Source organism: Glaciihabitans arcticus, from assembly GCF_004310685.1.
GTDB classification, from domain to species: Bacteria; Actinomycetota; Actinomycetes; order Actinomycetales; family Microbacteriaceae; genus Conyzicola; species Conyzicola arctica.
In genome coordinates this window covers 1,074,632-1,132,302 of record NZ_SISG01000001.1, presented here as the reverse complement: position 1 = coordinate 1,132,302, position 57,671 = coordinate 1,074,632, and the positions used below count along the sequence as shown (strand labels likewise).

At 67.3% G+C, this 57,671-nt stretch carries 50 protein-coding genes and 1 other RNA gene (2 of these 51 running past the window's edge); 34 read left to right on the top strand and 17 right to left on the bottom strand.

Annotated features, from left to right (window positions below; genetic code table 11):
- The 9 genes from EYE40_RS05370 to EYE40_RS05330 all read left to right on the top strand — a co-directional run.
- Nucleotides 1-2,313 carry the end of a cytosine permease gene (locus tag EYE40_RS05370; RefSeq protein ID WP_130980985.1) on the top strand. The gene continues 2,799 nt to the left of window position 1, outside the view, so only the last 2,313 of its 5,112 coding nucleotides appear in the window; its start codon lies beyond the left edge, outside the window; its stop codon occupies nt 2,311-2,313.
- A gap of 9 nt (nt 2,314-2,322) precedes the next feature.
- Entirely contained in the window at nt 2,323-3,153 is an 831-nt protein-coding gene (locus EYE40_RS05365; protein ID WP_130980984.1) for a Nif3-like dinuclear metal center hexameric protein, read from the top strand.
- The gene (locus tag EYE40_RS05360; RefSeq protein WP_193554484.1) at nt 3,144-3,884 is read left to right on the top strand and encodes a zinc ribbon domain-containing protein; all 741 of its coding nucleotides are present in this window, start codon (nt 3,144-3,146) and stop codon (nt 3,882-3,884) included. The genes EYE40_RS05365 and EYE40_RS05360 overlap by 10 nt, the downstream gene beginning before the upstream one ends.
- Nucleotides 3,885-4,032: 148 nt before the next feature.
- Nucleotides 4,033-4,248, top strand: a complete 216-nt coding sequence (locus tag EYE40_RS05355) for a hypothetical protein (protein ID WP_130980983.1) — start codon at nt 4,033-4,035, stop codon at nt 4,246-4,248.
- A 36-nt stretch (nt 4,249-4,284) separates the two neighbouring features.
- An RNA gene (rnpB, locus tag EYE40_RS05350) (RNase P RNA component class A) lies at nt 4,285-4,656 on the top strand.
- A gap of 23 nt (nt 4,657-4,679) precedes the next feature.
- A complete protein-coding gene (locus EYE40_RS05345) occupies nt 4,680-5,165 on the top strand; it encodes a DUF4190 domain-containing protein (RefSeq protein ID WP_130980982.1) in 486 nt (161 codons plus the stop codon).
- A 49-nt stretch (nt 5,166-5,214) separates the two neighbouring features.
- Nucleotides 5,215-5,514 carry a hypothetical protein gene (locus EYE40_RS05340; protein ID WP_130980981.1) on the top strand — a complete coding sequence of 100 codons (300 nt, stop codon included), beginning with the start codon at nt 5,215-5,217 and terminating at the stop codon, nt 5,512-5,514.
- Nucleotides 5,515-5,541: 27 nt separating this feature from the next.
- Nucleotides 5,542-5,847, top strand: coding sequence for a hypothetical protein (locus EYE40_RS05335; RefSeq protein WP_130980980.1), 306 nt, complete (start codon nt 5,542-5,544; stop codon nt 5,845-5,847).
- 7 nt (nt 5,848-5,854) lie between these two features.
- Complete coding sequence (locus tag EYE40_RS05330; protein WP_130980979.1) at nt 5,855-6,163, top strand: hypothetical protein; 309 nt, start codon at nt 5,855-5,857, stop codon at nt 6,161-6,163.
- Here the strand turns inward: EYE40_RS05330 and EYE40_RS05325 are convergent.
- The 8 genes from EYE40_RS05325 to map form a co-directional block, all read right to left on the bottom strand.
- Entirely contained in the window at nt 6,160-6,837 is a 678-nt protein-coding gene (locus tag EYE40_RS05325; protein WP_130980978.1) for a response regulator, read from the bottom strand. The two genes, EYE40_RS05330 and EYE40_RS05325, sit on opposite strands and share 4 nt — an antisense overlap.
- On the bottom strand, nt 6,834-9,311 hold the full coding sequence (locus EYE40_RS05320; RefSeq protein WP_130980977.1) for an ATP-binding protein: 2,478 nt from the start codon (nt 9,309-9,311) through the stop codon (nt 6,834-6,836). The genes EYE40_RS05325 and EYE40_RS05320 overlap by 4 nt, the downstream gene beginning before the upstream one ends.
- A gap of 9 nt (nt 9,312-9,320) precedes the next feature.
- Nucleotides 9,321-9,893: a K(+)-transporting ATPase subunit C gene (kdpC, locus tag EYE40_RS05315; protein ID WP_130980976.1), complete on the bottom strand. Its 573-nt coding sequence runs from the start codon at nt 9,891-9,893 to the stop codon at nt 9,321-9,323.
- Nucleotides 9,894-9,923: 30 nt separating this feature from the next.
- Nucleotides 9,924-12,047 carry a potassium-transporting ATPase subunit KdpB gene (gene kdpB, locus EYE40_RS05310; RefSeq protein ID WP_420810063.1) on the bottom strand — a complete coding sequence of 708 codons (2,124 nt, stop codon included), beginning with the start codon at nt 12,045-12,047 and terminating at the stop codon, nt 9,924-9,926.
- Nucleotides 11,951-13,630 (bottom strand): potassium-transporting ATPase subunit KdpA, encoded by a 1,680-nt coding sequence (gene kdpA, locus EYE40_RS05305; protein ID WP_130980974.1) that lies wholly within the window; start codon nt 13,628-13,630, stop codon nt 11,951-11,953. The genes kdpB and kdpA overlap by 97 nt, the downstream gene beginning before the upstream one ends.
- Nucleotides 13,630-13,719: a potassium-transporting ATPase subunit F gene (locus EYE40_RS05300; RefSeq protein ID WP_130980973.1), complete on the bottom strand. Its 90-nt coding sequence runs from the start codon at nt 13,717-13,719 to the stop codon at nt 13,630-13,632. The genes kdpA and EYE40_RS05300 overlap by 1 nt, the downstream gene beginning before the upstream one ends.
- Before the next feature lie 193 nt (nt 13,720-13,912).
- Nucleotides 13,913-14,698, bottom strand: coding sequence for a polyphosphate--glucose phosphotransferase (gene ppgK, locus EYE40_RS05295; protein WP_130980972.1), 786 nt, complete (start codon nt 14,696-14,698; stop codon nt 13,913-13,915).
- A 12-nt stretch (nt 14,699-14,710) separates the two neighbouring features.
- Nucleotides 14,711-15,595 (bottom strand): type I methionyl aminopeptidase, encoded by an 885-nt coding sequence (gene map / locus EYE40_RS05290; protein ID WP_130980971.1) that lies wholly within the window; start codon nt 15,593-15,595, stop codon nt 14,711-14,713.
- A 60-nt stretch (nt 15,596-15,655) separates the two neighbouring features.
- Here map and EYE40_RS05285 point away from each other — a divergent pair, with 60 nt between their 5' ends.
- Nucleotides 15,656-15,823: a methionine aminopeptidase gene (locus EYE40_RS05285; RefSeq protein ID WP_130980970.1), complete on the top strand. Its 168-nt coding sequence runs from the start codon at nt 15,656-15,658 to the stop codon at nt 15,821-15,823.
- On the opposite strand, the gene EYE40_RS05280 is transcribed toward EYE40_RS05285, so the two are convergent.
- Together EYE40_RS05280 and panB are read right to left on the bottom strand one after the other, a co-directional pair.
- The gene (locus EYE40_RS05280; RefSeq protein WP_161972351.1) at nt 15,820-17,058 is read right to left on the bottom strand and encodes an HNH endonuclease; all 1,239 of its coding nucleotides are present in this window, start codon (nt 17,056-17,058) and stop codon (nt 15,820-15,822) included. The genes EYE40_RS05285 and EYE40_RS05280 overlap by 4 nt on opposite strands.
- 112 nt (nt 17,059-17,170) lie before the next feature.
- Nucleotides 17,171-17,983, bottom strand: coding sequence for a 3-methyl-2-oxobutanoate hydroxymethyltransferase (gene panB, locus EYE40_RS05275; protein WP_130980968.1), 813 nt, complete (start codon nt 17,981-17,983; stop codon nt 17,171-17,173).
- Nucleotides 17,984-18,110: 127 nt separating this feature from the next.
- Here panB and glnA (EYE40_RS05270) point away from each other — a divergent pair, with 127 nt between their 5' ends.
- The 5 genes from glnA (EYE40_RS05270) to EYE40_RS05250 all read left to right on the top strand — a co-directional run bounded on the left by glnA (EYE40_RS05270) (nt 18,111) and on the right by EYE40_RS05250 (nt 27,139).
- Nucleotides 18,111-19,448, top strand: a complete 1,338-nt coding sequence (gene glnA, locus EYE40_RS05270) for a type I glutamate--ammonia ligase (protein WP_130980967.1) — start codon at nt 18,111-18,113, stop codon at nt 19,446-19,448.
- A 21-nt stretch (nt 19,449-19,469) separates the two neighbouring features.
- A complete protein-coding gene (locus EYE40_RS05265) occupies nt 19,470-22,409 on the top strand; it encodes a bifunctional [glutamine synthetase] adenylyltransferase/[glutamine synthetase]-adenylyl-L-tyrosine phosphorylase (RefSeq protein WP_130980966.1) in 2,940 nt (979 codons plus the stop codon).
- A gap of 457 nt (nt 22,410-22,866) precedes the next feature.
- Nucleotides 22,867-24,339: a glycosyltransferase family 2 protein gene (locus EYE40_RS05260; protein ID WP_130980965.1), complete on the top strand. Its 1,473-nt coding sequence runs from the start codon at nt 22,867-22,869 to the stop codon at nt 24,337-24,339.
- A complete protein-coding gene (locus EYE40_RS05255) occupies nt 24,326-25,717 on the top strand; it encodes a glycoside hydrolase family 26 protein (protein WP_130980964.1) in 1,392 nt (463 codons plus the stop codon). The genes EYE40_RS05260 and EYE40_RS05255 overlap by 14 nt, the downstream gene beginning before the upstream one ends.
- Before the next feature lie 21 nt (nt 25,718-25,738).
- Entirely contained in the window at nt 25,739-27,139 is a 1,401-nt protein-coding gene (locus EYE40_RS05250; RefSeq protein ID WP_130980963.1) for a UDP-glucose dehydrogenase family protein, read from the top strand.
- Between the two features lie 53 nt (nt 27,140-27,192).
- Here EYE40_RS05250 and EYE40_RS05245 read toward each other — a convergent pair whose 3' ends face one another.
- Entirely contained in the window at nt 27,193-28,164 is a 972-nt protein-coding gene (locus EYE40_RS05245; protein ID WP_130980962.1) for a trypsin-like serine peptidase, read from the bottom strand.
- 216 nt (nt 28,165-28,380) lie between these two features.
- Here EYE40_RS05245 and EYE40_RS05240 point away from each other — a divergent pair, with 216 nt between their 5' ends.
- Entirely contained in the window at nt 28,381-28,653 is a 273-nt protein-coding gene (locus EYE40_RS05240; protein ID WP_130980961.1) for a hypothetical protein, read from the top strand.
- Between the two features lie 60 nt (nt 28,654-28,713).
- Here EYE40_RS05240 and glnA (EYE40_RS05235) read toward each other — a convergent pair whose 3' ends face one another.
- The gene (glnA, locus tag EYE40_RS05235) at nt 28,714-30,138 is read right to left on the bottom strand and encodes a type I glutamate--ammonia ligase (RefSeq protein WP_130980960.1); all 1,425 of its coding nucleotides are present in this window, start codon (nt 30,136-30,138) and stop codon (nt 28,714-28,716) included.
- 128 nt (nt 30,139-30,266) lie between these two features.
- Between glnA (EYE40_RS05235) and EYE40_RS05230 the strand changes: the two genes are divergently transcribed.
- Complete coding sequence (locus tag EYE40_RS05230; RefSeq protein ID WP_130980959.1) at nt 30,267-30,683, top strand: RDD family protein; 417 nt, start codon at nt 30,267-30,269, stop codon at nt 30,681-30,683.
- Between the two features lie 30 nt (nt 30,684-30,713).
- On the opposite strand, the gene EYE40_RS05225 is transcribed toward EYE40_RS05230, so the two are convergent.
- Nucleotides 30,714-31,421, bottom strand: coding sequence for a DUF4191 domain-containing protein (locus EYE40_RS05225; RefSeq protein WP_130980958.1), 708 nt, complete (start codon nt 31,419-31,421; stop codon nt 30,714-30,716).
- Between the two features lie 118 nt (nt 31,422-31,539).
- Here EYE40_RS05225 and EYE40_RS05220 point away from each other — a divergent pair, with 118 nt between their 5' ends.
- The gene (locus EYE40_RS05220) at nt 31,540-32,943 is read left to right on the top strand and encodes a protein kinase domain-containing protein (RefSeq protein ID WP_161972350.1); all 1,404 of its coding nucleotides are present in this window, start codon (nt 31,540-31,542) and stop codon (nt 32,941-32,943) included.
- Here the strand turns inward: EYE40_RS05220 and sucB are convergent, their stop codons facing one another.
- The 3 genes from sucB to EYE40_RS05205 form a co-directional block, all read right to left on the bottom strand.
- Nucleotides 32,944-34,572: a 2-oxoglutarate dehydrogenase, E2 component, dihydrolipoamide succinyltransferase gene (sucB, locus tag EYE40_RS05215; protein ID WP_130980956.1), complete on the bottom strand. Its 1,629-nt coding sequence runs from the start codon at nt 34,570-34,572 to the stop codon at nt 32,944-32,946.
- A gap of 81 nt (nt 34,573-34,653) precedes the next feature.
- On the bottom strand, nt 34,654-36,027 hold the full coding sequence (gene lpdA / locus EYE40_RS05210) for a dihydrolipoyl dehydrogenase (RefSeq protein ID WP_130980955.1): 1,374 nt from the start codon (nt 36,025-36,027) through the stop codon (nt 34,654-34,656).
- 98 nt (nt 36,028-36,125) lie between these two features.
- A complete protein-coding gene (locus tag EYE40_RS05205; protein ID WP_130980954.1) occupies nt 36,126-37,616 on the bottom strand; it encodes a leucyl aminopeptidase in 1,491 nt (496 codons plus the stop codon).
- A gap of 104 nt (nt 37,617-37,720) precedes the next feature.
- On the opposite strand from EYE40_RS05205, the gene EYE40_RS05200 reads away from it, so the two are divergent.
- The 8 genes from EYE40_RS05200 (at nt 37,721) to EYE40_RS05165 (ending at nt 47,395) form a co-directional block, all read left to right on the top strand.
- Nucleotides 37,721-38,647, top strand: a complete 927-nt coding sequence (locus tag EYE40_RS05200; RefSeq protein WP_130980953.1) for a proteasome assembly chaperone family protein — start codon at nt 37,721-37,723, stop codon at nt 38,645-38,647.
- 41 nt (nt 38,648-38,688) lie between these two features.
- Nucleotides 38,689-40,014, top strand: a complete 1,326-nt coding sequence (locus EYE40_RS05195; RefSeq protein ID WP_130980952.1) for an MFS transporter — start codon at nt 38,689-38,691, stop codon at nt 40,012-40,014.
- Nucleotides 40,015-40,279: 265 nt separating this feature from the next.
- The gene (locus tag EYE40_RS05190; protein ID WP_130980951.1) at nt 40,280-41,617 is read left to right on the top strand and encodes an RNA polymerase sigma factor; all 1,338 of its coding nucleotides are present in this window, start codon (nt 40,280-40,282) and stop codon (nt 41,615-41,617) included.
- A gap of 9 nt (nt 41,618-41,626) precedes the next feature.
- Complete coding sequence (locus EYE40_RS05185; RefSeq protein ID WP_130980950.1) at nt 41,627-42,994, top strand: MurT ligase domain-containing protein; 1,368 nt, start codon at nt 41,627-41,629, stop codon at nt 42,992-42,994.
- Nucleotides 42,991-43,737 carry a hypothetical protein gene (locus tag EYE40_RS05180; RefSeq protein ID WP_130980949.1) on the top strand — a complete coding sequence of 249 codons (747 nt, stop codon included), beginning with the start codon at nt 42,991-42,993 and terminating at the stop codon, nt 43,735-43,737. Before EYE40_RS05185 ends, EYE40_RS05180 begins: the two co-directional genes overlap by 4 nt.
- Before the next feature lie 39 nt (nt 43,738-43,776).
- Entirely contained in the window at nt 43,777-44,208 is a 432-nt protein-coding gene (locus tag EYE40_RS05175; RefSeq protein WP_130980948.1) for a VOC family protein, read from the top strand.
- Between the two features lie 59 nt (nt 44,209-44,267).
- Nucleotides 44,268-45,854 carry an AMP-binding protein gene (locus tag EYE40_RS05170; RefSeq protein ID WP_130980947.1) on the top strand — a complete coding sequence of 529 codons (1,587 nt, stop codon included), beginning with the start codon at nt 44,268-44,270 and terminating at the stop codon, nt 45,852-45,854.
- On the top strand, nt 45,851-47,395 hold the full coding sequence (locus EYE40_RS05165; protein ID WP_130980946.1) for a GMC family oxidoreductase: 1,545 nt from the start codon (nt 45,851-45,853) through the stop codon (nt 47,393-47,395). The genes EYE40_RS05170 and EYE40_RS05165 overlap by 4 nt, the downstream gene beginning before the upstream one ends.
- 82 nt (nt 47,396-47,477) lie before the next feature.
- On the opposite strand, the gene EYE40_RS05160 is transcribed toward EYE40_RS05165, so the two are convergent.
- On the bottom strand, nt 47,478-47,726 hold the full coding sequence (locus tag EYE40_RS05160) for a DUF7455 domain-containing protein (protein WP_240034723.1): 249 nt from the start codon (nt 47,724-47,726) through the stop codon (nt 47,478-47,480).
- A 200-nt stretch (nt 47,727-47,926) separates the two neighbouring features.
- Between EYE40_RS05160 and EYE40_RS05155 the strand changes: the two genes are divergently transcribed.
- From EYE40_RS05155 to EYE40_RS05120, 8 genes are all read left to right on the top strand, one after another.
- A complete protein-coding gene (locus tag EYE40_RS05155) occupies nt 47,927-50,014 on the top strand; it encodes a DNA gyrase/topoisomerase IV subunit B (RefSeq protein WP_130980945.1) in 2,088 nt (695 codons plus the stop codon).
- Nucleotides 49,995-51,542 (top strand): hypothetical protein, encoded by a 1,548-nt coding sequence (locus EYE40_RS05150; RefSeq protein ID WP_130980944.1) that lies wholly within the window; start codon nt 49,995-49,997, stop codon nt 51,540-51,542. The genes EYE40_RS05155 and EYE40_RS05150 overlap by 20 nt, the downstream gene beginning before the upstream one ends.
- A gap of 38 nt (nt 51,543-51,580) precedes the next feature.
- Nucleotides 51,581-52,549: a siderophore-interacting protein gene (locus EYE40_RS15545; RefSeq protein WP_130980943.1), complete on the top strand. Its 969-nt coding sequence runs from the start codon at nt 51,581-51,583 to the stop codon at nt 52,547-52,549.
- The gene (locus EYE40_RS05140) at nt 52,546-53,541 is read left to right on the top strand and encodes a FecCD family ABC transporter permease (RefSeq protein ID WP_240034722.1); all 996 of its coding nucleotides are present in this window, start codon (nt 52,546-52,548) and stop codon (nt 53,539-53,541) included. The genes EYE40_RS15545 and EYE40_RS05140 overlap by 4 nt, the downstream gene beginning before the upstream one ends.
- Nucleotides 53,538-54,554 (top strand): FecCD family ABC transporter permease, encoded by a 1,017-nt coding sequence (locus tag EYE40_RS05135; RefSeq protein ID WP_130980942.1) that lies wholly within the window; start codon nt 53,538-53,540, stop codon nt 54,552-54,554. The genes EYE40_RS05140 and EYE40_RS05135 overlap by 4 nt, the downstream gene beginning before the upstream one ends.
- An 11-nt stretch (nt 54,555-54,565) precedes the next feature.
- A complete protein-coding gene (locus EYE40_RS05130) occupies nt 54,566-55,369 on the top strand; it encodes an ABC transporter ATP-binding protein (RefSeq protein WP_130980941.1) in 804 nt (267 codons plus the stop codon).
- A 42-nt stretch (nt 55,370-55,411) separates the two neighbouring features.
- Complete coding sequence (locus tag EYE40_RS05125; protein WP_130980940.1) at nt 55,412-56,413, top strand: ABC transporter substrate-binding protein; 1,002 nt, start codon at nt 55,412-55,414, stop codon at nt 56,411-56,413.
- Between the two features lie 73 nt (nt 56,414-56,486).
- A protein-coding gene (locus tag EYE40_RS05120) for a carboxylesterase/lipase family protein (protein WP_240034721.1) crosses the window boundary here: on the top strand, nt 56,487-57,671 show its 5' portion. 357 nt of this gene lie beyond the right edge of the window; 1,185 of the gene's 1,542 nt are visible here — the first part of the coding sequence; it begins with the start codon at nt 56,487-56,489; its stop codon lies off the right edge, out of view.

The window sequence follows — 57,671 nt, the reverse complement described above, 5'->3', positions numbered from 1 at the left end:
GCTGCACAGTCACCTGTCGACCAGACGCCCGTCGAAGCGCCGCTCGCCGATCCCTTCTCCGCACTGTTCAGCACGACCCCGCCGGAGCCGGTCGCCGAGCCCGCAGCACAGGCCCCCACGATCAACCCCTGGGCTGAACCAGCACCCGCTGAACCAGCACCGGCCGAAACCGTTCAGTTCGACGCAGCACCAGTAAGTCCCGCAGCACCTGAGCCCGAGCCGTTCGTTGCGCCGCCGTTCAGCCCTCCCACGCTCGTCGAGCCGCCCGCGGCCCCCGAGCCGGGACTGCCCGAGCCGTGGTTCATCACCCCGCCGCCGGCCGAACAAGCGGCACAGCCGGTCGCCGACCAGGTTGCCGCGCAACCCGCAGCCCCCGAGGTCCCGCTCGAGGCACCGGCGCCGACACCGGAAGCCGTCGCGAGCTTCGACTCCGCGATAGCCGCCGACGACTCGACGCCATTCACGGTTGACGCGCCGCCCATGCAGGGCTGGCCCGAGCAGCCGCTTGCGGACATGCCTCCGGCACCGCAGCCGCCCGCATCAGCTTCCACCCCATCCAGCGAGGCCGCCCCGGGCGCCCCGCTCAACTTCGATGATCTCCTTTCCGGTGGAGATCCCGCAGCGCCGGTGGCCGCGGAGCCGCGCCCTTTACCGGATTCCGCCGTTGGTTCGGCGGGCGCAGGAAAAAGTAGCGAAGAGGTCTCCGGCTTCGATGGGGACGAAGAGCTCGACGGCATCGACGAGAGCGATCGTGCCTACGGGGCCCAACTAGCTCCGGTCGAGCCGGTCGTGGTGCTCATGAGCGAGCCTGAAATTGACGGGGTCACCACAGCCGAGGCAACCACGCCCACGCCCGAGCCCGTTGCCCCGAAGATCTTCGCCGTCGAGCGCGCCAACATCGAGCCCACCCCGCAGGACCAGCGCGTCGGCCGTGCCGCCCGCACCTTCTGGCTCTGGTTCGCCGCCAATTCCTCCGTCGTAAGCATCGCGTTCGGTGCGATCATCCTGTCGCTCGGCATGAGTCCGCGGCAGGCCGTGATCGCGACGGTGATCGGTGTTGTGCTGTCGTGCATCCCGCTGGGGCTGGGCGTGCTCGCGGGCAAGCGCAGCGGCCAGCCCACCATGGTCATCTCGCGTGCGGCGTTCGGTGTGCACGGCAACGTCATCCCGGCCCTGGTGGCCCTGCTGGCCCGCCTGTTCTGGGGTGCAGCCCTGCTCTGGCTGCTCGCGGCCTCGGTCGCGGCGATACTCGTCGGCGCGCAGTCAGACGGGGGCCTCGGCCAGACGACGCTCACCCTGATCGGTCTGGGCGTCGGCCTCCTGCTTGCGACAGTCATCGCCTACTTCGGCTACGCGCTCGTTGTGAAGCTCCAGCTCGTTGTGAGCATCGTTTCGGGACTGCTCATCGTGGGGCTGATCGCGCTCACCGCGCCATCCATCGACCTCGGCGCCATGCGCACGGTGGCCGACGGCTCCTGGCTGCTGCTCGTGACCGGCGCGGTGCTCGTCTTCAGCTTCATCGGCGTCGTCTGGGCGAACAGCAGCGCCGACCTCGCGCGCTACCAGAACCCGTCATCGTCGGGCCCTGCGTCGTCAGTGTGGGCGTCATTCGGTGCCGGCATCCCAACCGTGCTGCTCATCAGCTACGGCGCGCTGCTCGCCGCCTCCGACGACCAGTTCGCGGCCGGCCTTCTCGCCAACCCCCTCGACACGATCGGGCGCCTCCTGCCGGTCTGGTACCCGATCCCGCTCATCGCGGCCACCGCGTTCGGCCTGCTCTCCGCGGTCGTCGTCAGCATCTACTCGAGCGGCTTCGCCCTGCAGTCGGTCGGTGTGAGGATGACGCGCCCCACGGGCACGCTCCTCACGGCGATCCTGCTCGGCGGCATCGCCGTGGGACTCGCGTTCCTGTCGCCCGACCTCACCGGCCTGTTCCGCGACGTTGCAACGACCGTTGCGGTTCCCGTCGCCGCGTGGGCAGGCATCTTCGGCATGGATCTCCTGCTGCGGAGGCGCCGCTACGACTCCGGATCCCTGCTCGCTGCGGGCGGCGTCTACCCGAGCGTGCACTGGGTGAACCTGCCCGCCTTCCTCGTCATCACCGGGCTCGGCTTCGGGCTCACGACGGCCACCGTCGTGGGACTCACCTGGCAGGGCTACCTGTTCCCGCTGCTCGGGGTTCCGCTAGACGGCGTGCTCGCGACGAGTGACCTCGGTGTGCTCGCTGCGCTTGCGCTCGGGATGCTGGTTCCGCTGGTCGCGGGCATTCCGGGCATCCGTCGACAGGAATCGACACCGGGCTCGCCAAACTAGAATCGTCGTATGTCCCCAACCGTCGCCGAGGTGAACAGCGTCATCGAAGAGCTGTGGCCGCTGAGCGGTGCAGAGGGTTGGGACGCACCCGGATTCCTCGCGGGCGACCCCTCCGCGCCGGTCACCTCGATCCACCTGGCCGTCGATGCCGTACTCGACACGGTGGACGAAGCCATCGAGCTGGGTGCGAGCCTGCTGCTCGTGCACCACCCGCTGCTGTTGCGCGGTGTCACCACCGTCGCGGGAAGCACCTACAAGGGCGCTGTGATCTCGCGCCTGATCAAGGCCGACTGCGCGCTCGTCGCGGCCCACACGAACGCCGACGTCGTGGACGAGGGCACCTCCGCGGTGTTCGCTTCTGCTCTAGGTCTCGATGGGGCTCTGCCCATTACGGCCAACGGCATCGGACGCGTTGGCACCCTTCCCGCCGCGACTACGCTCGGCGAGCTCGCGGCCCGTATCGGTGAGCTCCTCCCGGCAACTGCCGGCGGCATCCGGGTCTCCGGAGAATTCGACGCACCGATCAGCACCGTCGCCCTGTGCGGGGGAGCCGGCGACTCGCTGCTGTCCGAACCCGCCGTCTTAGCCGCCGACGTGTACGTCACCTCCGACCTGAGGCACCACCCCGCGAGCGAGGCCCGCGAGAACGCCCGCGTCGCCGGCGGCCCCGCTCTGATCGACGTCTCGCACTGGGCGAGCGAATGGCTGTGGCTGGATGCCGCGGCGGCCCAATTACGTAACGCACTGCCCGACGTGGCGGTGACGGTGAGCGACCTGCGAACGGATCCGTGGGATTTCGTCGTAGTACAGAACAACCGAGTGGAGAAAGTATGGCGCTGAAAGCCAGTCCGTCCGATCAGGCCCTGCTGCTTGACCTGCAGGCGGTCGACACCAAGCTGCGACAGCTGGAGTACAAGGCGAAGAGCCTCACCCAGCACGCCGCCATCGCCACGCTCACGAGCCAGATCGATGGTCTTCGTGCCACCGAGCTCGAGCGCCGCGGAGCCCGCGAGGACGTCACGATCGAGCTCTCCCGACTCGAGTCGGACGTCACGGTCGTGGAGGCGCGCATCAAGCGGGACGAGGAGCGTGCCCAGGCGTCATCCTCTGCGAAGGATGCCCAGGCTCTCGAACACGAGCTCGCCTCGCTGCGCAAGCGCCAGTTCGACCTCGAGGAGATCGAACTCACCGTTATGGAGAAGCTCGAGGAGCGCGACGCGGCCCTCGCCGAGACCCAGGCCTCGCTCACCGACCTGCGCGCCCAAATCGGCGAACTCGAGGTCGCGCGTGACACGGAACTCAAGGTCATCACCGATGAGCAGAAGCACACGGCTGCCAACCGGTCGACGATCGCCGCCAAGGTTCCTGCAGACCTGCTTGCGCTCTACGAGAAGCAGCAGGCCCGCTACGGCACCGGAGCCTCGCTGCTGCGCGGCGGTGTGTCCGGCGCGAACGGTGTGCGCCTGCTCGAGAACGAGCTCGTCGCGATTCGCGCCGCTGCTCCGGATGACGTTCTCATCTGCCCGTCCAGCGACGCCATCCTGGTGCGCACGGGGGAGTCGGGGCTCTAGCAGTGGAGGAGTCTGCGAAGGAGATTCGGGACTTCACCGAGCAGGAACTCGTCATTCTCAACAAGTTGCTCGAAGAAGTGGACCCCGTTGCGACGCGGCTTCGAGAACAACTGCCGTTCGCGCGGTACGCGGGTGCTATGCATCCGGGATGCCAATCCTTCGACATCCAGGTCGCGGATGGTGCCATTCCGGCGGTACTCGACGGACGAATGTACGACTCGCCCTTCAGGTCTTCTACGACGAGGAGTTCGTGGGCGGGTTCATCTTCTGGCTTGAAGACGGGTTCCTCTCGAACATGGAGTACTGGTCCGTCATTGACGGCGAGCCCGATCGTCTGCCGGAGCTCAGCGAGCTGCAGGGGTAAACGCAAGCGCTCCCGCCGGTAGACTCCTAACCCGAATGGGTCGGCAAGACGGTCGCGTGGGTTGGTAACAACCACCGAGGAACGTCCGGGCTCCTTAGAGCATGGCGGTGGGTAACACCCACCCGGGGCAACCCGCGAGAACAGTGCAACAGAAAACAGACCGCCACGTGCGCTTCGGCTCACGAGGTAAGGGTGAAACGGTGGTGTAAGAGACCACCAGCGGCCGGGGTGACCCGATCGGCTATGTAAACCTCGCCAGGAGCAAGGTCAGACAGAATGCGTTACGGGCTGCTCGTCCAGCATTCGGGTAGACCGCTAGAGGCGTGCGGCAACGTACGTCGTAGATAGATGGCCGTCGATGGTGCTTCGGCACCGGGACAGAACCCGGCGTAACAGCCGGCCCATTCCCCACTTCTCGATACAGTGAACCCATGACGACACCCCTCTCGCCCGGATGGCAGCCCGCTCCCGATGGCAACGGCGAGCAGTGGTGGAACGGCGTCGACTGGAGCGAGAGCCGACGAGGGCACCAGTCGGCCCCGGCACCGGCGTATGGTCCGCCCGCGCCGGATACGGGACATCCCGTATCGCCGCCCGCACCCTCGCAATACACGCCCCCGCAGCCCACACCGCAGCCCGTCAACCCCTACGCACCGCCCCAGGTCGGCACGCCTGCGCAGTCGCTGGCGACCACGGCACTCGTGCTCGGCATCGTGGGCATCTTCGTCGGCTTCGTCGGGCTCATTGCGGTGGTCGTCGGCATCATGGCCCGCTCGCGTCTGGGCCAGGAGGCCGCGCTGCCCAAGTACCGCAGCTACGCCACGACCGGAATCGTGCTCGGCGCTGTCGGCTTCGCGCTGTCGTTCTTCAACCTGTTCCTGATCTTCGGTGCGGCGCTGCTGCCCTTCGGCAACTGAATCTCGTCACACGGGAATGTCGCGCGGGCCTTGAGAGGTTGGGCTGTACATGGCTGAATCACGCGACCTCACAGACCACGAACGTTCCGTGCTCGAATTCCTTCTTCAGGGCGATTGGGATGGCGCTGACGCCCTGCGCCACCAGCTTGCGACCGCCACCCACGCCGGAGGCGCGAAGGCCACGGCATCCTTCGATGTGGCAGTTGCTCTCGACGCACCGCGCGCGCCACAGGCGCTCAGCCTGCAAGGCAAGGGCGACGTCTACGTGCGCGTCGAGAACGGCACGCTCGTAGGGCTCGGATGCACGGCGGCGAAACTTCCTCCCCTCGCGGAGTTGTTCGCCGCTTAAGGTCGGGCGTCCTGCCATGATGTGAGGATGACTTACCAGAACCGCTCGCGACGTCTCTTGCAGGATTTCACCTGGGTCGGCCTGCTAGGGGGCGCCGTGATCGCGCTCATCTCCGGCATCGTGCTGAACCGCGACGGATCCGCGGGGGAGCTCGCCGCTGCAGCCATCTGGCTCCTCATCGGCCAGGCGCTGTTCTCCTTCGGCGTGCTCTCGCTCATCGGCCTCACCGTGGCCAAGTCGGTCGCGTACGACATCCGCAACGCGCACCTGCCCGAGTTCGAGGACAAGCCGAAGGTCGCTGTCGCAAAGCCCGACGCCGACCCGATTGCCTGAGTCCGCCATGATCTACAACAACTCCGCACGACGTCTTCTCGGAGCACTCGCATGGGCAGGAATCCTCATCGGTGGCACCCTGTCCGTGTTCGCAGCGATCTGGCTCGATGAGGCCAACCCCGGAGAGCGGATCGTCGTGGAGCAGACCCTGCTTAATTTCGGCAACGGGATCTTCAGCTTCGGCGCACTCAGCGCTCTCGCTTACGTGCTCGCGAAGGCGTTTGCGTACGACACGACCTTCCGTGCGGCGGAGGCCCAGGGCCTGAAGTCGCCCGCCCCGGAAGACCCGACGGTCGAGCCCGGCCTGGTCAGCTAGCTATCCGGCGTGAACCGGTACCCCATCCCGGTCTCGGTGATCAGGTACCGCGGCTGCGAGGGCACTGGTTCGAGTTTCTTGCGCAGCTGGGCGAGGTAGAGGCGCAGGTACCCCGTGTCGGAGGTGTACTGCGGTCCCCAGACCTCGGTCAGCAGTGTCTCGCGGGTGACGAGGCGGTCGGGGTTCCGCACGAGCACCTCGAGCAGGTGCCACTCCGTGGGCGTGAGCCGCACCGGCGCGCCCGCGCGCGTGACGACGCGAGCGGCCAGGTCCACGACGACATCGCCGAACGCGACGCTCGGTTCATCCGTCGTCGCCGGAGTGCGACGGGAGAGCGCTCGGATGCGCGCCAGCAGTTCATCGGCCTGGAACGGCTTGGTGACGTAGTCGTCGGCACCGGCATCGAGCGCATCGACCTTGTCCCACGACTCGCTGCGACCGGACACCACGAGAATGGGCACCTGGCTCCAGCCGCGCACACCCTCGATCACTTCGATGCCGCTGAGTCCGGGCATCCCGAGGTCGAGCACAATGAGATCGGGATGCTCCGCAATCGCCGCATCGAGCGCCGTGCGTCCGTCGGGGGCCGTCACGATGTCGTAGCCCCGAGCCGTCAGGGTGATGCGCAGCGCACGCAGGATCTGAGGATCATCGTCAGCGATGAGGATCTTCACGGTGCAGCCTCCAGTTCAACGACCATGGTGAGTCCGCCGCCTGGGGTGTCCTCGGCGTCGAGCGTGCCGCCCATGCCCTCGGTGAACCCCTTTGAGAGGGCGAGCCCTAGGCCGACACCGGTGGTGTTGTCGGTGTCGCCGAGGCGTTGGAAGGGCAGGAACACGTCGTCGAGACGCTCCGGCGGGATTCCCGGCCCGGTGTCGATGACACGCAGCTGCACCCGGTCGCCGAACTCGCTGGTCGCGATCACCGGACGCGATCCGGCAGGAGAGTAGCGCACCGCGTTCGCGAGCAGGTTGACAATGACGCGCGCGAGCAGCGCTGCATCGGCACGCACGGTGGGCACGGCGCCGAGGTCGAGTTCGACGTCGCCCGGGCCCATCCCGAGCTCATCAAGCGCGTTGCCGACGACCTCGTCGATGCTCACGTCGGCGAGGGTGACACCGAGCACCCCGGCCTGCAGGCGGCTGACATCGAGCAGATCGGTCACGAGCGAGCCGAGCGCGGTGAGCGACTCGTCCGCGGTCTCGACGAGTTCGGTGCGATCGGATGCCGACAGCTCGAGATCGGGAGCCCGGAGCGCCGAGACGGCAGCCGTTGCTGCGGCAAGCGGGCGCCGCAGGTCATGGCCGACCGCGGCGAGGAGTGCGCTGCGCATCCGATCCGCGGCGGCGAGGGGTCGCATGCCCTCGGCCTCCGAGGCCAGTCGGCGCTGCACGAGCGCGGCCTCGATCTGGGAGACGAAAGCGCCCAGGATCTTGCGGTCGGAGGCCTCGAGCCGCTTGCCGCGCAGGTAGAGCGACGCATGTTCGCCGAGTGGCACCGAGGTCTCGTCGTCGGCGTCGTCGGCCAGCGTCGCCTCGAAGGCCGTGTAGAGCGCCTCGCCGTCCTGGCGCAGGATGACGCTCGTCATCCCGAACGCCTCACGCAGCCGCGACACGAGTGCGTCAAGGGCGTCCACCCCGCTGATGACGCTCCCGGCGACGGTTACGAGCACCTCCGCCTCGGCGGCCGAGCGGATGGCCGCGCGCGACCGACGGGCGGCCTGATCGACGACGAAACTGACGAGCGCAGCTACCACGAGGAAGATCACGAGGGCGAGCAGGTGCAGCGGTTCGCTGATCGTGACGGTGTAGAGCGGGTCCACGAAGAAGAAGTCGAGCAGCACTCCCGCGGCCAGCGCCGCGAGCAACGCGGGCCAGATGCCGCCGACGAGCGCGACGATCACCACGAAGAGCTGGTAGCCGAGCACGTCGCTCGTGATCGAGTCGGGGCTGCGAAACGAGGACAGCAGCCAGGTCAGCAGCGGCAGGCCGACGATGGTGAGGGCGAGGCCTGCAAGCCTGCGCGACACCGAGAGCGCCCCGCCGACGCGCGGCAGCCGGCGTTTTCCGGCCTGCGCGTGTGAGACGATGTGCACGTCGATGTCGCCGGCCATGCGGATGAGGCTCGCCCCGACACCCGCCCCGCCGAGCAGCGATTCGAGCCGCGAGCGACGGGATGCCCCGATCACGAGTTGGGTGGCGTTCACACTCCGGGCGAACTCGACGAGTGCCCCGGGCGTCTGTTCCGCGACGACCTGGTGAAAGGTGCCGCCGAGCGTCTCCACGAGCGCGCGTTGCCCCGACAACGCTCCCGGGTCGGGCTCGGCGAGCCCATCGGCACTCGTCACGTGCACGGCGAGCAGCTCCCCGCCGCTCGACCGCGCCGCAATGCGTGCCCCCCGGCGCAACAGGGTCTCGCCCTCGATCCCGCCCGTGAGCGCCACGACTATTCGTTCCCGAGCCTCCCAGGGAGCCGCAATGCCCTTTTCGGCGCGATACGCCTGCAGCGCGACATCCACCTCGTCTGCCAGCCAGAGGAGGGCGAGCTCGCGCAGGGCGGTGAGATTGCCGAGGCGGAAGAAGTTGGAGAGGGCGGCATCGATGCGCGCGGCCGGATAGACGACACCCTCCGAGAGACGGTTGCGCAGTGCCTGCGGGGCGAGGTCGACGAGCTCGACCTGGTCGGCGCGGCGAAGCACTGCATCCGGCACGGTCTCGCGCTGCGGCACCCCGGTGACTTGTTGCACCACGTCGCCCAGTGACTCGACGTGCTGGATGTTGACCGTCGAGATCACGTCGATTCCGGCGGCGAGGATCGCCTCGACGTCCTGCCAGCGCTTGTTGTTAGCCGAGCCCGGGGCGTTCGTGTGGGCGAGTTCGTCGACGAGCGCGAGAGCGGGGCGGCGGTCGAGCAGGCCGGCCAGGTCCAGCTCGTCGAGTCGCACGCCGCGGTGGTCCAGGGCGATGCGGGGTTGTACTTCCAACCCGTCAAGCAGGGCGGACGTGGCGGCGCGGCCGTGGGTTTCCACGACCGCGACCACAACATCGACGCCGGCATCGCGCAGCCGGCGGCCCTCCTCGAGCATGGCGTAGGTCTTGCCGACGCCGGGTGCGGCGCCGAGAAGCACCCGCAGGTGGCCCCTGCTCATGCGCGGTTCCTAGTCGGAAGCACTGCTATCCAGTTCTGCGAGTGAGACATTGAGGTCGAGCACGTTGACGCGGGGTTCGCCGAGGTAGCCGAGGTCCCGCCCCTGAATTCTAGACTCGACGAGCTCGCGCACGACCGATTCGTTCAGCCCGCGGGCGGCCGCGACGGCCGCGACCTGGGAGAGTGCGTTCTCGGGGCTGATGTGCGGGTCGAGGCCCGAACCGGAGGCGGTGAGTGCGTCCGGAGTCGAGCCCTCGCGCTCCTCGATCGCCGCGATGAGGTCCTCGTTCTCGGGTCCGTAGTTGGAGCCGCTCGACGCGCCCCCGTCGTAGCCGTCGCCGGCGGCGGAGGGCCGCGACTGGAAGAACCCCGGCATGGCCGCGCCTTCGGCGGTGGCGAACGACTGTCCGAGCAGGCTCGACCCGATCGGCGACCCGTCCCGGTAGACCAGCGAGCCGTTGGACTGCGTGGGGAGCGCGAGCTGCCCCAGGACGGTGATGGCGAGCGGGTAACCCATCCCGAGCACAATGGTGAGGACGAGCAGCGCACGAAGCGCGGTCGAGGTCTGTCGGAAGTTTTTCATAACGCGGTTTCTTTTCATGGTGCAGGGCTCCTAGAAGCCGGGGATAAGGCTCACGACGAGGTCGATGAGCTTGATGCCGATGAATGGTGCGATGAGGCCGCCGAGTCCGTAGATGAGGAGGTTGCGGCCGAGGAGGGCACTCGCGCTGATCGCGCGGTACTTCACGCCCCTGAGGGCGAGAGGGATCAGGAAGATGATCACGAGGGCGTTGAAGATGATGGCGCTGAGAATGGCGGAGGCCGGTGACGACAGCCCCATGATGTTCAGCACGGCGAGGCCCGGGAACGACGCCGCGAAGATCGCCGGGATGATCGCGAAGTACTTGGCCACGTCGTTCGCGATCGAGAACGTCGTGAGCGCGCCGCGGGTGATGAGCAGCTGCTTGCCGATGCGCACGATGTCGATGAGCTTGGTCGGGTTCGAGTCGAGGTCGACCATGTTCCCGGCCTCCTTCGCCGCGCTCGTGCCGGTGTTCATAGCGACTCCGACGTCGGCCTGAGCGAGCGCGGGGGCGTCGTTGGTGCCGTCCCCGGTCATCGCGACGAGGTTGCCGCCCTGCTGCTCCCGGCGGATCAGCGCGAGCTTGTCCTCCGGCGTAGCTTCGGCGAGATAGTCGTCCACCCCGGCCTCGGCCGCGATGGCCTTCGCGGTGAGCGGGTTGTCGCCGGTGATCATCACTGTGCGGATTCCCATCACGCGCATCTCGGCGAAACGCTCGCGCAGACCCTCCTTGACGACATCCTTCAGGTGGATGACGCCGAGCACGCGCACGCCCCCGGCCGCATCCTTCTTCGCAACGACGAGCGGCGTGCCGCCCGACTGCGAGATCTCGCGCACGACCCCATCCAGTTCGGACGTAGTGCCGCCCGCCCACTCGGCGACCATCGACGCCGCACCCTTGCGCACCTGGGCGCCGTCGGGCAGGTCCAGTCCGCTCATGCGGGTCTGTGCCGTGAACGGAACGACCACTGCGTCGAGCGGGGTCGGGATGGTGCCACCCGCGAGCTCGACGACGCTCGACCCCTCCGGTGTCGGGTCGGCGAGCGACGCGAGGCGGGCGACGGAGATGAGCTCGGCGAGCTCCACGTTGCCCACCGGCACGAACTCGCTCGCCCGGCGATTGCCGTAGGTGATGGTGCCGGTCTTGTCGAGAAGGAGAGTCGTGACATCCCCCGCAGCTTCGACGGCGCGGCCGGACATGGCCAGCACGTTGTGCTGCACGAGCCGGTCCATGCCGGCGATGCCGATGGCCGAGAGCAGGCCGCCGATCGTGGTCGGGATGAGGCAGACCAGCAGCGCCACGAGCACCGGGATCGCGATCGGCTCACCGGCGTACGACGCGAGAGGGTTGAGGGTGATCACCACGACCAGGAACACGATCGACAGGCTCGAGAGCAGGATGCTCAGCGCGATCTCATTCGGTGTCTTCTGGCGGGACGCACCCTCGACGAGGCGGATCATGCGGTCGACGAAGGTCTCGCCGGGCTTCGACATGATGCGTACGACGACGCGGTCGCTGAGCACGCGGGTGCCGCCCGTCACGGCGCTGCGGTCGCCGCCATGCTCGCGCACGACGGGGGCCGACTCGCCGGTGATGGCCGACTCGTCGACGCTTGCGATTCCCCACACGATGTCCCCGTCGCCGGGGATCAGCTCGCCGGCGGAGACGACGACGATGTCACCGAGGGTGAGATCCGCCGACGCCACCTCCTCGATCTCGGCGGTCGTGGCGTCCGTGCCCTCGGCGTACAGCAGCACGCGGTGCGCGATGGTGCTCGTGCGGGTCTCCCGCAGCGATGCGGCCTGGGCCTTGCCGCGGCCCTCGGCGACGGACTCGGCGAGGTTCGCGAACAGCACGGTCACCCAGAGCCACGCGGCGATACCGACCGTGAAGGTGGGGGCGAGACTCGACCCTCCGATGAACGGCTCGGCGATCGCGATGGCCGTGGTGAGCACGGCGCCGATCTCGACGAGGAACATGACGGGGTTGTGCCACATGAGGCGCGGGTCGAGCTTGCGGAGCGCTCCGGGGAGCGCGGTGATGAACATATTCATGACTACAGAAGACCTTCCGCCAGGGGACCCAGCGCGAGAACGGGGAAATAGGTGAGAGCCGACACGATGACGACGGTTCCGAGAAGCAGACCGACGAATTGGGGGCGGTGGGTGGGAAGTGTGCCGACGGTGACCGGCACCTTCTCCTGCGCGGCGAGGGAGCCGGCCAGGGCGAGCACGAACACGATCGGCAGGAACCGCCCCAGCACCATCACGATGCCCAAAGTGGTGTTGAACCACGGGGTGTTGGCGGTGAGGCCGGCGAACGCGGAGCCGTTGTTGTTCGCGGCGCTCGTGTAGGCGTAGAGCACCTCGCCGAAGCCGTGCAGGCCGGGGTTCCAGATGCTCGTCGACTCGACGTCGGCGCGCACCGCGGGGATCGCGAAGCTCAGCGCCGTGAAGACGAGCACGAGCGTCGGCGTGGCCAGGATGTACAGGCTCGCAAGCTTGATCTCGCGGCTGCCCAGCTTCTTGCCGAAGAGTTCCGGGGTGCGTCCCACCATGAGTCCGGCGAGGAACACCGCGATCATGGCGATGACGAGGATGCCGTACAGCCCCGCCCCAACACCACCGGGTGCTACCTCACCGAGCATCATGTTGACGAGCGCCATGCCGCCACCGAGGGACGTGAAGCTGTCGTGCATCCCGTTCACGGCTCCGGTAGAGGTGATGGTGCTGGTGGTTCCGAAGATGGTCGATCCGATGATGCCGAAGCGCACCTCCTTGCCCTCCATCGCGGCGCCCGCGAGCTCGGGGGCGGTGCCGCGACCGGCGAGTTCCGCCCAGGTCATGAGGCTTACCGACACGAGGTACAGCACGCCCATTGCCGTAGCGACGGCGAGGCCCTGGCGCTTGTCGCCGAGCATCGTGCCGAGGGTGCGGGGGAGGGCGAACGGGATCGCGAGCATCAGCAGCACCTGGAACATGCTCGTCCACGGGGTCGGGTTCTCGAACGGGTGCGCGGAGTTGGCGTTGAAGAAGCCGCCACCGTTGGTGCCGAGCAGCTTGATCGCCTCCTGGCTTGCGACAGGTCCGCCGGGGATCGTCTGCGTACCGCCGCCGAGTGTGGTCACCTCGGTGAACCCGTTCAGGTTCTGGATGACGCCGCCCGCAATCAACACGACCGCGGCGATGACGGATAGCGGCAGCAGGATCCGCAGCGTGCCTCGGGTCAGATCGACCCAGAAGTTGCCGATGGTTCCGGTCGCGCGGTACGAGAAGCCGCGGATTAGGGCAACGGCGACGGCGATGCCGACTGCGGCACTGAGGAAGTTCTGCACCGCGAGACCGACCAACTGCACCGTGTAGCCGAGGGTGAGCTCGGGCGAGTACGACTGCCAGTTGGTGTTCGTGACGAAGGAGATCGCCGTGTTGAAGGCGAGGTGCTCGCTCGTCGCGGGCAGGCCGAGCGCGAACGGCAACAGCTGCTGCGTGCGCTGCAGGGCGTAGACGAGCAGGATGCCCAGCGCCGAGAAGACCAGGATCGAGCGAAGGTAGACGCCCCAGCTCTGCTCAGCCTTCGGGTTGACCCCGATGAGGCGGTAGAACCCGCGCTCGACCGCGAGGTCTTTCCGGGACGTGAAGACGCGCGCCATGTAGTCGCCCAGCGGGCGGTAGAGGAGCGCGACGAGAGCGGCGATAGTGGCGAGCTGGGCGATAAACAGCCAGAGCGTTGCATCCATCAGAACAGCTCGGGCTTCACGAGGGCGACCACGAGGTAGCCGATGGCCGCGGTGGCGAGAACGAGGGCGAGGATGTCGAAGATCATCACAGGCGTTCCACCGCCCGACCCACGAGGGCTACCAGCGCGATGAGCGCCAGGATCCCGAGAACAAAAACGACGTCCAGCACGGTCTTCTCCATCCAGCGACCACAGTGGTCGCAGGAAGAGTCAACGCCTGGTCGTGTTCGGTTTCGGAGATCCTTACGGAATCCTCACGCCGGCGGAAAAAACCCTAACACTGCTACTTCTTCTTCTCCGTAGCGGGAGTGATCACGAGCGCGTTACCGTCTGCCGCGAGTGCCGCAGCCCCGAGGATGCCTGCGTTGTTGCGCAGCTCCGCCGGGATGATCGGAGCGTTCAGCTCAAGCAGGGGAAGGAATTCCTCGTGGTGCTTGGAGATGCCGCCGCCGACGATGAGCAGGTCGGGGGAGAACAGGAACTCGACCATCGAGTAGTACTTCTGCAGGCGTTCGGCCCACTGCTTGTAGCTGAGGTCGTGGCGCTCCTTCGCGGCGAACGAGGCCTGGCGTTCGGCGTCCTTGCCACCCATCTCGAGGTGTCCGAGCTCGGAGTTGGGCACGAGCACGCCGTCGTAGATCAATGCCGAGCCGATGCCGGTTCCGAGGGTGGTGAGGATGACGAGACCCTTCACGCCCTTCGCAGCACCGAAGCGCTGCTCCGCGACTCCAGCGGCATCCGCGTCGTTGACGAAGTGGATGTTGCGGCCGAGTCCCTTCTCGAACAGCTTCTCGGCCTCGAGGCCGATCCACTTCTTGCTCACGTTGGCCGCGGACATGGTCTTGCCGCCGATGACGATCGCGGGGAAGCAGACGCCCACCGGCACGTCCTTGTCGACGCCGCCGAGCTTCTCGATGAGCTTGATGACCGTGTTGACGATGTCCTGCGGTTCGCCACCGTCGGGCGTCGGGATCTTGACGCGGTCGGTGAGCAGCTCGCCCGTCCTGGTGTCGACGAGGGCACCCTTGATGCCGGTTCCGCCGATGTCGATGCCGAGGGCAGTGGTCATGAGGTGTGTTCCTTACGGCAGAGTGAGTACGTCGACGCCGCGAGCGGTGACGACCATGGTGTGTTCGAACTGTGCGGTCCAGCTCTTGTCGCGGGTGGTGACGGTCCAGTCGTCTTCCCACTGGTCCCAGGCGATGCTGCCGGGCTTGTCCGGTGTGCCGAGGGTCAGCATCGGTTCGATGGTGAAGACCATGTTCTCGAGGATCTCCGCGTCGAAGCGTGGCGCCGCGTCATAGTGCGGAATGACGAGTCCCGAATGGAACGCCTCCCCGACGCCGTGTCCCGTGAAGTCCCGGATCACGCCGTACCCGAAGCGTTTCGCGTAGGACTCGATGGCGCGTCCGATCACGTTCAACTGCCGACCGGGAGCCACGGACTTCATGCCGCGGTTCAGGGACTCGCGCGTTCCCTCGACGAGAGCCGCGACATCCTCGCGCACCTCGCCGACGAGGAAGGTCTTGTTGAGGTCTCCGTGAACGCCGTTCTTGAAGGCCGTGATGTCGATGTTGATGATGTCGCCGTCTTCGAGCACGGTGTCGTCGGGGATGCCGTGGCAAATGACCTCGTTGAGGCTCGTGCAGCTCGACTTGGGGAAGCCGCGGTAACCGAGCGTCGACGGATACGCGCCCGCGTGGATCATGAACTCGTGCGCGATCTGGTCGAGCTCCTCGGTGGTGACGCCGGGTCTGACCGCTGCCCCGACCGCTTCGACGGCCTGGGCGGCGATGCGTCCGGACTCGCGGATCAGCTCGACCTTCTCCCCGCTGTACACGTCGCTGCCGTCGAACGGCTTCGGGCCGGCCTTGCCGACGTATTCGGGGCGAGCGATGTCCTTCGGCACGGAGCGCATGGGGGATACGCGGCCGGGAACCAGATGGCCGAGTGCGTTGCGAGGCATGCTCCCAGTCTATTGACCGTCGACCTGTCGGGCATCGACAAGCCGGAGTACGCTGGCGCCATGACTGACTGGTGGTACAACCACAAGACCGGCGAGGTCGAGGAGGGCGCACAGTCCCTCGGATCCGACCGGGACGGCCCCTACGCGACGCGCGAGGACGCGGCTCGAGCGCCCGAGATCGCCGCGGAGCGAGCTCGCAAGTGGGCGGCCGAGGAGAACTCGGACTAGCCGGCCCACCGCTCCTCCGGTTCCGTCGTGTACTCCCTGCCGAACGGCGAGGTCCAGCGCAGCCGGCCGTCGCCGAGGTGCAGCACCTTCCATCCGGTGAGTGATTTCAGCCGATGGTGCGGCTCGCAGAGGTGCGCGAGATTGTCGTGAGCGGTCTGCCCTCCGTGCTGCCATTCGTCGGTGTGGTCGATGTCGCAACCCCTGGCTTGCCGATTGCATCCGACGAACCGACAGGTGCCGTCGCGAGTTCGCAACATCTGCCGCAGGTCTGAGGGCACCCGATACCGATCCCGCCCCACGGAGAGCACCGAACCGGTCTCCGGATGGGTGAGCAGCCTCGTCAGGGACGGCGCGTTCCCCGTGAGCTTCATGGCGGTCTCGAGATCGATCGGGCCATAGCCGTCGAGAGATGCAGGTGCGTCGGAGCGGCCGAGCAGCGTGAGCACGGGCACCGTGACCTGCACACTCGGCCGGATCGTCGCGAGAATCTCCAAGAGCTCGGGCGAGGGCGACTCGGTGCCGAGCAGCGCACCCGCGAAGGAGTCGGCCCGAAGCTGCGTCACTGTGCGGGTGTCGCCGGCAGCGCGTGCCGCACGAGCGGCACCGTCGAGACGATTGAAGATCGCGTGCGCCGTGACCGCGGGCAGGAAAGCCGTCAGGTAGGCCATGCCGTCACGAGCCGGCTGCAGGTCGATGGCACGCTGTTCGGTGGCGGTCGACTGGCGCGAATCGATGGTCTCGGGATGCATCCGCTCGCGCACGATTCGGGCTTTTCGGTTGAACTGTGCCGCAGTGTTGTGCTCAGCGAGGGGCACCACGCGGCTTTCGAACTCCGGCAACGACGATGAGGGCAACGACGAGGCGTGATCGACCACGAGATGAGCGTGACGCCAGCTCATCGTTCCGCGCGAGACCGCATCGAACGTCGACGGCAGGGCGTTCACCAGCGCGTCGCTGTCCGCGATCAGGGTCTCGGCCGTGCGCTCGGGCAGACGAAGCGCGCACACCACCTCCGAGACGAGCACCCGCCGAGCGGTCTCGGCGGCACTCCAGCCGTGAGGCGCGGGCGTGATCAGCGAACTGGACAGAACGCTCAGCCGACGCGCCTCCGCGAGTACCAGCGCCTTGCGCGCGGCCAGCCCCGCCTCCGCGCGCGCGATCGCAAAGGCTTCGTCAACGAGGGCGCCGATGGCCTCGTTGAAGGCCGCCGGAAGCGTGAGAGTTCGGATGTTCATGCGGGTACAGAACACCCGGCCACCGACATTGCATCGGCCCTGCTCCATGACTGTGGAGAAGGGAGAAAAAGCCGGTCAGCGGAGGAGAGGAGCACCCCGAAAAGCCAGCAACCTACGCGTCGTACTCGTGCTCCGGAGCCGGAAAACTGCCGGAGGCGATGTCCGCGATGTACGCCTTGGCGGCGTCGCCAAGAACTCCACGAAGATCGGCGTACTGCTTCACGAACTTCGGAATGCGACCGCCCGAGAATCCGGCCCAGTCCGTCCAGACGAGCAACTGGCCGTCCGTCGAAGGACCGGCACCGACGCTGATGGTCGGGATAGTCAACTCAGAGGTGATCTGCGCGGCGACCGCCGAAGGCACCATCTCGAGCACGACCGCGAACGCGCCGGCATCCTCGACCGCGTGCGCGTCGGCGAGCAGCGCTTCCGCTCCTTCACCGCGACCCTGGATGACGTGACCGCCCAGCCCGTGCTCGCTCTGCGGGGTGTACCCGATGTGCGCCATGACCGGGATGCCCGCCGACACGATGCGACGGATCTGTTCGGCGCTGCGCACGCCGCCCTCGAGTTTCACGGCATGAGCGCCGGTCTCCTTCATAAATCGGAAAGCGGTGTGCAGCGCTTCATCCGCCCCCGTTTCGTAGGAACCGAACGGCATGTCGGCGACCACGAGCGCGCGCTTGACCGCCCCGGCGACAGCGCGGGTGAGTGGGATGAGCTCATCGATGGTGACGGGCAGCGTCGTGTCGTAGCCGAACACCGTATTGCCTGCCGAATCACCGACCAGCAGGAAGTCGATGCCGGCCTCGTCGAAGATCGTGGCACTGAGCTGGTCATAGCTCGTGAGGCCCGTGATCTTGATCCCGTTCGCCTTCGCGTTCTGGAAGTGACGGGTGCGGACGCGTTTGATCGGCTCAGCCATGCCATGAGTCTAGAACGGCACGGCGCGACAAGCGGGAAGGTCCCGGAGCCAGTACCCTAGAGCGACGGATGTGGGGCCGATCCAGGCCCACTCCGTTGCCCGGAAAACGCACAACACAGGGAGCCCGATGGACAAGCAGCGCGACTTCGTTCTTCGCACAATCGAGGAACGCGGGATCAAGTTCATCCGCCTCTGGTTCACGGACGTCGTGGGCAGCCTCAAATCGGTCGCCATCGCACCGGCAGAGGTAGAGGGCGCGTTCGCCGAGGGCCTCGGTTTCGACGGCTCGGCGATCGAGGGCTTCACGCGCGCGTACGAGGCGGACATGCTCGCGCACCCCGACCCCACCACCTTCCAGATCCTGCCGTGGCGCGGCGAGATCGACCCCACGGCGCGTATGTTCTGCGACATCACGACGCCCGACGGCCAGCCCGCCAACTCGGACCCGCGCAACGTGCTCAAGCGCACGCTCGCAAAGGCCGCCGACCGCGGCTTCACGTTCTACACCCACCCCGAGATCGAGTTCTACCTGCTGAAGAGCAGCAAGTTCGGCAAGAAGGGCCCCGAGCCCGTCGACTCGGCCGGATTCTTCGACAACGTTCCCGGTGGCACGGCTCACGACTTCCGCCGACGTTCCGTGCGCATGCTCGAGGATCTTGGCATCTCCGTCGAGTTCAGCCACCACGAGGCCGGCCCCGGCCAGAACGAGATCGACCTGCGCTACGCGGACGCCCTCACGACCGCCGACAACATCATGACCTTCCGCACCGTGATCAAGGAGGTGGCCATCGAGCAGGGCGTCTATGCGACGTTTATGCCGAAGCCGCTGTCCGGTCATCCCGGATCGGGAATGCACACCCACCTCTCGCTCTTCGAGGGCGACACGAACGTCTTCTACGAGGCCGGGGGCACCTACCAGCTCTCGAAGATCGGCCGCCATTTCGTGGCCGGCCTGCTGCGCCACGCGCCCGAGATCACGGCCGTGACCAATCAGTTCGTGAACTCCTACAAGCGCCTCTGGGGCGGCGACGAGGCCCCGAGCTTCGTCACCTGGGGTCACAACAACCGTTCGGCGCTCGTGCGGGTTCCGCTCTACAAGCCCAACAAGGCACAGAGCGCCCGCGTCGAGTACCGCGCGATCGACTCCGCCGCCAACCCGTACCTCGCCTACTCGCTCCTGCTGGCCGCCGGCCTCAAGGGCATCGAGGAGGGCTACGAGCTTCCGCCCGAAGCCGAGGACAACGTCTGGGAGCTGAGCGACTCCGAGCGCCGAGCTCTCGGCTACAACCAGCTTCCCGCGAGCCTCGACCACGCCGTCTCGCTCATGGAGGACTCCGAGCTCGTCGCGGAAACCCTCGGCGAGCAGGTCTTCAACTACGTGCTGCTCAACAAGCGCCGCGAGTGGTCCGAGTACCGCGCGCAGGTTACGCCGTACGAGTTGGAGAGCAACCTCGAAATCCTGTAATCCTGTGCGAAGCCCCGCCTCATGAAACGCACTCAGACAACGTTGACTGATCTCGCCCGGCTCGGGTTTGCCGAGCTGGGTGAGGCCGGTGAGCGCCTCGCGAGCGTCGATGCGTCCCTCGTGCCGCACTTCGCGAATGCCGCAGACCCCGACCAGGCACTGCTGCTGCTCGGGCAGCTGCGGGAGAGCGCGCCGACCGACCTCGATGCGCTGCTTCGGGATGACGCGGCCGCCGCCCGCCTGGTGCGGGTTCTCGGCGCTTCCTTGGGGCTCGGCGAATTCTTCCTTCGGCGTCCGGCCGAGCTCGCGGCTCTCGCCACGGATCTCGCGCACCCTCTGACGCCCGAGCAGTACCGTGCCGACCTCCTCGAGGCGGTCGAAGGTCTCGGTGGCGACCCCGCGGCCGTCGCGCTGCGCGTGCGCTACCGCCGCCACCTCGCGCGTCTCGCGGCCTGGGATCTGGGCCACGTCGACCCGCTCGCCGCCATGTCCGTCGCCGCGGCCGCGCTTTCCGACCTCGCCGGTGCCGCCCTGGATGCCGCTATCGACGTCGCACGGCGCGACTCGAAGTTCCCCGCCGCCGACGTTGCCGCTACTCGCCTCGCCATCATCGGCATGGGCAAGGCGGGCGCACGCGAGCTCAATTACGTGAGCGACGTGGACGTCATCTTCGTCGCCGAGGCAGGCGAGGGCATTGAGAATGACCGGGCCGTGGAGATCGCCACGAGACTCGCGATGCAGGTCATGCGTGGCATCCACGACCTGGCAAGCGAGCCGGAACTGTGGGAGGTCGACGCGAACCTGCGCCCAGAAGGCAAGGACGGTGCACTCGTGCGCACCCTGGAGTCGCACCTCGCGTACTACGACCGCTGGGCGAAGAGCTGGGAGTTCCAGGCGCTGCTCAAGGCGCGACCTCTGGCCGGCGACCTCGAGCTCGGCGACCGTTACGTCGAGGCGCTGTCGCCGAAGGTCTGGTCGAGTGCCTCGCGCGAGGGCTTCGTCGAATCGGTGCAGCGCATGCGCGAGCGGGTCACGGACAACATCCCGCACCACGAGCTCGACGTGCAGCTCAAGCTCGGTCCGGGCGGCCTGCGCGACGTCGAATTCACGATCCAACTGCTGCAGCTCGTGCACGGACAGACGGATGACGCGGTGCGCCAGCGCGCGACCCTCACCGCCCTCGACTCGCTCGCTGACCAGGGTTACATCGGCCGGGTGGAGGCCGCGGAGTTCGCTCGCGACTACCGGTTCCTGCGCCTGCTCGAGCACCGCCTGCAGCTCTCGAAGCTGCGCCGTACACACCTCATGCCGACCGACCGGGATGCCCTGCGGGTGCTGGCCCGGGCCAGTGGCATCTCCACCGGCACCGACGACCTGCTCGAGCAGTGGAAGCGCACCAAGCACGCCGTGCGACGCTTGCACGAGCGCCTGTTCTACCGCCCGCTGCTGTCTGCGGTCGCCGCCCTGCCTGAGGACGGCCTCGCCCTCTCGAGCGAGCAGGCGACAGCGCGGCTCGCCGCGATCGGCTTCAGCGATCCCGCCGGCGCCCTGCGGCACATCGCGGCGCTCACTGGTGGTGTGTCCCGTCGGGCGACGATCCAGCGCAACCTCTTGCCGGTCATGCTGCAGTGGTTCGCTGAGGGTGCCGACCCAGATCACGGTCTGCTGGCCTTCCGCCGCCTGAGCGAGGATCTCGGCGAGGCCTATTGGTTCCTGCGCATGCTGCGCGACTCCTCGGGCGCCGCCCAGCGCCTCACACAGGTGCTCTCGGGCTCCCGATTCGTCAGCGACCTGTTCGAGCGTATCCCCGAGGCCGCCGCGTGGCTCGAGAACGACGACGAACTGCGCCCGCGCCCCCTCCCGCAGCTTCTCGAAGAATCGCGCGCCACGGTCTCCCGGCATCAGGGTGAACCGGATGCCGCGGCTCTCGCCCTGCGCACGGCCCGCCGTCGGGAGATCCTGCGGCTGGCTATGAGCGCGATCCTGGGCACCCTCACCGTGGAGGAGCTCGGCCGGGCGCTCTCCGACGTGACGACGGCCCTGCTGACCGGGGTGCTCGCCATCGCGCACGTCTACGGCGACGGCATCGAGTTCGCGATCATCGGCATGGGTCGCTACGGCGGCGCGGAACTCGGTTTCGGCTCCGACGCCGACGTGATGTACGTCTACCGCCCGGCGGGTGCCACCCATGAGGAAGCCCAGTCGCGCGCGGAGGGGATCGTGCGCAGCCTGTCCCGGCTCACCGAAGACCTGCGGATCCCGCTCGACCTCGACATCGGCCTGCGCCCCGAGGGCAAGACCGGCGCCATCGTGCGCTCGCTCGAGTCGTACCGTGCCTACTACGCGCGGTGGTCGCTCACCTGGGAGGCCCAGGCGCTGCTGCGCGCCCGCGGAGTGGTCGGCGACGCCGAGCTCATCACCGAGTTCGAGCGACTCGCCGACGAGGTGCGCTTCCCGGTCGGAATCTCGGAGCAGGACGTGCGCGAGATCAAGCGCATCAAGGCCCGCGTCGAGTCGGAGCGCCTGCCGCAGGCCGCCGATCCGTCCCGTCACCTGAAGCTCGGGCGCGGCTCGCTGAGCGACGTCGAGTGGTTCGTGCAGCTGTTGCAACTGCAGCACGGCGCCGAGGTTCCTGGGCTGCGCACCACGTCGACCCTGGGCGCCCTGCACGCTGCCGTGGGGGAGAAGCTCGTGCTTCCGGAGGAGGCCCGCAGGCTCCACGACGCCTGGATCTTCGCCTCGCGCACCCGCTCCGCAATGACCCTGTGGACGAGTCGAACCGCCGACGTGCTGCCGACGGATCGCCAGCAGCTCGAGGGTGTCGCCCGCCTGCTCGAGTACCCGCCCGGCTCCGCCTCGCGCCTCGAGGAGGACTACCTGCGCACCACCCGGCTCGCCCGCCAGGTCTTCGAGCGCAGGTTCTACGGAACGGGACCTGCGAACAGGCCCACGACCGCGTAGGACGAAGGCTTCCCCCAGGTGTCCCAGAGAGCCCAGGTTTGTTTCGGGCTTGTAACAGTTCAACCGATTTACGCCCTCGAAACGGGGGCGCGCTGTTGTACCCCTCTTAGGGTTCGAGATCGAGAGAATCTGTACCCTGACGCAATCCCGCAGGCTTGCGGGGGCGGGGAGGTCGAGCCCGGGACATCCTCATGACCGGCATATTTGGCGATCATGATCGGGTCGCCGGCGGACCGCGAGTGCGAGTGTGAAGCAGTCGCACATCGCGTCCACACAATGGCCGACACGTGTCGCGCAAATTGTGATTCGCTGAGCAATGCACAGGGGTAGACAGACTTGCCGAAACCCCGAACAGGGGCCAATACTCAACGCAAGAAGCAGTCACCGGCTTCGACACCCAGTTCCTCAGAGTCGCGGATGTTCACCCGGCCTCACCGCCCATCTCGCGAGGACCACAGTGTTTATCTTCATCCTGCAATTGCGCCACATGATCGACGGTCACCCCGAGATCTACATGTTCGCGATCTACTCGGCCCTCATCTGGGCGCTTTGGCTCGCCAAGGTTCTCATCTCCCGCCGGTACAAGCCGTTCACGGGCACCTTCACCGGAACGACCAGCGTCGTCGTTCCGGTGCTGGATGAACCGGAGGACCTGTTCCGCGACGTGCTCGCTCGCATGGTGGCCCAGAGGCCCGGCGAGATCATCGTCGTCATCAACGGTGCCCCGAACCCGACACTCGAACGCATCAGCGAGGAATTCGCGCCGCTCGTGCGCTGGGTGCACACGCCGATTCCCGGCAAGCGCAACGCGGTCATGATCGGTACCGAGATGTCGACCGGGGACATCACCGTTCTCGTGGACTCGGACACGGTCTGGACCGACGGCACCCTCGCGGAGCTCGTCAAGCCGTTCGCCGACGAGAGCGTGGGGGGAGTGACCACGCGGCAGCGCATCCTCGAACCGAATCGCAGCTGGATCACCCGCTGGGCGGACTGGCTCGAGAACTCCCGCGCCCTCTACTCGATGCCCGCGCAGAGCGCACTCGGCCAGGTCGGCTGCCTCCCCGGACGCACGATCGCCTTCCGCCGCTCGATCATGATGCGGGTCATGGGCCGATTTATGAACGAGCGCTTTATGGGCGTCTTCCTCGAGGTGAGCGACGACCGCACCCTCACCAATCTCACTCTCAAGGAGGGCTACCGCACCGTTTACCAGCACACCTCGCTGGTGTACACGGATGCCCCGCTCGAGATCAGGAAGTTGTTCAAGCAGCAGCTGCGCTGGGCGCGCGGCAGCCAGTACAACACGCTGCGGATGCTGCCCTGGATGCTCGGACACGCCCCGGTGCTCGCCCTGTTCTTCGTGATGGACATCATCCTGCCGTTCCTGCTGGCTGGGGTCATCGCCGGCTGGATCTACCGCGCCTTCACCGGCCAGGGGTATAACTTCTACGAGGGAATCCTGAGCGAGTATGGCGTGCAGGGCGGGGTGCTCGTGGTGCTGCTGCTCATGCTGGTTTCCTCGGTGCTCAGCATGGCGATCCGCCAAATCCGGCATCTCTCGGAGAAGCCGACCGACTTCTTCCGGCTTCCCGCGTTCATCATCGTCTCGACCGCGTTCCTCATGCCGATCCGTCTCATCGGCTTTTTCCGCATGGGCCACGCGAGCGGCTGGGGGACCCGGGCGGGTGCCTACGCTGGCGGCGCGGCCAACGACGAGCTCGTGAGTGACCTCGCTGTAGCTCAGACCGCCGCACCCGTCCCGCACGGCGGTGTGCTGCTGGAGGCATCGCCCCGCCGAGCCGACGCCCGAATCCGTACCGCGCCGCAGGCTCCGGCCCGCCGCCGACTCAACCCCAAAGCCGCGTGGCCCTACGTCATCGGCTTCTCGATCTTCGCCCTGGAGGTGTTCTTCATTGTCAATTTCTAAACTTCCCCGCCGCTGGTGGGCGCTCAGCGGACGCCGTGAGCTCGCGACGGCGGCCGGTGCCCTCGGCATCGTACTCGCCCTCGGAGCCACGAGCGTCTTCGTCTGGAACTCGCCCGGCAGCCCCGTGCGGCAGGCCGTCGAAGCCGTCACCCCACCGTCCCGCGAAGACCAGCTGGTCGAGGAGCGCAACGCGCTGCTCAGCCGGGTCGTCGCGCTCGAATCCGATCTCGACGCGAAGGACTCAGACCTCGACGCGATCGCGGCCGACAAGGCAGCGATCCAGAAGGCGCTGTGGAAGACCGAGGGGGAGCTCGACGCCCTCATCGCATCCCGCGGCAGTGGGCGCGGCCCCGTGACGGTCGCGGCGCCATCGAAGGCGGGCGGCACGACGATCACTGCGCCATCCCGAAGCGCACTCGTCTCACCGAAGTCGCCGTACCTCGGCCTGTTCACCGAGCAGGCGCCGTTCAACTGGGCGACATACGACGCAACGGCCAGCAAGGTCGGCAGCACCCCGAGCGTGGTCGGCTACTTCGGCGGCTGGGATGAGAACTTCCGCGCCAACGCCGTCACCCGTTCGTGGCAACGTTCGAAGCTGCCGATCCTCACCTGGGAGTCGCGACCGATCGCCGCGGCGAACGACGTGGTCGAGGAGCCCGCCTACTCGCTGCCGAAGATCATCGGGGGAGACTTCGACGCCTACCTGACCAAGTACGCCCGCGACATCGTGAAGACCGGCCTGCCGCTCGGCATCCGCCTCGACCACGAGATGAACGGCGAGTGGTACCCGTGGGCGGAGTCGAACTCGAAGGGCGAGTCGATCAACGGCAACCGCCCCGGCGACTACAAGAAGATGTGGCAGCACGTGCACGACATCTTCGAGAAGGAGGGCGCCAACGACCTGGTCATCTGGATCTGGTCGCCCAACATCACCAACAACCTGCCGGCCAACCACCAGAAGGACAGCTACCTCGCCTCGCTTTACCCGGGCGACGAATACGTGGACTGGGTCGGGCTCTCCGCCTACCTGCGCCCCAATTATAAGGCCGACAACGACTTCAGTTTCTCGTACACCTTCGACCGCAGCCTGAACAGCCTGCGGGGGATCACCAACAAGCCGATCTACCTCTCCGAGATCGGGGCGTCGGAGATCGGCGGACACAAAGCGACCTGGATCGCGAGCCTGTTCGAGGCCCTCGAGAAGCCAGCGAACGCCGACATCATCGGCTTCAACTGGTTCTCACTCACCGTCACCACCTACGTGGGAGGGGAGCGCGCCACGAACGACTGGCGCATCGACTCCCGACCCGATTCCCTGAGGGCGTTCATCGACGGTCTCGCCCGTCCCGCAAGCCGCTTCACACTGTCCGCCAACTGATCCACTGACGAAAGGCCCCTCATGAAGAACAAGCAGATTCCCGCAACGCCTCCTCGTATCAGCGTCATCGGTACGGGCTACCTCGGGGCGACCCACGCGGCCGCCATGGCCGAGATGGGCTTCGAGGTCATCGGGGTCGACTCCGACCCGCTCAAGGCAGCAGCTCTCAGCGAGGGGCGCGTTCCCTTCTTCGAGCCCGGCCTGCCCGAGCTCATCCTCAAGCACGTCTCCAGTGGCCGCCTGCGGTTCACGACAGACCTTGCCGACGCGGTCGCGCTGAGCGACGTGCACTTCATCTGCGTCGGTACACCGCAGCAGCGGGGAAGCAACGCGGCCAATCTCAGTTATGTCGAGGATGCAACGGCGAGCGTCGCCCGCTCCCTCACGCACGACGGACTCATCGTCGGCAAGTCAACGGTGCCGGTGGGAACCGCCCAGCGCCTTCGGTCGATCATCGCCGCGTCGACACCGGTCGGAGTCGCGGCGGAGCTCATCTGGAACCCGGAGTTCCTGCGTGAGGGCAAGGCGGTCGCCGACACCCTGACACCTGACCGCATCGTCATCGGCGGGGTCACCGCGCGCTCGGAGGCCATCATGCGCGAGGTCTACGCGATGCCGCTCGCGACGGGAACCCCGCTCGTGGTGTGCGACCTGGCAACGGCGGAGCTGGTCAAGGTGAGTGCCAACGCGTTCCTCGCCACCAAGATCTCGTTCATCAATGCGATCGCCGAGGTGTGCGAGGTCGCCGGTGCCGACGTGAGCGTGCTCGCCGACGCCCTCGGCCACGACGTGCGCATCGGGCGCCAGTTCCTCAACGCCGGTCTCGGTTTCGGCGGGGGCTGCCTGCCAAAGGACATCCGAGCGCTGATCCACCGCTCGCGCGAGCTCGGCGCGACCAAGGTCGCCGACCTGCTGCAGCAGGTGGACGAGATCAACATGTCGCAGCGCCTCTCGGTGATCGACCGTGCGCTCGAAGCGTGCGGGGGATCGGTGCTCAACCGCCGAATCGGCGTGCTCGGCGCAGCCTTCAAGCCGCTCACCGACGACGTGCGCGACTCGCCTGCCCTGAACGTCGCGGCCGCGCTGCACCTGCGCGGTGCCCAGGTCGTGATCTACGACCCCGAGGCGATCGCCACGGCGCAGCAGATGTTCCCGACCCTCACCTACGCCGACTCGGTCGAGGAGGCTGCGAACGGCTCCGACGTGCTGCTGCTGCTCACCGAGTGGGACGAGTTCCGTGAGATCGACCCGGTCGAGCTGAAGAAGCGGGTCGTGATGCCGGTCATCATCGACGCCCGCAATTACCTCGACGCCCCGCGCTGGGTGGAGGCCGGCTGGTCGATCACCGGCCTCGGCAGCAACACCAAGTCGGTCGCCCGGGCTGCGGACCGTCAACTCGAGCTGCTGATGACCGGACGCTGACAGCGCGAGAATGGCCCGCACCTCGACCGAGGTGCGGGCCATTCTCGTTCTTGCTAGTTGGCGGCCGAGTCGTAGGCAGCGCCGATGACCGAGCCCCAGTACGGTCCGAACATCGTGTTCGAGACGCTCGTGTAGCCGAAGCTGTTCACCGAGTTCTGCGATCCGCCGGTGCCGCTGCCGATGAACCAGGGTCCGCCCGAGGATCCACCGGTCATGTCGCACGGGATGCCCTGAGACTGCGACTGTCCGAACGGGTCGGCCGTTGCCGTGCCCGCGCAGGACTGCAGTGTCTGGCCGTTGAACGGTGCCGCGGCGGGGTAGCCGTAGGCGGCGTAGCCGAGGCCGCGCGCGTCATTGAAGGTGAGGCCTGATCCGCCGACGGTGTCGGTGAGGCTCGCGTTGTTCACGGTGGAGACGACGGCGAAGCCGGTGTCGTAGCTGAGGTCACCGCCCGAGGTCCACTCGGTCGGTGCGACGAGCTCGATGGCGGGCCACTGTCCGTAAGGCGCCGCTCCGTTGTCATAGGCCGGCACGAAGACGAAGTTGGTGACGAACGCGCCGCCGCCCTCGTTCACGCAGTGACCCGCGGTCGAGACGGTGCTCTCGTTGCCGGATGACACGGCGTTGCCCGAGCAGACGTAGTTTCCGCCGCCGGACGAGAAGAAGACCTTGCCGATGTGCGAGACCGGGGCCTCGGGGTTCGCGTTGGTCGACGGGTCAGTGTCTGTTGAAGCACCGGCTTTTGTCGATGCCACCTGGCGCGGGATGACGATCTCGGCGCCCTTCTCGACCGCTGCGGTCGGCGTCTTCGCGGTCTTGCCCGCAACGAGCACGTCGGCCGGAACAGCCGCCTCCATCTTCTCGCTCGTCCAGAATCCGCCGCCCTGCTGGGTCTGCGGCACTATCCAGCTCTCGACGGAGTCGGGCTCGGCGGCACTAGCTGAGGCGAGCCCACCACCGATGGCAAGGGCGACGCCGAGCCCGAGGGCGGCGGTTGAGGAGATTCTCGATCGTGTTCGTAACATGGACTTCACTCCAGTTCTCGATGATTGTCCGCCGAGCCTGTCGTCGGCGGCATAGATCGAGGGTGGCCCTGAACCGCCCTGTCTACCCCGGATTCTCCGAACCCGACGGATGCCCTGTGGATACCGACAAATCTCGTGTTCGCGGCAACCGAGTGGTATTCGCGCGAGGCGCATCCCGCGCATTTTCATGGGCGCGGCACCTCGTAGGCTTGCAGGATGACGAACACCCCCGCGCCCGAGGCTGCCCCCGAGGGCCTCAATCACTGGCAGAGCCTGCGGTACTACCTATTTCAGCCGTGGTGGCGAGGCGTCTGGTTCGTCGGCGCGATCGTCTGGGGAGTCGTCTTCAACTGGTTGTTCATCGTGGTCGAACCGCGAGAAGAGCTGTTCGGCGTCATCTCGATCGTGCCGATCTTCGCCTTCATCATCGAGCAGCAGGGGCGCGCCCGCAAGCTGCGCCAGGAGAAGGCAAAGCTCGAGAAGTTCTAGACGGGCACCGCGAAAAAAGGCCGCACCCCCGAGGGGATGCGGCCTTTTTTTGGTTGACGCTTAGACGCTGAAGTACAGCTCGTACTCGAAGGGGTGCGGACGCTGCGAGGCGGGGATGATCTCCTTCTCGCGCTTGTACGCAATCCAGGTCTGGATCAGGTCGCTCGTGAACACGCCACCGGCGGTCAGGAACTCGTGGTCCGCCTCGAGGGCGCGCAGGGCCTCCTCGAGCGATGCCGGAACCTGCGGGATGTTCTTCGCCTCCTCGGGGGGAAGCTCGTACAGGTCCTTGTCGACGGGCTCGTGCGGCTCGATCTTGTTCTTGATGCCGTCGAGGCCGGCCATCAGCTGGGCGGCGAAGGCGAGGTACGGGTTACCGGAGGCGTCGGGCGCGCGGAACTCGATGCGCTTGGCCTTCGGGTTGGTACCGGTGATCGGGATGCGGATCGAGGCGGAGCGGTTGCCGGCCGAGTAGACCAGGTTGACGGGAGCCTCGAAGCCGGGAACCAGGCGGCGGTAGGAGTTGAGCGTCGGGTTCGTGAACGCGAGAACGGCGGGGGCGTGCTTGAGCAGTCCACCGATGTACCAGCGTGCGAGGTCCGACAGTCCGCCGTAACCGGCTTCGTCGTAGAACAGCGGCTTGCCGTCCGCCCAGAGCGACTGGTGGGTGTGCATGCCCGAACCGTTGTCGCCGAAGAGGGGCTTGGGCATGAACGTGGCGGTCTTGTTCCACTGCTCAGCGGTGTTCTTGACGATGTATTTGAACTTCAGGATGTCGTCTGCCGCGTGCACCATGGTGTCGAAGCGGTAGTTGATCTCGGCCTGTCCGCCCGAGCCGACCTCGTGGTGGGCGCGCTCGAGGATGAGTCCGGCGTCGATCAGCTTGAGGCTGATGTCGTCGCGCAGGTCGGCCTGCTTGTCGACGGGGCTCACGGGGAAGTAGCCACCCTTGAAGGGCGTCTTGTTGGCGAGGTTTCCGCCCTCTTCCTTGCGGCCGGTGTTCCAGGCGCCCTCTTCGGAGTCGACCGAGTAGAAGCTCTTGTTCTGGCTGACTTCGTAACGCACGTCGTCGAAGATGTAGAACTCGGCTTCGGGCGCGAAGAACGCGGTGTCGGCGATGCCGGTCGAGGCGAGGTACTTCTCTGCCTTCTTGGCAACCTGGCGCGGGTCACGGTGGTAGATCTCACCGTTGCGCGGGTTGTAGATGTCGAAGACCATGATCAGCGTCTTCTCGACGCGGAACGGGTCGAGGTATGCCGTGGTCACATCGGGGATGAGCTGCATGTCGGACTCGTGGATCGACGCGAACCCGCGGATCGATGAGCCGTCGAACAGCTGGCCGACGGAGAAGAACTCCTCGTCGACGGTGGACGCGGGGATGTTGAAGTGCTGCTGTACACCGGGAAGGTCGGTGAAGCGGATATCAAGGAACTTGACGTCCTCGTCCTTGATGAACTTGAGCACCTCAGAAGAATCGCTGAACATGGGACTCCAATGGCGTGGTGAAAAACAGCTGCAAGCGCAGCCACACTGTCGAGGGTAGGCGCAGGGGGTTTCGCGAGGGTGACGCAATTGTTTCGGGCATGTTACGAGGGCCGGATTAGGGTTGCAGCATGACCGATACCCAGCCCGACAACCACGGTGCCGAGCAACTCTGGCCCGGGCAGCGTCTCGGTCTTCCCGACCAGGGGCCGCGTTCGATCGCTCGCGCGGGTCGCCGACTGCTCGCGCTCTGCCTCGACTGGGGGATCGCCGTGTTGTTGTCCTACGCGTTCTTCCGAGGGGACGCGCTCGCGATCGCGATCATCTTCGCCGTGCTGCAGGTCATCTTCATCAGCGTGCTCGGCGGGAGCGTCGGCCACCTGGCACTCGGCCTGCGGCTTGTTCCGCTGCAGCCGGGCGTGATCGGTTTCGTGAAGCCGCTCGTGCGAACGGTGCTGCTCGCGCTGCTGATTCCGGCCGTGATCTGGGACCGCGACCAGCGCGGCCTGCACGACAAAGCGGCGAACACCGTGCTGGTCCGCCGCTGAGCTGTCGTGCTGGCGCTGTCGTGATCGCGCCTAGCGCGGTCGGGCCGAGCGCACCTTGTACGGGTCGATTCCCTTGGGAATCGGCAGCGCGTTCTTGCCGAGCGAGCTCAGACGGTTGTTGACCGCGTGAATCTCCGCCTTGCGCAGCGAAGTCTTGAACTTGCCGAGCGCTCCGGGGATCTTGTGCAGCGGGGTCGACTCGGCGTCGGGGCCGACATAGAGGTAGTTGATCGGCACGTTCGGAATGATGCGGCCGAGCGACTTCTTCTCGTCGTCGAGCATGCGCTGCGTGCGGCTGCGGGGTCCCTCGGCGATGAGTACAACACCACCGCGACCGATGGCGCGGTAGACGGCATCCTGCGACTTCGGGCTGACTGCGACGGGCATCTCGCTCGCGATCCAGCCGCGGCGGAGCGAGCTCTTGAGAACCGCACCGACGGCGCCGGGCTGGCCGGCGATCTGCGAGTAGGCGGCCTTCTCGGCACGACGGCCGAGCACGATCAGGAACAGCAGGATCGCGCCGAGCACACCCGCGATGATGTAGATGACGAAGGCCACGATCTGGCCTTCGCCGCTCGCGAACAGCAGAGCGAGAACGATGCTGAGGCCGATGGGTGCGAGCACCGCGAGGGCCAGGTACCAGACCACAAGAGAGTCGTACCGGCGGGTCATCTGGAAGACCTGCCACATCTGCTTGATGCGGCCGGGTTCTTTGTTGGGGTCCTTGATGCGAGCCATGGTTACAAGGATAAGGGTTTGCGCGGCCTTCTCCTCCCGGTTCCTCGGCAGGCGAACACCATGCACCGTTTCGCGTTTTCGCCGTGTGCGCCGGTGCCGATTCGTCGATGATTTCCGGATGTCCCAGCTCGCCGTTTCCGCCGTCCGCCCGGGTTCCGTCGTGGGCGGGTTCAGCCTCGTTCGCAAGCTCGGCGAGGGTGCCGCCGCCGAGGTCTTCCTGGGATTCGCGGGCTCCGGTGCAGCGCCGCTGACGTCAGCCGTCAAGGTGTATCGGGCCGGTGGCCGGGCCGGGGATCGCGAGGTCGAGGCGCTTGGGCGCATCGCTCACCCGCACGTCGTGCGCTTGCGCGATATCGCCTCGGGGCCGTCGGGGGAGCAGTGCCTCCTGCTCGAACGACTGGAACTCGGCTCCCTCGCGACGCTGCTGGCCGAGCGCTCCACGCTCAGCGCTGGCGAGGCGGTGACGATCCTCGCCCCGATCGCCGCGGCGCTCGACGTTCTGCACACGAGCGGGGTCGCGCACGGCGCGGTGTCCAGCTCGCGGGTGCTGTTCCGCGCGACGGGCGCTCCGGTTCTCGCAGGCTTCGCGCGGTGCACGCTGTTCGCGCCCGACCTCACCGTCGCGATCCTCGCCGAACGCGCCGACGTGCGCGCGGATCGAGCGGCGCTGGCAGGCGTTGTGCGGGTGGTGCTCGAGCGGGCCGGAGTCTCATCCTTCGACTGGCTGGATGCCGTGCAGGCGGAGGGATTCCCCGACCCGCTCGGCGAAGAGCTCGTCGAGCGGCTCTTCACGCTCGCCGATTCCTCGCCCGTGCGGTTCGGCGCAGACGTGTCGCAGCCGCAACTGGTGCCGGCTCGGGCGGTCGCGCCGACTGGCGCGGTCGACGAGCTCCAGCCGCGCTCGGCCCTGGTCGGCGGGCTCGGTATTCCCGCCTGGCTGCTCGAGACCCTCGACGGGTCGCCCTTCGCACGCGCGCGGGAGAAGCTCACGGGCGCGCTACGCGGGGTCCGCAGGCCGCTGTGGTGGGTGTTCGGGGCCGTCGGCGCCGCGCTCGTTGCGGCACTCGTGCTGGTCCCGCAGGGTTCGGGTGAGCGCGTGGCATCCCGTGCAGCGCCCACGGAGACGCCGATCGCCATCGACCAGGGTGCCGTCGGCCCGGTCACCGCTGACGATCCCGTGGCGGCGCTGGTCGCCCTGCTCCAGGCCCGCGAGCGGTGCCTGCGCGACCTCTCGGTGCTCTGCCTCGACCAAGTGCTGGAGCCCGGTTCGTCGGCGCTCGATGCGGATGCGGCGATCATCCGCGAACTGCAGGCGGGCGGGGAGACACGGGATGACTCGACCCTGGAGGCGTCGGCGCCGGCACTCGTCGAGCGGCTCGGCGACTCGGCGCTGGTGTCGCTGGGTGCGGACGGCACAGGTACAGACACCGCAGGGGCAGACAGCAAACCGGCCTCGGTCCTTCTGATGAAGGGCGAGGCCGGTTGGCGGATACGTGGTTACGTGGGTACTGCCGATGGCTAGTTAGATGCCCAGCACGCCGGCGAAGTCGCCACCCTCGAGACGGTTCTTGACCGTCACGAGGAAGCGAGCTGCGTCCGCACCATCGACGATGCGGTGGTCATAGGACAGCGCCAGATAGACCATCGAGCGAACGGCGATCGCGTCGAGACCGTTGTCGGAGACGACAACCGGCTTCTTCACGACGGCACCGGTGCCGAGGATGGCGCTCTGCGGAAGGAACACGATCGGGGTATCGAACAGCGCGCCGCGCGAACCCGTGTTGGTCAGCGTGAAGGTTCCGCCGGCCAGCTCGTCGGGCTTCAGCTTGTTGTCTCGCGTGCGTGCCGCGAGGTCGGCGATCTGCGCGGCGAAACCGGCGAGGTCGAGACCGGCAGCGTCACGGATGACCGGGGTGAGCAGTCCGCGCTCGGTGTCCACGGCGATGGAGATGTTCTCCTGAGCCGGGTAGACGATCGAGTCGCCGTCGATCGTCGCGTTGACGATCGGGTAGGCCTGCAGCGCCTCCGTGGCGGCGAGAGCGAAGAACGGGAGGAAGGAGAGCTTGTTGCCCGTCTTCGCCTGGAAGTCGCCCTTCACCTGGTCGCGGAAGCGAGCGACGAGCGTGACGTCCACCTCGACGACCGAGGTGAGCTGTGCCGAGCTCTGCATAGAGATGACGGCGCGCTCGGCGATGACCTTGCGAAGGCGGGACATCGCGACGGTGGTTCCGCGCAGCGGCGAGACCTCGACGGGTGCGGAAGCTGCGGCGGCGGCGGGAGCCTCCGAGCTTGCGGCGGGAGTTGCTGCGCCGGCGGCGAGAACATCCTGCTTGCGGATGCGTCCACCAACACCACTGCCGGTGACACCCGTGAGGTCGACTCCCTGGTCGTGGGCGAGTTTGCGCACGAGCGGGGTCACGTATCCGGCGTTGGCCGTGAGCGCTGCGCCGGCCGGGGCTGCTGCGGGTGCAGGAGCTGCGGGTGCAGGAGCAGGAGCTGCGGGTGCTGCAGCGGCGGGTGCCGGTGCGGGCTCAGCCGCGGGTGCCGTCTCAGCAACAGGCGCCGGCGCGGCGGGTGCCTCGGCTGCCGGCGCGCCGGCCTCTGCTGCGGGCTCGGCGGGAGCCGCAGGTGCCTCGGCCTGTGCCGGTGCCTCAGCCTGGATCTCGGCCGGGACCGGAGCCTCGGTCGACGGCTGGGCGGGAACCTCGGGGGCGGCTTCTGTGGCGGGTGCCGCATCTTCCGGCGTGGCGGGGGTCTCGACAGGCGCGGGTGCGGCTTCGGCAGCAGGTGCAGGCTCGGCGGGTGCCTCGGTAACAGGCGCGGCCTCTGCAGCAGGCGCAGCTTCAGCGGCGGGTGCAGGCTCGGCGGGTGCCTCGGCAGCGGGTGCGGGCTCTTCGGCGGCGGGTGCGGCTTCGCCGGTTCCGATGCGCACGAGGGGTGCTCCGACCTCGACGGTCTCGTCCTCGGCAACGAGGATCTCCTCGATGATGCCGGCGACGGGCGACGGGATCTCGGTGTCGACCTTGTCCGTCGAAACCTCGAGCAGGGGCTCGTCTACTTCGACGCGGTCGCCCACGTTCTTCAGCCAGCGGGTCACCGTGCCCTCGGTGACACTCTCACCGAGTGCCGGGAGGTTGACGGATTCGCTCATCAGTGGTGCTCCTTCATAACAAATAACTGTGTTCAGCTTAGTTCGGCCCCGCCCCTAAAACAGGGGACGGGGCCGAGATAACTACATTGCGTGCAGGGGTTTTCCAGCGAGGGCGAGGAATGCCTCGCCGAGTGCCTCGTTCTGCGTGGGGTGTGCGTGCAGCAGGGGAGCGATGTCCTCGGGGTACGCCTCCCAGTTCACGGCGAGCTGTGCTTCGCCGATCAGCTCGCCAACGCGGTCGCCGATCATGTGCACACCGACGACGGGACCCTCGTTGACACGAACGACCTTGATCGATCCCGAGGTGCCGATGATGTGGCTCTTGCCGTTGCCGGCGAGGTTGTAGTCGTATGACGTGATCTTGTCGGCGCCGAACTTCTCGGCGGCCTTCGCCTCGGAGTAGCCAATGGAGGCGACCTCGGGGTGGCTGTAGGTGACCTTGGGGATGTTGACGTCCTCGACCACGATCGGGTTCAGCCCGGCGATCTCCTCGGCCACGAAGATTCCCTGCTGGAAGCCGCGGTGCGCGAGCTGCAGGCCGGGAACGATGTCGCCCACGGCGAAGACGCCGGGTACGTTGGTGGCGAGGCGTTCGTTCGTGAGAACGAAGCCGCGATCCATGCTCACGCCGACCTCTTCGTATCCGAGGTTCGCGGTGACCGGTCCACGACCGACGGCGACGAGCAGCAGGTCTGCCTCGATCGTCGCGCCGTTCTCGAGCGTGACGACGACGCCGTCATCGTTCTGCGTGACCGACTGGAAGCGCACGCCGAGCGTGAACTCGATGCCGCGCTTGCGGTAGGCACGCTCGAACTGCTTGCTGATGGCCTCGTCCTCGTTCGGGACCAGGTGGGGGAGAGCCTCGATGATGTGCACCTCGGTGCCCCAGGACTTCCAGACGCTCGAGAACTCGACGCCAATGACGCCGCCGCCGAGAACCGCGACCTTCTTGGGCACGAAGTCCAGCTCGAGGGCCTGCTCGCTCGTGATGACGCGACCGCCGAGCTCGAGTCCGGGAAGCGAACGCGAGTAGGAGCCGGTTGCGAGGATGACGTTCTTGCCGGTGACGGTGTCTTCGCCGACCTGCACGGTGGTGGGGGAGACGAGCTTGCCCGTTCCCTCGATGACCGTGATCCCGCGCGCCTTGATGAGACCCTGCAGTCCCTTGTACTTGCTCGCGACGATGCCCTCGCGGTACGCGGTGACGGCGGCGATGTCGATGCCGCCGAAGGTAGAGGTGACGCCGTACTGGGCAGACTCGCGCGTGACGTCCGCGACCTCGGCGGAATGCAGCAGGGCCTTGGTCGGAATGCATCCGACGTGGAGGCACGTGCCGCCGAGCTTGTTCTTCTCGATAAGACCGACGCTCATGCCCAGCTGGCTGGCGCGGAGGGCAGCTGCATAGCCACCACTTCCGCCACCCAGGATTACGAGGTCAAAATTCTGTTCCGACACCCAGCAGCTCCCTTGATGTATCAGGATTTGAAATTGCGACCTTCCAGCGTGATGTGCCGGCGGTCGAGTGGCGGGCTTAACCCGCCCGTACGACACTACTACGCGCGGGAAAAGTCCTCAGCCAGCGCGAGCAGGGCACGCACCGTGACACCCGTCGAACCCTTGACGGTGTAGCCGTAGCCGCCGCCCTCGTTGTTCGCGGGGCCGGCAATGTCGAGGTGCGCCCACGGGATGCTGCGCTTCTCGTCGCCCTCGCCGACCGTTCCCACGAATTCGCGCAGAAAAACGGCGGCGATGAGCATGCCTGCCGCGGTGTTGCCCGGCTTGATGTTCTGGATGTCCGCGATGTCGGAGCTCAGCAGCGGACGCAGCTCGGCGGGAAGCGGCATCGGCCAGAGCTGCTCGCCGACGGAGGAGGCGAGGTCGGTGATGCGACGGACGAGATCCTCGTCGCCCATGGCGCCCGTGTAGCGGTTGCCGAGCGCGACTCTCGCGGCACCGGTGAGGGTCGCGACATCCACGATCGCATCGGGCTCGAGTTCACTCGCCGCGACGAGGCCGTCGGCCAGCACGATGCGCCCCTCGGCGTCGGTGTTGAGGTATTCGACGGTCTTGCCACCGCGGATGGTGAGCACATCGCCCGGGCGGGCTGCGGTGCCGGAAGGCATGTTCTCGGCGAGGCACATAAAGCCCGTGAGGCGCACGGGAAGGCCGAGCTCGGCGGCGGCGAGCACCACTGCGCCGATCGTCGCCGACCCGGTCATGTCGTACTTCATGCCGATCATGCCGGTCGGCGGCTTGAGCGAGAGCCCGCCCGAGTCGAACGTGATGCCCTTGCCGACAAGGGCGAGGTGCTTGGTGGCGCCTTCGGGGTTGTAGCTGAGCTTGACGAGGCGCGGTCCGCGAGGTGAGCCCTGGCCGACCCCGAGGATGCCGCCGAAGCCGCCGGCCTCGAGCTCCTTCTCGGCGAGCACCTCGATCTCGACGCCCGAGTCGGCGCCGAGGGCGACGATCGCGTCGGCGAGGGTTTGCGGGTAGAGGTGCGAGGGCGGCGCGTTGACGAGGTTGCGCACGGTATGCACGGCCTGCGCGACGATCGTGGCTCGCTGCGCGGCGTCGGCTCCGAAGGTCGTGGGCACGATGATCGACGTCGCGGGCAGGTTCTTGGGCGGCGTCGAGCGGTGCTCGTTGTAGGCGTAGGCGCCGATGCCCGCGCCCTCCAGGATGGCAAGCACGTCGGCGTCGGATGTCGCGGGCAAGGCGATGACAATGGACTCGACCCCGGTCAGCTGTCGCGCTGCCGAGCCGCTCGCGTAGCGCAGTTCGTTGCTGTCGGGCGTGGCGCTGACGGCGCCGAGTCCGACGAGGGCGAGCGATGCGGCGGCACCCTCGGGCAGCGGGAGGCGGCGCAGCTCGTCCGCGGCACCCGTGATCCCGATCGCGGCGAGACCCGACTCGAGGGCGAGCAGCGAGGGCTCGTCGGTGATTAGGCGCGGACCGTCATCGCTCGACCGCACCCCGATCACGAGCACGTCGGCGGAGAGGGTGAGGGCGGCTTCGGGGGAGGTGCTCAGGGCGGCAACAGTCATTGGTCCATCGTATTCGAGCCGCCCGATGGCGCTGTTCGCTGTGAGCGCTACGCCGCGCCCCGTAACCCCCGGCGACGGCCGAAGCGCGCGGTTAGGGTGGAAACATGCGCGATCCTGCAGGCCTGTACGAGCTCTCCACCGACTGGGAGAGCGTGCCCTCCGGTCTGCACCTCGTGGCCGGCCTCACCGGCTTTGCCGACGCCGGCTCGGCGGTGACCCAGCTCAACGACTACCTCGTCTCGACCCTCGACCACAGCGTCATCGCGACGTTCGACAACGACGAGCTGCTCGACTACCGCGCGCGTCGCCCCACCATCTACTTCGACCAGGATCACCTGAGCAATTACGAGCCGCCGGAGCTCGCCCTGCGCCTCGCGCACGACGAGATCGGCCAGCCGTTCCTGCTGCTCACCGGCTACGAGCCCGACTTCCAGTGGGACCGCTTCACTGCGGCCGTGCTCGAACTGGTCGAGCGCTTCGACGTGCAGACCACGACCTGGGTGCACGCCATCCCGATGCCGGTGCCGCACACCCGCGGCATGGGTGTCACGGTGAGCGGCACGCGCTCCGACCTCGCCGAGGCGATGTCGGTGTGGAAGCCGCACACCCAGGTGCCCTCGAACGCACTGCACCACGTCGAATACCGGCTGCAGGAGTCCGGCCGCGAGGTGGTCGGCTTCGTGCTGCTCGTTCCGCACTACCTGGCCGACACGACTTACCCGGTCGCCGCCCTGACCGCGCTCGAGAGTGTGAGCGCCGCAACCGGCCTCATCTTCCCGACCGACAGCGTGCGCGAAGACGGCCGCGACTTCCTCACCAAGATCGACAACCAGGTGGGCAACAACGCCGAACTCGCCAAGCTGGTCACTTCGCTCGAGAAGAGCCACGACAGCTACATGATCGACAATCCGATGCGCTCGCCCCTCACCGACGGTGACGGCGAACTGCCGACCGCCGATGCGATCGCGGCAGAGCTGGAGAAGTTCCTCTCCATCCGGCGCTCGGGCGACGACGAGTTCCGGCTGCCGTAACCAACGCCAGTAGGCCTAACCAACGCGAGTAGGTTGGGGGAGTGAACTCCCGTAGAGCCTGGATTGTCTTTACGGTCGGAGTCTTCGCCTACGTCATCGCCGTGCTGCAGCGCACCTCGCTCGGTGTCGCGGGGGTCGATGCGACCGAGCGCTTTGAGGTGCAGGCAGCCCTCCTCTCTACCCTCGCGGTTGTGCAGCTCGTGGTCTATGCCGCGCTGCAGGTGCCGGTGGGCGTCATCCTCGACCGCGTCGGACCGCGGCGACTCATTCTCATCGGCGCTGCCCTCATGGCCATCGGGCAGATCACCATGGCGCTCGCGCCGAACATCGTGGTGGCGATCATCGGGCGCATCCTCGTCGGAGCGGGTGACGCGATGACCTTCGTGCCGGTCTCGAAGCTCGTGGCGTCGTGGTTCAGCGGGCGCACGCTGCCGTTCCTCACTCAGAGCATGGGTACCGTCGGGCAGTTCGGCCAGGTGCTCTCGGCGATCCCGCTGTCGGCGCTGCTGCACCAGCAGGGCTGGACGACGGCGTTCATCGCAGCCGGATCCCTCTCCGTGCTGGCTTTCGTGCTGGTGCTGGCGCTCGTGCGCAATGCTCCGGATGACGCCACCCGCCCCATCCACACCGTGGGCTCCTCGCGTGCGCTGCGGCTTCTGCGCGAGGCTCTCGCCAGGCCGGGAACCCAGCTGGGCTTCTGGTCGCACTTCGTCACGCAGTCTTCGGGCACCCTCTTCACACTGCTCTGGGGCTTCCCCTTCCTTTCGATCGGGCTCGGTTACGGCCCCACGACCGCGGCCCTGCTGCTCACGCTTGTGGTGGCGACCGCGGTGGTCGCCGGCCCCGTGCTCGGGGTGCTGAGTGCCCGCTACCCGTATCGACGCAGCAACATCGTGCTCGGCATCGTGATCTCGATGGGCCTCGCCTGGCTCGCCGTTCTCGCCTGGCCGGGCGTTCCGCCAATGTGGCTCGTGATCGTGCTCATCGTGGTGATCGCGATCGGCGGTCCCGGTTCGCTCATCGGGTTCGACTACGCGCGCACCTTCAACCCTGCACGTAGTCTCGGGTCCGCAAGCGGTGTCGTCAACGTGGGCGGATTCCTCGCGACCTTCGTCATGATGTTCCTCATCGGGCTGGTGCTCGACGCCGTGGACAAGGCGAACGGCGGCACCGGCATCCCCGAGGAGCTGTACGCGCTCGACTCGTTCCGGCTCGCCTTCCTGGTGCAGTTCCCTGTCGTCGGATTCGGTGTGGTCTTCCTGCTCGTGGCACGCCGCCGCACGCGTCGCCGCCTGCACGAGGACGAGGGAATAACCGTGGCCCCCCTTTGGGTTGCAATAGTGCGGGGATGGCGGCGGAGTTCCTAAGCAACATCCGTAGCACAGCCCGGATGATACCCGCAAAGAGGCTCGTGGCAATAGGGCCGCACAAAACGTGCAATAATTGGTTCCAAGACCCGGTCATGGTTTCGTGGCCCGCACAGCAACTCGTTGCGTCGCAGGCCCGGACTTGACAAGGGTCTTAGTGCTGTCCAAAAACAGTGCAACTGATCTGTATACCGCCGGCAATGTGCACGAAACATTGATAGCGGAGCATAAGCACCACTGCCCACAACCCCTGAAAGGTGTTCGAATGGCAACCCGTACCAAGACTGCCCCCGCAGCAACAGAAGAAGCGCCCACCGACGTCAGTGTCGACGTTGCAGTAGCGCCCGAGAAGGCAGCAGCAGCTAAGGCGGCCCCTAAGAAGGCTGCTGCCGCCAAGGCTCCCGCCGCAACAAAGACGCCGGCCAAGAAGGCGCCCGTCAAGCGCGCCACCAAGGCCAAGGGTGACAGCGACGAGTCGGGCGAGCCGGAAGACGGCGACGACGCCGTTGTCGAGCCGGTGGTCATCCCCGAAGACGACGCCAAGACCGCCGACACCGACGACGACGACGACGAGGACGGCAAGACCAAGTCCACCGGCAAGGATGAGGAGCTGCCCACGGGCGCTCTCGTGCTCTCCCTCGTCGACGATGAGGATGAGGTTCCCGTCTACTCATCCGCGATCACCGGCGCAACCGCCGACCCGGTCAAGGACTACCTGAAGCAGATCGGTAAGGTCGCCCTGCTGAACGCGGCCGAGGAGGTCGAGCTCGCGATGCGCATCGAGGCCGGCCTGTTCGCCGAAGACAAGCTCTCCACGATGACAGACACCGAGAAGAAGTCCTCGCTCGGTCGTGAGCTGACCTGGGTCGCCAAGGACGGTGCCCGTGCCAAGAGCCACCTGCTCGGCGCCAACCTCCGACTCGTCGTCTCGCTGGCCAAGCGCTACACCGGTCGCGGGATGCAGTTCCTCGACCTCATCCAGGAGGGCAACCTGGGCCTCATCCGTGCTGTCGAGAAGTTCGACTACACGAAGGGCTTCAAGTTCTCCACCTACGCGACGTGGTGGATCCGCCAGGCGATCACCCGCGCCATGGCCGACCAGGCGCGCACGATCCGCATCCCGGTTCACATGGTCGAGGTCATCAACAAGCTCGCGCGCGTGCAGCGTCAGATGCTGCAGGATCTCGGTCGCGAACCCACGCCCGAGGAGCTCAGCCGCGAGCTGGACATGACGCCCGAGAAGGTCGTCGAGGTTCAGAAGTACGGTCGCGAGCCGATCTCCCTGCACACACCGCTCGGTGAAGACGGCGACAGCGAGTTCGGTGACCTCATCGAGGACACCGAAGCCGTTGTCCCGGCCGACGCCGTGGGCTTCACGATGCTGCAGAAGCAGCTCGAGAGCCTGCTCGACTCGCTCTCCGAGCGTGAGGCCGGCGTGATCCGCATGCGCTTCGGCCTCGGCGACGGTATGCCGAAGACCCTCGACCAGATTGGTGACACGTTCGGTGTGACGCGCGAGCGCATCCGCCAGATCGAGTCGAAGACGATGGCCAAGCTGCGTCACCCCTCGCGGTCGCAGTCACTTCGCGACTACCTCGAGTAGACCGCCATCGTGCGCGTACTGCTCACGATCTGGGTGGCCAAGCTCGCCGGGCTCGCGATTCGCGTGCTCGGGCGAGCGGGCACCCACACTCCTGGCCTGATCGCCCGCAAGCTTCATCCCGGAATCATCGGCGCGCTCCGGCACCCTTCACGGGTGATAGCGGTGACAGGCACCAACGGCAAGACCACGGTGTCGAACCTGCTCACCGACGCGCTCGAGGCGCAGGGGCTGACCGTGGCAAGTAACCGCAACGGGTCGAACATCGCCGCCGGGGTTGCCTCGCTGCTGATCGGGGCGGTCTCCTGGACCGGAAAACCGCGCGTCGACGTTGCCGTCGTCGAGATGGATGAGCGTTCCGCGCGCCTGATCCTGCCGGGTCTCGCGCCCGAGGTGCTGGTGTGCATGAATCTCACGCGCGACTCGATCAAGCGGAACGCGCATCCCGACTACATCGCCTGGATTCTCTCCTCGGCGCTGTCGGAGTCCACCAGCCTCGTGCTGAACGCCGACGACCTGATCGCATCCTCGCTCGGCACGGACAACAACCCCCGCGTGTACTTCGCCGTCGACCGGCTGCCGTCCGACTCCGACCGTCCGAGCGGCGCGGCCGTCGACGTGGGTATCTGCCCGGTGTGCGACCACACACTCGACTGGGATTACTGGCGCTTCAACCACATCGGCCGGGTGCGCTGCCCGAACTGCGGGTTCCGCTCGCCCGAGGCCGCCTACCGCGCGCACTCCGTCGACGCCGAGCGCAGCCGGGTCACCCTCGAGCTCGACGGCGAGAGCCGCGAGGCCCGTCTCATCAACGCCAACATCGTGAACGTCTACAACGAGATCGCAGTCGCCGCCGTGCTCGATCGCATCGGCCTGCAGCGCGACGCGATCGTCGAGGTCTTCGACCACATCCAGCCGCCCACGACCCGCTCGGCCGTCGAGGAGATCAACGGCGTGAAGCTCGTGCGCCTGCTGACCAAGGGACTCGTGGGGGTTGCGTGTTCGCGATCGTTCGAGCACGTGGCATCCTTTCTCGGCAGAAAGGCCATTGTGCTCACCGTCGACGAGGTCAGCGAGCGCGTGACCGATGTCGAGAACACGGCCTGGATCTATGACGCCGACTACGAGTACCTCGCCGACGATTCGATCAGCCAGATCGTCGTCGGGGGAGTGCGCCGTCACGATCACGCCCTGCGCCTCGCGATCGCCGGTGTCGACCCCGCGCGCATCGTCACGATCGAGTCCGAGACCGGAGCTGCCGATCGCCTTGACCTGATGGGTGTGGATGACGTGTTCAACCTGCACAGCGTCCACAACGCGGTCAGTACCGGCACGGTCGTCCAAGAGCGCCTGCGCGCCCGGCTGGGAGAGATCTCGTGACGCTGACCATCGAGGTGCTGTTCCCGGAGATCGCAAACCTGCACGGCGATCTCGCCAACATCGACTACCTCGCGCAGTGCCGGCCCGACGCCCGCATCGTGCGCACGGGCCTTACCGACACCCCGGCCTTCGTCGCAGGCAAGGTCGACCTCGTCTACCTGGGCGCAATGACCGAGCAGGGACAACTCAAGGCGGTCAGGCGACTGCTGCCACACCGTGAGCGCATCGAGGAGCTCATCGGTGCGGGCACCTCCTTCCTCTTCACCCACAACGCGCTCGAGGTGCTGGGCACCCGCATCAGCAACAAGGACATGGATTACGACGAGGCGGGCGTCGGCATCTTCGACCTCGAGTCGACCGTGCGCATGTTCGGCCGCTACAACGGCAAGGTGCTGGGAGGGGTGCCGGAGGCGGGCGCACACCCCGTGCTCGGCTACAAGTCGCAGTTCTCGATGGTGTCGGGCGGCGTGAACCTGCCCGGCTTCCTCGTTGCCGAGCGCGGTATCGGCCGCAACACGTCGACGGCGGTCGAGGGTGTCCGGGTGAACAATTTCATCGGCACCTCGCTCATCGGGCCGCTGCTCGTGGTCAATCCGCACCTCACCCGCGGACTGCTCGCGCGCCTGGATCCGGATACCGAGCCGGTGCTCGCGCACGAGGATCTCGCCATCGCTGCCTACGACGCGCGGCTCGCCGACTTCCGGGATGGTCGTCGCTGGCATCCATTCGAGCGGGTGCAGTAGGGCTTTACTCGCGTCGTACGCCCGTCGTAGCCTGCCTCTATGGCTGTTGCATTGGGAAACTTCACGTTTTACGCCGACGACCCCGTTGCCCTGTCCGCCTTCTGGTCAGACGTCTTCGGGTACCCGCGAGCGACCTTCGACGGCGCTCTCAAGGAGCACCTGCTCGCCAACGGGCTCACCGAGGAGGACCTGCTCTCACGCGGGCTCGCCGAGGATCCGGAGGGTAGGGGACCGCGACTGTTCTTCCACCACGCCGACGGACCGAAGGTGGGGCGCAACCGCATCCACTTCGACATCAACGCCGTTGCCGGCCGCAAGCCGACCACAGAGGAGTTCGAGGCGGAGAAGGATCGCATCGTCGGGCTCGGCGCGAGCGTTGTGCGGCTCGTCGAACAGGAGTGGGGTCCCTGGCCTGAGCGGTACTACCAGATGCGTGATCCTGAGGGAAACGAATTCTGTCTTCAGGGCTGAGACGTACGCTGTGCACTCGTTCGTTACCAGCGTCCATCAGTTATCAAAGGAGATAGCCCGTGGTATTCACCAGCCCCCTTCCGTCCGTTGCGATTCCCGAGCTCAGCGTCTTCGACTTCCTGTTCGGGTCGATCGAGGGGCATGATCTCGACCGGGTCGCGCTCGTCGACGGTGGGAGTGGCGCCGAGACCAGCTACGGCCAACTGATCGGGCAGATCCACGCCGTCGCGGGTGCCCTGGCGGCCCGCGGCATCGGACTCGGCGACGTGGTCGCGCTGCACGCCCCGAACACCCCGGCGTTCGCTGCCGTCTTCCACGGCATCCTGCGCGCAGGCGCGACAGCGACGACTGTGAACGCGTTGTACACCGCCGACGATGTGGCGTCACAACTGCGCGACTCCGGAGCGAAGCTATTGTTCACGGTCTCGCCGCTCCTTCCGCAGGCGTTCGAGGCGGCTTCCGCGGTCGGCTTGGGATCCGATGACATCGTTGTGCTCGACGGGGCGGAGGGGTACCAGTCCCTGCGTGACCTGCTGGGCGCGGGTAACCCGGACCCGAACGTCACGTTCGATGCCGCTGAGACGGTGGCGGTGCTGCCGTACTCGTCGGGCACGACAGCGCGGCCGAAGGGCGTCATCCTGACCCATCGCAACCTCGTCGCCAACGTGGCCCAGTCGCAGCCGCTCATCACCATCGGGGCCGATGACCGGGTTCTTGCCGTGCTGCCGTTCTTTCACATCTACGGGATGACCGTGCTGCTCAATCTCGCGCTGTCGACCCGTGCCGCGCTCGTGACGATGCCGCGTTTTGACCTGCCCGAGTTCCTGCGCATCATCCAGGATCACCGCATCACCTTCGTCTTCATCGCCCCACCGATCGCGGTGGCGCTCGCGAAGCACCCGCTCGTCGACGACTACGACCTATCGAGCCTGAACGTCGTCTTCTCCGGCGCTGCTCCTCTCGACGGAGCGCTCGGAGCAGCGGTGGCGTCTCGGCTCGACTGCGTGGTGCGACAGGGCTACGGCATGAGCGAGATGAGCCCGGTGTCGCACGCGATCCCGATCGACCGGGATGATATTCCGCTCAGCTCGGTGGGCATCACGCTGCCGAACATCGAGTGCCGCCTCATCGACCCGGCGACCGGCGAGGACATCGATGTTCCCGCGCACGGAGTGAGCGAGGCGGGCGAGCTGCTCTGCCGTGGGCCGAACATCATGCGCGGCTACCTCGGCAACGACGAGGCAACCCGCGCGACGCTCGACGACGACGGCTTCCTGCACACGGGAGACATTGCCACGGTTTCCGCAGAAGGCTTCGTCACCGTCGTCGACCGGCTGAAAGAGCTCATCAAGTACAAGGGCTATCAGGTCGCTCCGGCCGAGCTCGAGGCGCTGCTCCTCACCCACCCGTTGATCGCGGATGCCGCGGTCGTCGGGGCGCACGACGCCGACGGTGAAGAGGTGCCGAAAGCGTTTGTTGTGCTCCAGGCGGGTGCGGATCTCGGCGCCGACGCGGTGATGGCGTTCGTCGAGGAGCGAGTGGCCCCGTACAAGAAGGTGCGGCAGGTCGAGTTCATCGACGCGATCCCCAAGTCTGCCTCGGGCAAGATCCTGCGCAAGGACCTGCGGGCCGGCACTCCCGCATGAGCGCCGCCTTCGACTACATCGTGGTCGGCGCGGGTTCGGCGGGAGCAGCCGTCGCCGCCGGCCTGAGCGCGGGAGGAGACGCATCCGTGCTGCTGCTCGAAGCGGGGGACGCCGATACGAAGACCGAGGTGCACATTCCAGCGGCCTTTTCGAAGCTGTTCCGTACCACGCTCGACTGGAACTATGACACCGAACCCCAGACGACCCTGGGCGGACGATCGATCTACTGGCCACGCGGGCGGATGCTCGGCGGCTCCTCGTCGCTCAACGCCATGATGTGGGTGCGCGGTTTCGCCGCGGACTACGACGGATGGGCGCGCACGGCGGGGGAGAGCTGGTCGTGGCGGGCGCTGCTGCCGTACTTCGATCGGGTGGAGCGCACAATGCGTGTCGAGCGGCAGCGAAGCCCGAGGTCGCACACGGCGCGCTTCCTGTCGGCGGTGCGAGAGGCCGGCTACGCCGTCGTCACCCCGAACCTCGACAACGCCGAGGGGTTCAGCGAGACCCTGGTCAACCAACGGTCGGGTGCCCGGTTCAGCGCCGCCGACGCCTACCTGAAGCCCGCTCGACGTCGCGCGAATCTCACGGTGACGACCGGCGCGCACGTCACGCGCGTGCTGTTCGAGGGCACCCGCGCGGTCGGCGTCGAATACCTGCACGGGGGATCGACCCGGACCGCCACGACCAGGCGCGAGGTGGTGGTGAGTGGAGGTGCCGTGAACACCCCACAGCTGTTGATGCTGTCCGGCATCGGTCCGGCAGAGGAGCTGCAGCGCCACGGCATCGCGGTGCTCGTCGACTCAGCCGAGGTGGGCAGCAACCTCAGCGACCACCTGCTCTCCGGCCTGATCGTGCCGACCGCGGGCGACACCCTGTTCACCGCGCAGTCTGCGGGCTCCGTGGTCGGCTACCTGACGAGGCGGCGCGGGATGCTGTCCTCCAACGTCGCCGAGGCCTACGGCTTTGTGCGCACTCGAGAAGAGCTCGAGCTGCCCGATGTGGAGATTATCTTCGCGCCCGTCGCGTTCGTCGACGAGGGACTCGTCGAGCACCCCGCGCACGGCCTCACGATCGGAGCGATCCTGCTGCAGCCGAAGAGTCGCGGCACGATCCGGCTTCGCTCGACCGACCCGCTGGAGAAGGCGGTCATCGACCCGGGCTACCTGACCGATTCCGGCGGTGAGGACCGGGCGACCCTCCTCGCCGGTATCGCGCTGTGCGACGAGATCCTCGCCCAGCCCGCCCTCGCCGAAGTAGTGGGCAAAGGGTACGTGCGCCCGCTCGGCGCCGAGACGCTCTCCCGCGAGGAGCGGGCGGTAGTCGCGCTCGAGAAGCACGCACACACGCTGTACCACCCGGTCGGCACGGCGCGCATGGGGACCGACTCCGGCTCGGTAGTGGATGAGCAGCTGCGCGTACGTGGCGTCGACGGACTTCGCGTTGCCGACGCCTCAGTGATGCCGAGCATCATCCGTGGCCACACCCACGCCCCGTCGCTCGTCATCGGCGAGAAGGCCGTAGACCTGATCCTTGGGGGTTAAACGAAGAACGCCCCGAGAAAACCCGGGGCGTTCTTGCTGTAGGCCCTAAATCAAACGTTCTTGCTTTAGGCCTTAAATAAGATCAGGCGTTTTCGAGCAGCTTGCTCGACTCGTCGTGCCAGGCGAGAGCCGTCGCGGACAGCTTCTCCTTGAACTTGGCGCCGTGGTGGGCGCAGAAGTAGAGTTCGCCCGAGGCCATCGTCACGCGGACATAGGCCTGCGCGCCGCAGCTGTCGCAGCGGTCGAAAGCGGTGAGGCTGAAGTCGGAGCTGTCATCAGCGGTTGCTGCTGCGTTCTCGGTGACGATGTTGTTCGCGTCGATCTGAGACATGGTGTGCTCCTTCGGGCTTAGTGGCTTGCTGTACCTATACAAGCACGATGCTGTTACAGACATGCGACATTCGGCGGTGATTTCGCTGAACGCGTATGTGCCAGCGAGAACCAATCCGGCAGGGGTGTCGGATCCGGTCGCCGTCCCACGCTCTGGGTAGGCTGGATTGTCCGACCCGAACAACACACCAGGAGACCGCAGTGGCGAGCTCAGATTATTCAGCCCGACACCTCTCCGTTCTCGAGGGTCTCGAGGCGGTTCGCAAGCGCCCCGGCATGTACATCGGATCGACCGATTCGCGCGGCCTCATGCACTGCCTGTGGGAGATCATCGACAACTCGGTGGACGAGGCACTCGGCGGCAGCGGTGACGAGATCGCCGTCGAACTGCATCCCGACGGCTCGGTCACGGTGCGCGACAAGGCTCGCGGCATCCCCGTCGACATCGAGCCGAAGACCGGCCTCAGCGGTGTGGAGGTCGTCTTCACCAAGCTGCACGCCGGCGGCAAGTTCGGCGGCGGCTCCTATGCGGCCTCGGGCGGATTGCACGGCGTCGGCGCCTCGGTGGTGAACGCGCTCTCCGAGCGACTCGACGTGGAGGTCGACCGCGACGGCAAGACCTGGGCGATGTCGTTCCACCGCGGCGAGCCGGGCATCTTCGCCGACACCGATGGCCCGAACCCCGCGTCACCGTTCACGCCGTTCGTCTCGAACAGTGAACTGCGCATCGTCGGCAAGGTCGCCAAGGGTGTGACCGGCACCCGTATCCGCTATTGGGCGGACCCGCAGATCTTCACCAAGGGCGCGACCTTCCAGACCGAGGAGCTCTTCTCCCGGGCACGCCAGACGGCGTTCCTCGTTCCCGGCCTCGGTATCGACATCACCGACGCGCGCGGGGAGGAGACGACCGTCGAGTCGTTCCGCTTCGCGGGCGGCATCAGCGAGTTCGCCGACTTCCTGTCGACCGACGCCCCACTCACCGACACCTGGCGTATGCAGGGCTCGGGAACCTTCACGGAGACCGTGCCCGTGCTGCAGCCGACCGGCGCGATGGTTCCGACCGAACTCACCCGCGACTGCGAGGTCGACATCGCGCTGCGCTGGGGCACCGGCTACGACACGACGTTCCGCAGCTTCGTCAACATCATCTCGACGCCCAAGGGCGGCACCCACCAGGCCGGCTTCGAAGCAGGCCTGATGAAGTTCCTGCGCGCCCAGGTCGAACTGAACGCGCGCCGCCTCAAGGTCGGCAACGACAAGCTCGAAAAGGACGACATCCTCGCCGGGCTCACAGCCGTGCTCACGGTGCGCCTCCCCGAGCCGCAGTTCGAGGGGCAAACCAAGGAGATCCTCGGAACGCCCGCGGTGCGCAATATCGTCGCGACGGTGATCGCCAAGGAGATGGCCGCGCGCTTCTCGTCGAGCAAGCGCGACGATAAGGCGCAGAGCTCGCTCGTGCTCGACAAGATCGTCTCCGAGATGAAGTCACGCATCTCGGCCCGCGCCCACAAGGAGACGCAGCGCCGCAAGAACGCGCTCGAGAGCTCGTCACTGCCCGCCAAGCTCGTCGACTGCCGCTCCAACGACGTGGCCAACAGCGAGCTGATGATCGTCGAGGGCGACTCGGCCCTCGGCACCGCGAAACTTGCGCGCGACTCCGAATACCAGGCGCTGTTGCCGATCCGCGGCAAGATCCTCAACGTGCAGAAGGCCTCGGTCTCCGACATGCTCTCCAACGCGGAGTGCGCGAGCATCATCCAGGTGATCGGAGCCGGCTCCGGTCGCAGCTTCGACATCGAGCAGGCCCGCTACGGCAAGGTCATCATCATGAGCGACGCCGACGTCGACGGCGCGCACATCCGTACGCTGCTGCTCACCCTGTTCTTCCGGTACATGCGCCCGATGATCGAGGCCGGTCGGGTGTTCGCCGCTGTGCCGCCGCTGCACCGGGTCATCGTCATGAACCCCGGCAGCAAGCCGAACGAGACCATCTACACGTACTCCGAGAAGGAGCTCGACGGTGTGCTCGCGGGCCTCAAGCGCTCGGGCAAGAAGTACCAGGACCCCATCCAGCGCTATAAGGGTCTCGGCGAGATGGACGCCGACCAGCTCTCCGAGACCACCATGGACCGTCGCTTCCGCACTCTGCGCCGCGTGACGGTCAAGGACGCCGCGTCGGCCGAGGAGGCCTCGCGCGTCTTCGAGCTGCTGATGGGCAACGAGGTGGCTCCGCGCAAGGAGTTCATCATCGCGGGCGAAGGCCTCAACCGTGCCCGGATCGATACCTAGATTCGTCACCGTCTCTCTCGCCGCGATCGCGGCGGGAGTGACGACCGCGCTCGTTTTCGTCCTCCGCGCCGGGGGAGAGGGCGCCACCAACTGGCCGGCCAACTGGGAGCTGCGGTCGAGCGACAACGGTGTGCTGTTCCAGCTGCTGCAGGATGTCACGGCAGGCCGTCCCCTCGACTGGAGCTTCTCGCCCCAGGTCTACGTCTTTCCCGAACTTCCGATCAGCGCGCTCGCCTTCGCCGTCGCGGGCGGCGATCTCTACCGCTACTACCTGTTCGTCGCGGTTCTCAACAATGTGTTGCTGTTCCTGGCTTTGTACCTCGTGGTTCGACTGCTGTTCCGCGGTGAGTGGCTGGCGCGGGCATCCCTCGCCTTCCTCCCGCTTGTGGCGCTGCCGCTCGTCGGCACCACCTGGCTCTTCTCCTACCACCTCGCCCCGACCTACTACTTCGGGATGTACCTGCTCCTCGTCGCCGTACCCGCCGTGTTCCTCGTGCGCACGCCCTGGGCGCGGGCGATGCTGGGTGCCGCGATCGTGCTTACGGCGGCGTCGAACCCGCTCGCCCTCGTCTTCGCCTTCCCGGCCTTCGCCGCGGTGCTGGTGCTGCACGCGAACCGCAGCGGCTGGCGCAGCCTGGGTCGCCCGGCGCTGCTCGCGGGGGGCATACTGGTCGCCACCTTCCTGGTTCGCCTGGTGCTCTCGCCGCTGCAGGGCGCCTCGCCGCTCGCCTATGTCAACGGCGAGATCTTCGCGGGCCGACTCGCCAACTTCCCGCCCTATGTCGAGGCGCTGTGGGCGGATGTCCCGACCCGTGTTGTGCTGGTGATCGCCGCCCTGGCGGCTCTCGCAGTCCTCGCGGGAGCCGTCGTCGCGACGGTGACGCTGCTGCGGCGCAGGGGCGAGACGCGCGAGCTGCTGGTCGCCGTCTGGTTCGGGCTGGTGCCGCTCGGCGGGCTCGCCGGCACCGCCGTGCTCTTCATCACCCACACCCTCTACCTGTGGCCCGTGCTCGTGCTGCCGCTCGTCCTCGTGCTGCTCCCGTTGCCCCCGCGCTGGGCGCCGCGGGCCCTCGCGATCGGCGTGGTCGGCACCCTCGTGCTCGCGCTGTTTAGCGGGTTGCCCGGCACCCTCGGGCATCCGGAGCGGTACTTCGGCTTCCGCAACGACGAGACGCGCTGCCTCGACGAGTCCCTGCCGGCGGGCAGCGAGATCGGCTACGCGACGTTCTCGGACGCTCGTCGCCTCGCGCTGCCCTCGGCACGGGGCATCCGGCTCATTCCTCTCAAGACGGACGGCAGCCAGGCCGGGTGGCTCGCCAACCTCGACTACCTGCGCGCCGACACCGGACGCTTCTTCTTCGTGAACGAGCGGGGCGACGAGCCGGCGATCGATGGCGGCTTCATCACGGGTACGTTCGGCGAACCCGACCAGCGACTCGACTGCGGGGACGGTCGCAGCATCTGGCTGTACACGGACGACGCGAAGCTCGACGCGATCGGCGCGCACTTCGGCACTCGCGACCGTTGATCTTTTGACAAGTACAGCCCCTCTGCAATACTTAGGTAATGCTTACCTTGGTCGACGACACCGTACTCGTTCGCGATGACCGCCCCGCCTATCGCCCTTACCGTGCGACGGTTCGCCGGATCGAAGAGCTCTCGCCGGCGTTCCGTCGGGTCACTTTCACGGGCGACGACCTCGAAGGCTTCGGCACCGACGCCCTCGACCAGCGGGTCAAGATCATCTTCCCGCTGCCCGGGGTGGGCCTCAGCGAGGTCGGCGCCGACGACGAGCAGCTGCGCCTGCAGGGCAGCTGGTACGAGCTCTGGCGTGCGCTGCCCGAAGAGGCGCGCAATCCCTTCCGCACCTACACCGTGCGCCGTGTCGATCCCGCCGCCCGCGAGGTCGACGTCGACTTCTACGTGCACACCGGGGCCTCGGGGCGGCCCGAGGGTCCGGCATCGGAGTGGCTGTGGGCGGCGAGCGCGGGCGACGAGGTGATTCTCGTGGGACCCGATGCACGCAGCATCCATTCGCATGTGGGCATCGACTGGCGTCCGGGCGACGCGACCCGCGTGCTGCTGGCCGGCGATGAGACGGCAGCACCCGCGATCTGCGCGATCCTCGAGTCGCTACCCGCCCACGTGACCGCGCACGCGTTCATCGAGGTGCCGTCGGCTCGGGATGCCCAGCCCCTGGTCTCCGCGGCAGACACCCGGGTCAGCTGGCTCGCGCGCGACGCGGGCGGCCCGGACCTCGAGTCCACCGTGCGCGAGTGGACACGGGAGCACCCCGAGTACTTCGCCGCAGCGCTCACCTCGAAGCCTCAGCTGATCGCCGAGATCGACGTCGACACCGAGACCCTCTGGGATTCGCCCGAGGACAGCCCCGGCGAGTTCTACGCCTGGCTCGCGGGCGAGTCGGCCGTCATCAAGACCCTGCGCCGCCACCTCGTCACCGAGACCGGCATCGACCGGGGGCGCGTCGCGTTCATGGGCTACTGGCGACTGGGCAAGTCCGAAGCGTTCGAGTGAGCCGGCGTGTCCTCGGGCTGATCCTGCTTGCGGTCGGAGTCGTTGCCATCATCCTCATCAGCCTCGCGTTCGGCACCCGGCAGATCGCGTTCGACGCCGTCGTTGCGGCGATCCTCGATCCCGATCCCTCGAACAACGATCACGATGTCGTGCGCGACCTGCGGGTGCCGCGCACGATCATCGGCCTGCTCGCGGGTGCGGCCCTCGCAGTTGCGGGCGGCATCATGCAGGGGCTCACGCGCAACCCGCTCGCCGACCCCGGTCTGCTCGGGGTCAACGCCGGCGCCTCGCTATTTGTGGTGCTCGGCATCACCTTCCTCGGGGTCACCGCCGCGAGCGGGTATATCTGGTTCGCGTTCGCCGGCGCGGCGGCCGCTACGGTGCTCGTCTACGCGGTCGGTTCGGGCCGACGGGGGAGTCCGACGCCGGTCACGCTGACCCTTTCGGGTGCCGCGGTGACGGCCGTGCTCACTTCCGCGATCACGCTCGTGCTGCTCAGCAATCTCGACACCCTGAACCAGTACCGGTTCTGGTCGGTCGGGTCGCTCGTCGGTCGCGACCTGTCGGCGGTGTCGGTCGTCGTCCCTTTTCTGGGTCTGGGCCTGCTGCTCGCGGCGATCGTCTCGCGCATGCTCAACGTGCTCGCGCTCGGTGACGACGTCGCGCGCGGTCTCGGCCAGAACGTGATGCTCGCAAGGGTGCTCGCAGGCATCGCGATCGTCATCCTGTGCGGTGGTGCCACGGCGATCGCGGGGCCGATCGTGTTCGTCGGACTCGTCGTGCCGCACATCGTGAGGCGCTTCACCGGCCCCGACTACCGCTGGATCCTCGCCTACTCCGTGTTGCTCGGCCCCATCCTGCTGGTGCTCGCCGATGTCGTGGGTCGTCTCATCGTGCAGCCGACCGAACTCGAGGCCGGAATCGTCGTCGCGTTCCTCGGGGCGCCCATGTTGATCGCGCTCGTACGCCGCTCGCGGGTGGGTGCGCTGTGACGGTCGTGAGCGCGGCGCGCACGGTGCGCCGGTCCCGCGCGCGGCTTGTGATCGCCGTGCTCCTTCTCTGCGTGCTCGCGGTCGCCGCGGTCAGCCTCGCTGTCGGCGCCTACACCGTGAGCATTCCGGACCTGCTCGCGACGCTCGTCGGGCAGGGTGGGGCCAAGAACGAGTTCATCGTGCTACGGCTGCGCCTGCCCCGGATGACGATGGCCGTGCTCGCCGGTCTCGCCTTCGGGCTCGCCGGAGCGCTGTTCCAGTCCCTGCTCGGCAATCCGCTCGCGAGCCCCGACCTCATCGGGATCACGAGCGGCGCGAGCGTTTCGGCAGTCTTTGCGATCCTCGTGCTGGGACTCAGCGGTTTCGCCGTCTCCGGCTTCGCCTTCGTGGGGGCGCTCGTCGTCGCAACGGCGATCTACCTGCTGTCCTGGCGGTCGGGCATTGCCGGCTATCGGTTCGTTCTCGTCGGTATCGGCATCGCGTTTATGGCTCAGGCGGCCCTCGGCTACCTGCTCACCCGTGCCGATGTGCGGGATGCGCAGGGTGCCCTCGTCTGGATGGTCGGCAGCCTGAGCGGCACCCAGTGGATCGAGGTCGCGGTCGCCGCGATCTCCATCGGCGTGCTGGTCCCGGCTGTGTCCCTGCTCGCGCCGAAACTCCGCATGCTGCAACTCGGCGACGAGACCGCTCGCGGACTCGGAGTGCGGGTCGACCTGTCTCGGGTGCTGCTGCTGGGTGTCGCCGTCGCCCTTGCGGCAAGTGCCACGGCCGCCGTCGGCCCGATCGCCTTCGTCGCGTTCGTCTCGGGGCCGATAGCCCGGCGACTGGTGCCCGGCACCTCCCTCGTGCCGAGCGCCCTCATCGGCATCCTTCTCGTGCTCACCGCCGACTTCGCCTCGCAGCACCTGCTGCCGGGCGGAGTGCAGGTGCCGGTGGGGATCATCACGGGCGCGATCGGCGCCCCCTACCTGCTGTGGCTGCTCGCATCGAGCCGGTCGCGCACGGAAGCCTAGCCAGGAGAATCATGACCGAGTCCCATTCCCTGACCGCGACGGGCCTGTCGCTGTCCTACGACGGCGTCGACGTGATCACCGGCCTCGACGTCGCGATCCCGCCGGGCAGCATCACCGTGATCGTCGGTGCGAACGCGTGCGGCAAGTCGACGCTGCTGCGGGGGCTCGCGCGGCTCATGCGGCCGGGAGCCGGAGGCGTCGAACTTGATGGGCGGGACATCCACTCGTATGGAGCGAAGGAACTCGCGCGTCTGGTGGGCCTACTGCCGCAGCAGCCCATCGCGCCCGCCGGGATCACGGTCGCGGATCTCGTGGCACGCGGCCGTTACCCGCACCAGGGCTGGTTCGCCCGCGGGACTGCTCGGGATGACGCCGCCGTCGCGCACGCGCTCGAGCAGACCTCGACCGCCGATCTCGCCGAACGCGCGGTCGAGGAACTCTCGGGCGGGCAGCGCCAGCGGGTCTGGATCGCCATGGTGCTCGCCCAGGAGCCGGAGATCCTGCTGCTCGATGAACCGACGACCTTTCTGGATGTCGCCCACCAGGTGGAGGTGCTCGATCTGCTCATGCACCTGAACCGCGAGAGGGGGACGACCGTCGTCATGGTGCTGCACGATCTCAACCTCGCGGCTCGCTACGCCGATCACCTGATCGTCATGGCCGGCGGAGCCATCGTCGATTCCGGGGCACCCGCCGAGGTCATCACGCGGGAGACCGTGCGCACTGCCTTCGGCATGGATTCTGTGGTGATGCCGGACCCGGTGAGCGGCTCGCCCATGGTCGTCCCACTTGGCCGGTTCCACTCCTTAGGATAGGCTGCCCTTACACAGCCACTCAGACGACACTGGAGATTCTTCGTGCCCACAAACTTCCGCGGTGTAGCAGCCGTTTCCATCGCAGCAGCCCTGGTCCTCAGCGGGTGCGCGAGCACCCCCGAGGCAGACAGCCCCGCTCCCGAGGCCGGCGGCACGTTCCCCGTGAGCATCGAGCACGCTTTCGGCGAGACGGAGATCCCGGCCCAGCCCGAGCGCGTCGTCACGTGGGGTTGGGGCAGTGCTGATGCGGCACTCGCTCTGGGCGTCGTGCCCGTGGCCATCCCGTTCGAGGCTTACGCCGGTGACGAGAACGGCGTGCTGCCGTGGATCGCCGACGAGCTCACCGAACTGGGTGCCGAGACGCCGACCATGCTCCCCGAGTCCCCTGAGGAGCCCCCCTACGAGGACATCATCGCGGCGGATCCCGACGTGATCCTCGCCGGCTACTCGGGCATCACTGAGGAGCAGTACGCGATTCTCAGCGACATCGCGCCGACCGTCGCCTACCCCGAAACCGCGTGGTCGACGCCGTGGCGCGACCTCATCGAGATCGTCGGCACCGCGCTCGGAAAGACCACCGAGGCGGCCACCCTCCTCGAGGACATCGACGCCGAGATTGCGGCCCAGGCTGACGCTCACCCCGAGTTCGCGGGCAAGACGATCGCAGCCACCTGGGATGTCGGAGGGGTCTTCTACGTCTACAAGCCTGCCGACCCGCGCGTCGAGTTCCTGCTCGACCTCGGCTTCGAGAACGCGCCCTCGGTCGACGCCCTCGCCAATGGCGACGCGACGTTCTACTACACGCTCAGCTACGAGGAGCTCGACAAGATCGACGCCGAAGTCGTGGTGGCGTATGCCGACACCCAGGCCGAGGCCGACACGTTCGTGACAGCTCGTAACGCCATCCCAGCCGTCAAGGCGGGCAACCTCGCTACGGTCGTCGGCACCGAGTACATCTCAGCGGTCTCCCCGCCCACCGCGCTCTCGCTGACCTGGGGGCTCGACGAGCTGATCGCCGCCCTCGAGAAGGCGGTTACGAAGTAGGGGCAGTCGCAGAAGGCCCCGCATCCGAGTGGTGCGGGGCCTTTCGTTTACCTGCGGCCCCTACACTCGCATCGTGCTCGAGACTGAAACAGGCCTGACCGTCTCCATCACCGGAGGTGCCGTGGAGGGCATGATGTGGCGTGGCCTCCGCTTGTGGCGCGGGATGCCGTACGCGGCGAGTCCGGACGGAGAGCGCCGCTTCCGCGCACCGCAGCCGGTCGAGCCCTGGGTGGGAACCCGTGCCGCCGACGCCTTCGGCCCGGTCGCCGCCCAGGACCGCAACGGCCAGTTCCTCGGCCCCAAGGCCAACGTGCCGATGTCGGAGGACTGCCTCACCATCAACGTCACGGCGCCGGAGACCGGGGGCGACGGCCTTCCCGTTATGGTCTACATCCACGGCGGTGCCTACTCCGTGGGATCCTCGCGGGAGATCCCACACCTCGGCGAAGGACTCGTGCGGCGCGGCGGAGTGCTCTTCGTCACCTTCAACTACCGCCTCGGCGCGCTCGGTTACCTCGATTTCACGCGGTACGCGACGCGCGAGCATCCCATCGACAGCAATCTCGGGCTGCGCGACCAGGTTGCCGCGCTCGAGTGGGTGCGCGACAACATCGCCGCCTTCGGGGGCGACCCCGCCAACGTGACCCTGTTCGGCGAATCAGCCGGCGCCAACGCCGTGACGACCCTGATGACCGTGCCGCGCGCGAGCGGCCTCTTCGCCCGGGCGATCGCGCAGAGCCCGCCGCCGAACGCGGTCTACCCGTCCGAGATCACGGCAACGTGGGCCGAGGAGTTCATGGAGATGCTCAGTGAGCTCGTCGATGACTCGGACACCGAGAGCACAACCGAAGAGGGCGCGGCCCAGCTGCTCGCCACGGCCGAGATCGATGCGCTCGTGCGGGCGACGACGCGGATGCAGCTGCGGTCGCCCGACGCCTGGCCCGGAACCATCGCCCTCTGCCCCGTCATCGACGGGGAGTTCCTGCCCGAACGCCCGCTCGACGCGTTCAAGGCGGGGCGGGCGCAGCGCATTCCGCTCATTATCGGGACCAACGACCGCGAGGGTTCGCTGTTCCGCGGACGCCTCGACATTCTCGCCACGACCCCGCAGCGCATCCGCGCGATCTTCGCGCGCACCCGCAAGAAGGCCCGCAAGGCGCTCAAGGCGCAGTACCCGGGGCTTCCCGCACCGAGGCCCGCTGCGGACTTCGGGGGCGACTACGCGTTCTGGTTCCCGTCGATCAAGGTCGCCGAACGG

Coding starts and splice junctions, on each gene's coding strand:
- EYE40_RS05240 (WP_130980961.1), top strand. CDS start 28,381: ATGACGAACACCCCCGCGCCCGAGGCTGCCCCCGAGGGCCTCAATCAC.
- glnA (WP_130980960.1), bottom strand. CDS start 30,138: ATGTTCAGCGATTCTTCTGAGGTGCTCAAGTTCATCAAGGACGAGGAC.
- EYE40_RS05165 (WP_130980946.1), top strand. CDS start 45,851: ATGAGCGCCGCCTTCGACTACATCGTGGTCGGCGCGGGTTCGGCGGGA.
- EYE40_RS05190 (WP_130980951.1), top strand. CDS start 40,280: ATGGCAACCCGTACCAAGACTGCCCCCGCAGCAACAGAAGAAGCGCCC.
- EYE40_RS05200 (WP_130980953.1), top strand. CDS start 37,721: ATGCGCGATCCTGCAGGCCTGTACGAGCTCTCCACCGACTGGGAGAGC.
- EYE40_RS05205 (WP_130980954.1), bottom strand. CDS start 37,616: ATGACTGTTGCCGCCCTGAGCACCTCCCCCGAAGCCGCCCTCACCCTC.
- kdpC (WP_130980976.1), bottom strand. CDS start 9,893: ATGAAAAACTTCCGACAGACCTCGACCGCGCTTCGTGCGCTGCTCGTC.
- EYE40_RS05355 (WP_130980983.1), top strand. CDS start 4,033: ATGCCAATCCTTCGACATCCAGGTCGCGGATGGTGCCATTCCGGCGGT.
- EYE40_RS05345 (WP_130980982.1), top strand. CDS start 4,680: ATGACGACACCCCTCTCGCCCGGATGGCAGCCCGCTCCCGATGGCAAC.
- EYE40_RS05335 (WP_130980980.1), top strand. CDS start 5,542: ATGACTTACCAGAACCGCTCGCGACGTCTCTTGCAGGATTTCACCTGG.
- ppgK (WP_130980972.1), bottom strand. CDS start 14,698: ATGACCACTGCCCTCGGCATCGACATCGGCGGAACCGGCATCAAGGGT.
- EYE40_RS05250 (WP_130980963.1), top strand. CDS start 25,739: ATGAAGAACAAGCAGATTCCCGCAACGCCTCCTCGTATCAGCGTCATC.
- EYE40_RS05330 (WP_130980979.1), top strand. CDS start 5,855: ATGATCTACAACAACTCCGCACGACGTCTTCTCGGAGCACTCGCATGG.
- EYE40_RS05365 (WP_130980984.1), top strand. CDS start 2,323: ATGTCCCCAACCGTCGCCGAGGTGAACAGCGTCATCGAAGAGCTGTGG.
- EYE40_RS05285 (WP_130980970.1), top strand. CDS start 15,656: ATGACTGACTGGTGGTACAACCACAAGACCGGCGAGGTCGAGGAGGGC.
- kdpA (WP_130980974.1), bottom strand. CDS start 13,630: ATGGATGCAACGCTCTGGCTGTTTATCGCCCAGCTCGCCACTATCGCC.
- EYE40_RS05160 (WP_240034723.1), bottom strand. CDS start 47,726: ATGTCTCAGATCGACGCGAACAACATCGTCACCGAGAACGCAGCAGCA.
- EYE40_RS05130 (WP_130980941.1), top strand. CDS start 54,566: ATGACCGAGTCCCATTCCCTGACCGCGACGGGCCTGTCGCTGTCCTAC.
- EYE40_RS05280 (WP_161972351.1), bottom strand. CDS start 17,058: ATGAACATCCGAACTCTCACGCTTCCGGCGGCCTTCAACGAGGCCATC.
- EYE40_RS05220 (WP_161972350.1), top strand. CDS start 31,540: ATGTCCCAGCTCGCCGTTTCCGCCGTCCGCCCGGGTTCCGTCGTGGGC.
- EYE40_RS05265 (WP_130980966.1), top strand. CDS start 19,470: ATGAAACGCACTCAGACAACGTTGACTGATCTCGCCCGGCTCGGGTTT.
- sucB (WP_130980956.1), bottom strand. CDS start 34,572: ATGAGCGAATCCGTCAACCTCCCGGCACTCGGTGAGAGTGTCACCGAG.
- EYE40_RS05175 (WP_130980948.1), top strand. CDS start 43,777: ATGGCTGTTGCATTGGGAAACTTCACGTTTTACGCCGACGACCCCGTT.
- EYE40_RS05245 (WP_130980962.1), bottom strand. CDS start 28,164: ATGTTACGAACACGATCGAGAATCTCCTCAACCGCCGCCCTCGGGCTC.
- map (WP_130980971.1), bottom strand. CDS start 15,595: ATGCCTCGCAACGCACTCGGCCATCTGGTTCCCGGCCGCGTATCCCCC.
- EYE40_RS05340 (WP_130980981.1), top strand. CDS start 5,215: ATGGCTGAATCACGCGACCTCACAGACCACGAACGTTCCGTGCTCGAA.
- EYE40_RS05320 (WP_130980977.1), bottom strand. CDS start 9,311: ATGAGCAGGGGCCACCTGCGGGTGCTTCTCGGCGCCGCACCCGGCGTC.
- glnA (WP_130980967.1), top strand. CDS start 18,111: ATGGACAAGCAGCGCGACTTCGTTCTTCGCACAATCGAGGAACGCGGG.
- EYE40_RS15545 (WP_130980943.1), top strand. CDS start 51,581: ATGCTTACCTTGGTCGACGACACCGTACTCGTTCGCGATGACCGCCCC.
- EYE40_RS05225 (WP_130980958.1), bottom strand. CDS start 31,421: ATGGCTCGCATCAAGGACCCCAACAAAGAACCCGGCCGCATCAAGCAG.
- EYE40_RS05230 (WP_130980959.1), top strand. CDS start 30,267: ATGACCGATACCCAGCCCGACAACCACGGTGCCGAGCAACTCTGGCCC.
- EYE40_RS05360 (WP_193554484.1), top strand. CDS start 3,144: ATGGCGCTGAAAGCCAGTCCGTCCGATCAGGCCCTGCTGCTTGACCTG.
- panB (WP_130980968.1), bottom strand. CDS start 17,983: ATGGCTGAGCCGATCAAACGCGTCCGCACCCGTCACTTCCAGAACGCG.